Origin of the sequence: Atopobium sp. oral taxon 416, from assembly GCF_018128285.1 — a bacterium.
Lineage (GTDB): Bacteria > Actinomycetota > Coriobacteriia > Coriobacteriales > Atopobiaceae > Olsenella_L.
Genome location: NZ_CP072380.1, coordinates 2,910,618 through 2,964,695 on the forward strand (window position 1 = coordinate 2,910,618; position 54,078 = coordinate 2,964,695).

Here is a 54,078-nt window from a genome sequence, read left to right on the forward strand (position 1 = left end):
ACCTCGACACCTTCGCCACCTAAAATCCCGAGCAACTTCGTATGAACCGCTTCAATGCCTTCGGCAAACTGAGTCAAATTCTGATCCTTATCAGCTGAGTTCTTCGCGTGCTGAATTGCACGCTCCATATCGTCGAGGACCGGCAACAGTTTCCCGATCAGGCGCTCATTGGCGCGTGAACGTTCATCCGCGCGCTCCTGATTGGCGCGCTTGCGAAAGTTCTGCCACTCAGCCTGCAGGCGGATGAACTTGTCCTCCGCCGCTTTCTGGGCCTCCTGGGCCTTCTTGAGCTCATCCTCGGCATCGCTCAGCTTCTTCGCCAGACCATTACGCTCAGAAGCCGCTTTGTCGGCATCTTTCTTCAGATCATCGGCAGCGGCCTGTTCGCCAGCCTTGATGGCTGCCTCGATCATATCCTCTTCGGATATGTCCTCTCTGTTGTCGGCTGCCTTGGTATCTACCGTATCGTTGTTGCTTTCAGTACTCTGATCCTTCTGTTCCTGCGTATCTTCAGGGGTGGCATCAGAGCTTTGATCTTGAGGTTTTTCCTCGTCCTTATCGATTGGCACCTTCACGTCTCCCTCCTTCAGACTAAAAGGTGCGGCGGCTACAGAGCCGCCGCCCCTTCATATCGCTCACACAGCTTACTCGGACTTCTTGTTGTCCTTCTTGTCGTCGTCGACGACCTCATAGTCGGCATCGACCACGTTGTCATCCGAGTTCGCCTGGCCTGACTGAGCACCTTGGTTGGTGTTAGCGTTCTGGCCCGGTGTGGCCTGAGCATTGGTCTGCGAGTAGACGATCTCAGCGAGCTTGTGGCCAACCTCCTGCAGTTTGTCGCCAGCTGCCTTGATTGCGTTGATATCGTTGCCGCCCAAGGACTTCTTAGCCTCAGCGACGGTGTCCTCAGCCTGCTTCTTCATATCGGCAGGAACCTTGTCGCCCAGATCCTTCAGGGTCTGCTCGGTGCTGTAGGCCAAAGAGTCAGTCTGGTTGCGGATCTCGATCTCGTCCTTGTGCTTCTTATCTTCCTCTTCGTGGGTCTCAGCATCCTTGACCATGCGGTCGACCTCGTCATCAGACAGCGCGGTGGAGCCGGAGATCGTGATCTGCTGGGACTTACCGGTGCCCTTATCCTTTGCGGTGACTTTGACGATACCGTTTGCATCGATATCGAACGTCACTTCAATCTGAGGGACCCCACGCGGTGCCAGAGGAATACCGGTGAGCTGGAACTTGCCAAGACTCTTGTTATCCCTTGCCATCTCACGCTCACCCTGCAGGACGTTGATCTCAACGGAAGTTTGGTTATCCGCAGCGGTGGAGTACACCTCAGTCTTAGAGGTAGGAATGGTGGTGTTACGATCGATCATCTTGGTCATCACGCCGCCCATGGTCTCGACACCCAAGGAAAGCGGAGTGACATCGAGCAGCAGGATGCCGGATACATCGCCGGTCAAAACGCCGCCCTGCACAGCTGCACCGTCTGCGACAACCTCATCTGGGTTCACGGACATGTTCGGCTGCTTGCCGGTCATTTCCTTCACAAGCTGCTGGACTGCCGGCATGCGTGAAGAGCCGCCGACCAGGATAACCTCATTGACCTGAGAGATCTGAAGGTTTGCATCGTGCAGCGCCTTGGTCACAGGACCTCTGCAGCGGTCAAGCAGATCACGGGTGATGCGCTCAAACTCTGCACGGGTCAACGTGTAGTCCAAGTGCTTCGGGCCGGAGGCGTCAGCGGTGATGAACGGCAAGTTGATCTGAGCCTGCTGCGCGGAGGAGAGCTCCTTCTTCGCGTTCTCAGCAGCCTCCTTCAGACGCTGCAGGGCCATCGGATCCTTGCGCAGGTCGATACCGTTGTCCTTCTGGAATTTGTCCGCAAGCCAATCGATAATGCGCTGGTCCCAATCGTCGCCGCCCAGATGGTTATCGCCGTTGGTAGCCAACACCTCGACAACGCCGTCTGCAAGATCAAGCAGAGACACATCGAAGGTGCCACCGCCCAGGTCGAAGACCAAGACTTTCTGGTCGATGTTCTTCTTGTCCAGGCCGTAAGCCAAAGCTGCTGCCGTCGGCTCGTTGACGATACGCTTGACGTTCAAGCCTGCGATCTTGCCTGCATCCTTCGTTGCCTGACGCTGAGAGTCGTTGAAGTATGCCGGGACGGTGATGACAGCATCGGTAACCGGCTCGCCCAGATATTTCTCTGCGTCGTTTTTCATCTTTGACAGAATCATCGCGGAGATCTGCTCGGGGGTGTAATCCTCCCCGTTGATCTCTACGACTGCACGGCCACCCGTACCGCTCTTGACGGTGTACGGGACAGTCTTCAGCTCAGAGCCGACCTCATCATACTTACGACCCATGAACCGCTTAATAGAGAACACCGTGCTCTTCGGGTTGGTGACAGCCTGGTTCTTTGCTGCCTTACCGACAATACGGTCTCCACCAGAACGGAAACCTACAACAGAAGGAGTCGTACGATCTCCCTCAGCATTAACAATAATCGTAGGTTCTCCGCCCTCAAGGACGGCCATGGCCGAGTTCGTAGTACCAAGGTCGATTCCTAGAATCTTTCCCATGGTGAAGTTCCTTTCTTTTGACGCGGGCTCGTATCTTCTATACGAGCTTCTGCCTTGCTTTACATTAGATATGATAACCGATTGTGCTCATCTCTATACATTATCTAAGTCTCAAAACAATAGATTTTTTCATATTCCGTATATCATGCTTTTTAACTGCGGTTTTATAGATATATTTTTTTGAATTGCACTATTGTTATGCTATGGAGTCAAAAAGAGAGAAGGTTTCTCATGAAATTGGTGATTGGATCGGACATTCACGGCGCCGCTTCCTGGTGTGAGAAGTTCATGGATGCCCTCGATGAGGTACAGCCGGACCGCGTGATTCTTTTGGGCGATCTGCTCTACCACGGACCGAGGAACGAAGTACCGCAGGACTATGCCCCCAAACAGGTGATCGCACAGCTCAACTCCATCGCCGATCAGGTCATCGCGGTCAGGGGCAACTGCGAGGCAGAGGTCGACCAGATGGTTCTGAACTTCCCCTGCATGGATGACTACAACGTACTGTGGGACCCCGATGCGGACAACGAAGCGACCCACACCAAGGGGATAGAGCTCTTCCTGACCCACGGGCATGTCTGGGGCGCCGGCATCCATAACTCGATCGATCACATGCCAACCCTCCCGAAGGGGGCCGCATTGGTCTACGGTCACACCCACAAGAAGGTCAACATGATGGCCGACCGTTACCCCATGATCCGCTGCTTCAATCCCGGCTCCATCGGTATCCCCAAAGACGGGACCCACAGCTTCGGGATCTATGAGAACGGGATCTTCTCCTTTCGGGAACTGCAATAGGATTGGCGCGGTTGCCACACAGGCTGCTGTTTCCCTATTTCCAAAGGGCTACGACAGACCATAGCTTCACCAGAAGCATGGTATTCTGAGGTGGTTTATCACACTATGTTTGACGGAGCGATCATGAGCAACCTGTTGGAGACATTCACCTTCCGGATGTAGCGAACACTGTCCTCATCTGGTATTCCTACGTTTCGAAAGAGGTTTCCACCACATGCCTATCAATATCCCCGACGACCTCCCCGCCAAAAAGATCCTACACAGGGAACACATCTTCGCACTTGAGGAGGAGGCAGCAAACGAACAGCAGATCCGCCCGTTGCATATTGTCCTGCTCAATCTGATGCCCAACAAGATCGAGACCGAGACCCAGATCCTGCGCCTGATCTCAAAGTCCCCGCTGCAGGTGGACTGCGACTTCATGCGCGTTTCCACCCATGAGGCGCGCCACGTCTCGAAAGACCACCTCGTCAAGTTCTATGAGACCCTCGACACCTATCAGAACAATGACTATGATGGGCTGATCATCACGGGTGCCCCGGTGGAACAGCTCGAGTTTGAGCAGGTAGACTACTGGAACGAGCTCAAAGAGATCATGGCATGGGCAGATGAACACGTGCTCTCCACGATGTATCTGTGCTGGGGCGCGATGGCAAAGCTCTATGCAAGCTATGGGATCCCCAAGATCGAACTGCCTGAGAAGCTCTTCGGGATCTTCCCGCAGCGGCTCTGCGATGAGTACGACTTCCTCACGAACGGGTTTGACGACGTGCACTACATGCCGCACTCCCGCCATGCGATGCTCGATGAGTCGAAACTCAGGGAACACCCGGAACTGCAGGTGCTTTCAGAGGGCATCACGAGCGGCCCGGCTATCATCGCTACCCGGGACTTCCACGAGATCTACCTCACCGGACACTTTGAGTATGGGCGCACGACACTCGCTGAGGAGTACTGGCGCGACAAGACGGCAGGCAAGCCGATCAAGCTTCCGGTCAACTACTTCCCCGGGGACGACCCACACTACGAGCCCAGATTCACCTGGCGCGCCCATGCCAACCTACTCTACCGCAACTGGCTAAACTGGGTCTACCAGATGACCTCCTACGACCTTGACGGGATCCCTCGCATGATCAAGTTCCTCAATCAGCACCTGGAGCAGAAGTTCTGATCTATGGCACCTGTACAAGCCCTAGAGAAACGCTGATTAATGCCCATAACGTGTTGGAGAGGACCGACCACACGGCTTTTTGCGGCCGGCATGCGGGAAAGGATGCCCATCCAGTACGTGCAGAAGCCGCTGTCCTTACATCTGTCCTGCCCCATGTGCCGCAAGAGGCCCCAAGACAGATCAAGCGACTCTGGGAGCCGGGCTAAGCAGCCTGCCGGCAAAAGATGCACATGGCGAGGTTTGCAAGGGCGAGAAAGACTCGAGTGTGCAGGAGGTCTTCTCTATCCCATTACAGTGAGAGACAGCCCCCTGGGGACTTCTTCGAGCTTTGGGGTTTTCGACAATGAAGTGCCTGCGGATTCCCTAACCTTGTAGATGGCCCTGAAAGGGGCTGCTGGCTAGCCTTCCCCGGATAGCCGTATGTCCCTGTCTCTTACGAAGGCCCGGGAGGTGTTGCTGCTAAGGGATGGTGGTCTGTCTGAGAACGGCTGATAGGGATGTGCCACACGATAAGCAGGGTAGTGTGGATGTCCGCCCCTCAGACACGCGGGACAGTAAGGAAAGTACCACCATGGAGTGCAAGCAGAAAGACTGGTTCGGGCCGCAGCGCTTCTATCTCGGGATAGATGTCAGGAGGCCATTTCACTGGGCAGTGAACCTGAAACCGGGTGGCACCATCGCGATCAGCTACAGGCAGGACAGGTGCCAGGAGAACATCGAGGCTCTGCTCGACGAGGCGGAATCGGGCGCCCTGGTCAATTGTGGACCAGAAGAACAACATCGGCTCGCTTATCGTGTACAGGTGGTGCGCGAAAAGGATCGATGTTGGATACCTTCCGGGGAAGGCGATGAAGTACGCCCGGAAGATGTTTCCCCGGAACCGCGAAGAATGACCGAGCAGATACCGATCTCATCGCGCAGGTAGGGATCGGGATCAGGACGGCCATCAGGCCGATCGCCGAGACCGACGACCTCAGCGTCTGCGTCTCGCTGCTGTCCTTACAGCTCGCATATGCCACGAGGCGCGCCGGCCCGCAACAGGCTCCATGCGGTGCTTCTTAAGTCCGACCCCGCCGCCGAGCCCGCCGTGCAGCTCTCGAGCGCCTGGCAGCTCGGGGCGATGGCCGAATACGCAGGGGCAAAGAGCCTTGCCGCGGCAGGCAGGAGGCACTACTGCACGCTGTGCGCGAGACACGGCGTCTCCGCCCGGGCAAGGGATGCCTTCTGGAAGCTGTCCCACGCTCCCCCCACGTCCTTCCATCCCGATGCGAAGGACATGCTGGCAAGCAGCCTTGCCAGGGAGATCCTCGCGGCCAGCTCCGAGAGGGGCGGAGCTCTCCGCGGAGCTGGGACGCCTGCTCCAGGACGATAAGACCTACCGCTGCCTGCTTACCATCTTGGGCATAGGGCCCAAGAGTGCCTCGGCGCTCGCCACCTCGATCGACACCTCACTCTTCCTAAGAGACAGCAAACTTGCCGCATACTGCGGCCTTACTCCCGCAGACCATGATTCCGGGTCGTCCATAAGGTCGCAGAGGGACGCCCATAAAGGCAACAAGGCGCTGAAGAACCTGCTCATATTCAGCTGCAACTCCCTCGTGGGGACGAAGAAGCGCTTCGGGAAGCACTACGATGCTTGGCATCGCCAAGGGCATGAGGCACAACAAGGCACTCAAGGCAGTGGCCCGCAAGATGTCCGAGGGACATTCCAAGCTCGAGGCGATACGATGCGTCAAGCGATACATAGCGCGCGAGCTGTACTACGACATCATTGCCCAGAACCGCATGCCCAAAACGACTTGACAATTAGAAGGGCATCACAGAGACCCCCTTGCACCCGCTCGATCTTAAAGGAAACAGGCATGACAGGAGAGGCTTGGAAAGCAGACCGACGCAGAAGGCGGCTGCAGGGGCCCTCGGTGTGATTGCCTCCACTCTCTGCGATCTCAAGCTCGGGCGCTACTAGTTCTGGGATCTTGCACAGAGATACCATAGCGATAGACGATGGCTTTCCGATAGATACCGATCCGGATCGGCTTGGGGATTGACACCAATAGAAGTATCAGGAGCGCTTCAACGCAGACCAAAGGCTGTACTGGTATTCCCCTCGGCAGGATCCCTCATTCGCCTTATGAAAGCGGTGCTTGCCGATATAGAGGAGAAGTAGCCGTCTTGCCACTGACATCTCTGAGAAGAGCATGCAGCTGCTTGAGGAGATGGATAGACAGCCGAGGCATACCCTTTCCGACGAAGCAAGAAAGCGAATAGACGAGCTTGCACAGCAGAGCATACAGATCGAACTAGGCAAGATTCACGAGACGGGAGAAGTGGCACAGAGATGGTATAGAATTAAGCCATTCTAAGGGGCTGGTACGGTGCATGGGGCAGGACGGCGGTTTCTGCACGTGCTGGATGGGCATCCTTGCCTGCCTTTCCCGCATGCCGGCTGCGAAAGACCACGTGGTCGGTCTCCTCTGGCACGTCATGGGGCATTAATCATCGTTTCCCTAGAAGAGGGCCTCATCGGCGAGATGACTGAAGAGACGATCCGGTCCATGGGATACATCGGCCGTGCCGGCATGCACCCCGCGGACGTTGAGATCCTGAATATCGTGATCGGAAAGATGGTCTGCCAGGTCGCATAGGGCTCAAGCACCTTTGATAGCAGAAGCAACGATCTGCACAGCAAGCTCCGTGCTCTCCACGCTTGGATGCCTGCCATCACATGCTTAGAGCTGCTCGGCGAGGCGTGCTCCTCCCCCCACATGGATCTCGACCTCACGAGAAAGCTCCTTGCTCAGAAGATCCGGCAGGCCATTGGTACGCGTGAAGCTGTTGCCAAACATCAGGGCGCAGGATGTATCGATGCCCATAAGAGGCGCACTCACATCTTCTCGAACAGACGAATGACTATATTCATTGCTTCGTCGTGCTCTGAGTGTTCTTCGGGAGCCAGCTGAGCGAAGGACTCTTCTACCTTTCTCTCTGTCCCTTCAATATGGATCCCGAGGTAGGGGTGCCCCTCATCCGTAAGGCTCACAATGTGGCTTCTGCCATCTTCCGGATCGCGCGCAAGTTCCACGAAGCCAAGCTTTCCGAGGCAGGAAACGATCTTCGAAATGTGCTGCTTCGACAGGAGGAGTTGCCTGGCCAGCCCCTGCTGGCACAGCCCCTCGTTCCCATAGAGAGCTCCTCAAGCACTATCGTCTGCAACCAACAAGGCAAGCTCGCCTTTAAAGATATCGCAGTAGGGCACCATAATCTTCCGCACAAAGATCGTATGCAGCTGCCAGGCTAGTCTGTCCCTGAGATCCATCCGTCCTCCTCGGCGTTTCGCTATCCACAACGTCCTGTCCACCCTCACGGTATTACAGAAGACAGCATGACCGCCCGCTGCTATGCAGTCAGAGAGAGCAGGCGCAGGGTTCTGCACCTGACGTGGATACCCGTCGACATGGAGATACCGCTATGCGTCGTACTCATTCTTCGGCATCTTGCCCATGCCGGCAGAACTAAGTGCATCTCCAGACAAGGCGGACTCGCATCCTCTGGCCGGTTCTGCGTTTGGCTCTTCTCCGCTTATGCGTTCAAAGGTCACAGGCTCCTTGGCAGGGAGACGCAGATCGAGGAGAGACTTTTCGCCAGCACAATCTGGCTCTACAGCACCTGAAGGGCGCGGTGCCCACTTCATGCAGGATGCTTTTTGCATGTTCCTTGATCCCACATCGATGCTGGCACAGACCATAGCTGTCTTTGCACTGCACATCATGTTCCCCCAAGAACATCAAAGCTTGTGGCTTCTCGTCGGGACAGGCCATCCGGTACGGCCGGCAAACCTGTCTCTACCTTGAAGACTATGCCTTCTTCTGAGCCTTGTCATCAGCAGCTTTGAGCAGCGCTTCGGCTTCCTCGAGCGAAGCTCCCCGTGCAAGTGCCCGCAGCGCCGAGATCTCGCGCCGGTAACCGGAAAGCTCGTTCGGTGTCTCCAGTATCATCGGAAGGCCGCTCGTACGTGGGTTCGTCACGATCTTCTGGAAGACAGCAAGGCCGAGTGTGCCCTGGCCGAGCCTTTCATGGCGATCCTTGTGGGAAGCAAGGGGATTCTTCGAATCGTTCAGATGCAGTGCCTTCAAGCGCTCGAGGCCGATCACGTGATCGAACTCGTCGAGCACGCCGTCAAGGTCCTCTGCTATCGGATAGCCCGCATCGTTCACGTGGCAGGTGTCGAGGCAGACGCCCATGAGCTCGTCGTGTTCAACGCCCTCGAGGATACGCTCGATCTCCTCGAATGTGCGGCCCACTTCGGTCCCCTTTCCTGCCATGGTCTCGAGCAGCACCATGGTCTTCTGGCCAGGCACGAGTACCTGGTTGAGTCCTTCGACAATGAGTCGGATTCCTTCGTCTGCCCCCTGCTTCAGATGGTTGCCCGGATGAAAATTGAGGTAGTTGCCGGGCAGCTCTTCCATGCGCTCGATATCGGATGCGAAGGCTTGCCGCGTATACTCCACGACATCTGGCTTCGCAGAGCACAGATTCATCGTATAGGGAGCATGTGCCACGAGCTTGCCGAACTGGTGGCGCTCCATAAGATCAAGGAGCGCCTGCACATCGGCAGAATCTGGCACCTTGCCCTTGCCACCCCGGGGATTCCTTGTAAAGAAAGCAAACGTGTTCGCGCCGATCTCGAGCGCGCACTTCCCCATCGCCTCATAGCCCTTCGACGTCGAGAGATGACAGCCTACCACGATGTCGCCCATAGCCTCATACCTTCCTACCCAGACTGTATCCACAGCGATTCTATGCCCACCTGAAGGCTAGCCGCAAAAGAGCAGAAAGGCTGCAGATGCATGCACTGGCCTCTGACAGAAAAAGGCAGCCCGGGATACCTTCCCAGACTGCCTTGATGAACTTCATAGAGAGTGCGGGCTGCGCCTCAGCGATGCATACTGTCTGCGACGATATGCCCTACCCCCAAGACAGATGCCACAAGGCCTGCCTTTATGAGGTCAAAAACGACGAAGGGAGCGACGCCTGCTGCAAAGGCAGCGGAAACAGAAAGATGCACGACGAGCACGAGCTGCGCCCATCCACAAAGATAGACAGCTCCTATCATTGCGACGAGAGAGATGAAGGCGGACACGGCCCAAGGAAGGTGCGTCTTCGAGAGCTTGGAGAGAAGGAACGATCCTACCCAAGCACCGGCAATGAAGCCGAGGATGAAACCGCCGGTAGGGCCTGCCAGGCGCCACACGCCGCCCATGCCACCTGCAAAGACCGGCAGGCCGCACGCACCGGCTGCAGCATAGGCGGCAGCAGCCGATGCGGCCTCTTTCGGCTTCAGCGTTGCAGCAATAAAGCCAAGCGCCAGGATCTGGAGCGTGAAGGGCACGGGCTGAAGCGGAATCTCGAGATTCGCACAGAGCGCAAGCGCCACAGCTCCGACCGCGATGCACAGAACGCTTGCCTTTGTACTGCTGCTGCGCACAAGGCCAGGGAGACCAGTTGCGACTGGTGCACTTTCGAGAACCACGTCATTCATTTTCTTTCTCATTTCATTTCCTTTCGAGACAATCCGACAAGGAATATATACAGCAAGCGTAGCAGTTCTGTCGCATGTCTCCCCATTGTTCTGCAGGGAAAGTTTCATAGAGTATACAGCAAGCGTAGCAGTTCTGTCGCATGTCTCCCCTCTGCCTCTCATTCACGAAATCAGACTGAAATATAGACACGGTCTCATACTTTAGCATGAGATGTATATTTTAGCGGGTGTCTACATCGCTGCCTCTGCTGCGAAGGTCGGCCCCTGCAGCTGCCTTCTGCGTCGGTCTGTTTACCAAGCCTCTCCTGCCATGCCTGCCTCCTTTAAGATCGAGCGGGTGTGTGAGGGGGCGGTTATGCCTTGCGCGCTATGTAGCGCTTCAGGCAGCGGCGTATCTCCCTGGCGCTTCAGGCAGCGGCGTATCTCCCTGTCGCAGAGCCCTTCTTTGCGCCTTCTTTTGTGCATATGCGATGGTTCTCGGATCGATCTTCCACCTGTGAATGACAATCACGTGCAGCACCCTGTTCGCGCACCTGTCCCTTCCGTGGTAGAGCCTGTAGCGCTCGCTCCCCTCGATGCCTTGAGGGGCGATGCGCCGCACAGCACCGCGAAGGTCGCCTTCGAGCGCATGCACTTTGGGTTTCCCCCTTTGCGATTGCCACGTCGCTGCAGTCGACAGACACCTCCGACGAAGCGTACCTGTACAGGATGCTGGCTGTGCCCAACCCTGCAAAGGAGGTGTATGACCTCACGAGGCTCTCGTGTACCACATAGAGCGCCTGCAGCGCAGCCCTGAGTGCATCTGCGGCATCGCCCTTGCTGCAGATGCGTTTGCAGCCCGAGCGTGACGACCTCGTAGCAGGGGATGCCCCTTCCAGCAAGCTCCCCGGCCATCCTTGCGCCGTACGATCCGCTGCACCCCACGCCTGCCAACATCGAGATGCTTGTGGCAAAGATCCTGTCGGCGGCCTTTCGCTGTTGCAGGCAGCTGCTCCAAGCACAGCTTTCTGCCGCGGATGTCGACGACGGAGAGCCAGTTTGTATCTGCATGCGTGTCGCCTCCAGCCCAGAGCTCCCCTTCGGGCACATTTTCGTAATCGACATCTATGATGGCCTTCCTTCTCTGCCAGAAAGCCCTGCATGAACAGCACTTCGATGGGAGGGTGCGGCTTTTGCAGCTGGCAGTTTGTCCCCAGGCTTCTATCAGGCCACGCCGTCGGCGGGACACGGCTGTACAACATGGGACAGAAGGACAGCCTTGAGGTGTCACCATGCTGCATGTTGTGCCATGCAGTCTGCACTCTGCAGGCTGATACACACTATCGGAGAACGTTGTTGGTATAGATGCGCTTCCTGAAGGCTGAGGGGAGATCCACAAATACGTCAAGACATCTGGTTTTTGCCTTCTCTAAACACCCGGTTACTGAAGAGCTGATAGCCTGAAAGCTTATCGTTGTGCTGCACGCTATGAACCATGTACCATATCTGGGTCTTTCCCCTTGAAGACCTTAGAGATGACTGCTGCGATCTGAGCGCACTTCTCTTTGGTTTTCCCTTTGCTGATCACATCACGCTCTGGATACACAGCGCAGCGTTGCCACGACGATGTAGGATAGACCTCACGAACTGCATGCTTTAGTCCTTCATGGGCATCTGAGGTTGTGCAGGTAACACCTGTAATACCGCGTGCTTTGAGGTCCTCTAAGAAGGGTTTTTATCCCTTGCAGTTCTCTGTATCCAGTACGGACAGTCCCACAACATGCCGGTATCCTATGTCATCTAAGATGATAGCTCTAACCACTGCAGGGTTAGAGACTCTGCAGCTCTCTTTGCACTTGATGCAGGTGACATCCAACCAAAGAAGCGGGAGGGTGAAGTTTTCAAAGTGGCGTTCCCTCAATTTTTCTACCTCGTGGTCAAGTGGGGCACACATCCTTGATATCTGGCTTCTCGATAGGCCAGATGCCCCGCTCTTCATTGGCACTTTTGCTGCTTTTCTAGTAGGTTGTCCCTTCTTTCTTATAGAGCTCGTAGGCAACACCGATCAGTGCGACATCGGCTCTTTGGTAACGCTTGAGAATCTCAGGTTGAAGCGGATGGCAGCGCATCTGGAGAGATCGCCGCAAGGCTCGGCGACGAGCCCATCAGAATTAGTGAAATCGAGCACGAAGCAAGGAAGCGCTACGAGCTTTGGGATAGGTACTCGATGCTCTTCTCCGAAATCTGCAAGAGCCGCGAGATGCCTCTTAACACACACTAGGAGCGTCATTTGGGATACTATCCAGCGCTACAAGACCCTCGAGGGTACCCCGGGGGTTCCCACCCCCGCAGACCACGGAGATCAGGGCACAGGAAAACGACCCCACCTTCACAATCAATATCGGTAACAGCCGAAAGACCAGCTGCTTCCTCAATCAGAAGTATAATTGCCGCGTGGTCAGATACCTCGCCCAAGGGCGGCGGGTTCTCGACTGCTCCTGCCACGTCGGGCCGTTCGGCCTCAATGCCGCCGGTGACGCCACCTACGTCCGCGGTGTCGATATCTCCGATATCACCCTTGAGCTGGCACAGAACAAGGCGCGGCTCAACAAAGAGAATGGTTCCGTCGATCCGAAAACACCCATCGACTTTACCTGCGCTGATACGGTAGATTATCTCCCCAAGCATGCGCACGACCGCGATTTCCCCCGTGCTGAGAGTGGCCCGTTTGATCTGATCTCCCTTGATCCTCCGGCGTTCACCAAGAGCAAAGGGTCCCTCAACCATGCCAAGAAGGGCTATGAGGAGATCGACGAGGCGGCAGTGCACCTACTCCCCTGCGGCGGGTATCTCGCCACCTGCAGTTGCTCCCACTTTACGACCCAGGAGCTGCTCTCAGAGGCTATCCAGACCGCTGCGCACCATATGAAGAATGTGCGGCTGCGCCAGATTGAGCTGCGCTAGCAGGCTCCCACCCACCTTATTGGTTGGGGGGTTCTTGAGATCCACTATCTGGACTTTCTCCTGTTGCAGGTGGTGTGGCCTGTTCGGTCTGTGCTTTCCGCTGCACTCGGCGCTCACGGAAGAAATCTTTCAGGACCTGTGCGCAGGGCCCTTCCAGAACGCCGCTTGTAACTTCAAACTCATGGTTCAGCTGTGGGTCGTGAGACACATCGTAGCACGATCCTAAGGCACCACCTTTCGGGTCTTTGGCCCCATAAACACAGCGGTCGATCCTGGAATTGACCATCAAGCCTGCGCACATGAGGCAGGGCTCAAGTGTGACATAGACGGTGCAGCCAGTGAGGCGCCAGCGGTTCAACACATGCGATGCCTCAATCATCGCCTTGAATTCCGCATGGGCGGACGGATCGCGTTCATATTCGCGGCGGTTGTAGCCCCGAGCGATAATGATCCCGTTGTAGACCACCACCGCGCCGATCGGCACTTCCCCCTCAAAGGAAGCGATCTCAGCCTCGATGAGGGCTTCCTGCATATACCGCTCATCTAATAGATCTTGATCCTCCATGCAAACCTTTCTGTGACAAACATCTAACACAGCTGCACAGGCCTGCCTGCGTTGAGCGAATAATCCTAGAGTAAAAATACTTGAATCCACCAAAGATGATACGCTGGAATCTATGAAACGTATCACATACCGTGCCCCGCGTCGGCACAGCTGAAAGGGTAGGCCTATACCATGATCAGAACCATCTGCCTCAATCCGGCGCTTGATAAGACAGCCCTGATTGCAGGGTTTCACGTCAATCAGGTAAACCGCATTGTAAGCTCACGTAAGGACGCCGGCGGCAAAGGTATCAATGTTTCAAAGGCGGTCGCCAAATTAGGCGGAAATACCTGCGCCTACGCCCTGCTGGGCGGCAATGTTGGCACCTATATTCAGGATGCAGTTATCAATCTCGGTATCAGCTGCATCTCAGTCCCCATCGAAGAGGAGACCCGCACCGACCTCAAGCTTATCGATACCCAAACAGGAACCCATACCGATATCAATGAGCGGGGACCACTCGTAAGCTCACAGGAACTCTTGAATCTGCTGCAGCGGCTGATCAACGATATCAGGCAGGGAGACATCGTGGTGCTCTCCGGCAGCCTGCCGCGAGGTATTTCCTCAGACACCTATGCCTCGTGGATCAGGGCGAGTAAAAAGGCCGGAGCAAGCGTCTTCCTCGATACCAATGGACGGGCTTTGGTAGCAGGCATCGATGCCTCTCCCACACTGATCAAGCCAAATCTGCATGAACTGTCTGAACTGGTCGGGCAGGAGATCACCTCTCAGGAAGGCGCCATACAAGCTGCCCAGGATCTCCTCCGTTCCGGTATCAAAGAAGTCGTGATCTCGAGGGGCGCCGATGGGGCTATCTTTGTTACGCAGGACAAAGTGCTGGTGGCCCGTGCGCCTCGGGTGCCGGTCGGCTCCACCGCGGGCGCAGGAGACGCACTCCTCGGGGCCATCGCCTATGCCTGGGAGCACTTCTACAGCTTTGAGGACACCGCGGTTCTCGCTATCGCCTCCGGCTCTGCCAACGTTATGCAATCAGGCTCACAGAGCGCAGAGCGCTCGGTCATTGAATCGCTGCTCCCCAAGGTCAAACTTGAACGCCCATAGCAGAACCGATCAGTGAAGCTTCTGTACATGTACGATCCTTGCCCGGACCGCATTGCTGCGTATGCCTTCTGCTTTTTTACACAGGAATCAGAAACCTTTTGGTGTTGTACCGAGCCTGAGTGTGCTGTTGACAAGCCCAATCGGAGGTACTTCGTCTTTGGGAAACCCGTGAGATATAGGTTGGCAATAGTCTAAAAGATAAATTTGAGGTATAGTTATATTCTGCTAGTCGGAGGGGTGACAGAGTGGCTGAATGTAACGGTCTTGAAAACCGTCAGACGGCTGAGCCGTCTCGAGGGTTCAAATCCCTCCCCCTCCGCCACATTCCTTCTTTATTTCAAATCCGCATCAAAGCTTTTATGCAACGGAGGGGAAATATATGGCCACTGTTATGATCATCATTGTTATCATCGCTGCGATCATTATTTGGTTCATCGCACTGAGAAATGGCATAATCGAGAAAAACAATCAGTGTGACAATGCTCTGCAGACCATCGATGCGCAGCTTCAGCGCCGGTTTGACCTCATTCCTAACCTTGTGGAGACCGTCAAAGGCTACGCCAAACACGAGAGCCAAACGCTCGAAGCAGTCACCGCAGCTCGCGCAGAGGCAACGTCGGCAATCGACACGTCAGGACGGCTGGCAGCAGACTCCCATCTGACCCATGCGCTGCGTCAGCTCTTTGCGGTGTCAGAGCGTTACCCCAACCTCAAGGCGGACAAGAACTTCCAACAGCTTCAGACAGAGCTGCGCAATACTGAAGACCGCATCTCCTATGCCCGCCAGAGCTTCAATGACTGCGTCCTCAACTACAACAACGCGATCCAAACGTTCCCGGGCAATATTGTTGCAGGCTCCACCTTTAAGAAGCGTGAGGGCTTCGCCGTAGAGGACGGTGAGGCGCGCCAGGCACCAAAAGTGCAGTTCTAATACTCCGCGCGTTCTCAGACAGAGATAGTAAGAGCGAGTCTCCCGCTCCCCATGAGGGGAGCGGGAGACTTCTTTTGTACCGTAATCGGCGGTGAGCCGGTACTGTCCAGTCAGCCGAGGAAGGCGAAGCCGATGCGGTTTTCTATCGTCCGCACAGCTCGGTCAAGTCCTTTACGATGCGTTAGCGCGCGTGCTTCGCCTGTTTGGCATTGCTGTGCGCAGGATGTGTCTTGCGATAATGCTGCCAGATCTTTACCGTCCCGATCGTGAGGATGAATGCATCGAGGGTGCCGATAACGATACCAAAGATCGGCAATCCTGTGTGTTTGATCGGACGCACCAACTGTTGCTCAGGATTTGCCTGGTTGTACAGCAGGTTCTCTGATCTAGCATTGAGCCAGGTATAGAGGATATCTTTGGTGGCGCTCCGCAGATCGTTCTGGAAGGTGTTGGATGTCGTGCCATAGACAAAGGCACCGTTGCGCATGATACCGTCCATATAGAGATCCCCGCCGGCGCGCAGCATTTGATCAGGATTCATATAGGTATGATGGTCCGCGTAATCGGTGATCACCGAGCCGCGGAACCCCCACTCATCGCGCAACACATCACGCAAGAGTGCTGGGGAACCGCCAGCCCAGACCGCGCCGATACGGTTATATGAGCTCATCATGCCCGTAGCACCGCCCTCTTCTACCAGAAGCTGGAAGGGCTTGAGGTAGATCTCACGCAGCGCCTGCTCCGTCAGCCACGTGTACATACCGTCACGGTTCGTATCCTGATCGTTCAGGATCATATGCTTCACGAAGCAGTAGGTACCGGTCTCTTTGATGCCCTGGACTTCCTGCACGCAGAGATCGCCGGTCAGCAGCGGATCCTCAGAAAAGTACTCGTAGTTCCTGCCTCCGAAGGGAGAGCGGTGGATATTGGCCGAGGGGGCATAGATACCGTCAACACCGAGATCGGCTGCCTCCTGACCCAGCGCCTGCCCGATCTGGTGGGCAAGATCGGTATTCCAGGTCTGCGCGAGTAGGGCATCGTCGGCGAAACCGACGCCGTGGCGGGGTTGGTTGAAGGACCCCACCTGAGAGGGGCCGTCGACTTCCTTGCTCTGCGGCTTGCCGATGCTTCTGATATCGGTAGTGTTGGAGTAACCGTGCAGGACCAGGTCCTCCTGCTCCTGCGTCGTCATCTGGTTAAGCAGTCCATCCCACTGGGGATCGTTGTAGTTCATACCAAGGGCATAGCCGAGGTTGGTGATCGATCCGTCGTCTCCGAGCATCTGATTGCCAGACTGTCCAGTCTTCACACTGGGTCCACTAGGGTCAATGGTAGCTTCAGCCTGCTGTCTGCTGTAGAGATTGAGCGCCTGGATGTTCTCTGTCATCGCCCGGTTATCCGCCCGCTCATGCGGGAAGGTGCCCGCAAAATCCGCGCGGTCAAGCCAGGTGATATTCCCATCGGAATTGCTGCCGTCGATCGATACTCCATCCACAGCGCCCGAGCCGGTGAAGCGGTTGGTAACCGTGGCACCGGTTGCCGGATCCGTACCCAGCTCGATGGTGCGCGGGATATTCAGCGTCAGCGATCCATCCTCGATATCCGCTGGAGTGTGCGCGTCATGGCGAAGCTGCACCGTATAGGCTCCGCTGTCCAGCTCGTAGCCGGAGAACCCGTCATGGTTCGCGTCATAGCAATCATAGGAGGCCATGTCCCTGCCTGTGACGGTCAGGGTCACGTCCTGGCTCTGCCCAGGGGCAAGCATATCGGTCTTGGCAAACGCCCCTAACACCCAAGCGGGTTTTTGGATCTCCCCCAGTTTGTACGGAGGTGAAAAATAGAGTTCTACGACCTCTTTCCCGGGCACCGATCCAGTATTGGTTACCCGCACGGTATAGCTGATCTGCGTATTCTCGTCGATCCAATTGCCGGTTTGGGGATAGCGGTCGATGACCTGCCAATCAAAGGTGGTGTAGGAGAGCCCATAGCCAAAAGGGTACTGCACGACCCCCTGATAGCCGGTTCCGTACTCGTTGGAGACATCGTCCCAATAGCCTTCTGCATCCGCAGTCTCATACCAGCGGTACCCGACGTAGATACCCTCCTGGTAGTCGTAGTAGCTCACCCCATTGTATTGGGCGATGGTGCCGACGTTACCGTTGAGCGTACCGTCTGCGGGATAGTAGCCCTGTCCATTGGTATAGGTCCCGTGTCCCCAGCTGCCACTGTTAACATAGCTGGGATTGGTTTTGAAGTCATAGGGGTGGGTATCCGCAGTCCTACCTGAAGGACTCGCATCGCCCCACAGCAACTGGGGGATCGCATTGGCGCCGGTGGTACCCGTTGTCCCTACGAGCAGACAGGCGTCGATGCCAGGAATCGTATTGAGGGGACCGAGCTCCATCGGGTTGGTGGAGTTTACCAGCACAACCACTTTGTCGAAGTGCGTCCCCACATACGTGAGCAGGTCAAGTTCCTGCGTCGAGAGCTCAAGATAGTTTCTGTTAGGGTCTCGCGTCACGGTACCGGTATTGGAGAGTTTGCTCTGCGTACCGGGGGCATCGATACTCTCACCGCCGACGCGACTGATAACAACGAGGGCGGCATCGGAATAGTTCTGGGCGTCATCCAGAATCTTCTGGGTATACCAAGCCCGGTTTTGGATTGAAGGTTCCACCAGTCGGCAGTAGTCATCCGCAAATGAGTTGAGCGAGCCCTGCGAGGAGCGGGGGCGGCTTTCGCTGTAGCGCTGGTACATATCGCTCAGTTCGGTGTTGTAGGAGACCCCATAATTGACCAGCGCATCGAGGATGCCGACCGAGTTTCCCGCCACGCCGCCTGAGCCTGAACCGCTTGCAACCCACTGCGTTGAGCTCCACCCGAAGACGTTCACCTTATCAGTGTTTCTGGAAAACGGAAGTGTCTGATTGTCGTTTTTAACCAGGACGATGCCTTCAGCCTGCTCCTGCGTAGCCAAGCGCCTGTCGCTTGCGATCCGTGCATCATAGTCGGCCTGGCCTACATCCACATGGTCCATCGAAATCCATGAATTGAGCGTCTTCCCGAATTGGGCCACTGCGATGTTGGCGGCGACAGTGAGACCGATAAAGACGATACCGAGAACACGGCGACGTACGGTTTTGGCAGGTGTCAGCGATTTTTTCGGCACAAGAATCCCTTTTTCAGTGCATCATTCCAAAAAGACCATCATAGGCTATCTGCTGGCCTTCTTGTACTCCTTCTTAAACGACTCGAACATTGAGCCCATTTTACCAATTTGCTTCCCGACAGCGCGTGCGGCCTGGGCACTCACATCTTTCTGTTCCGTAGCCTTCTTTTTGGCCGGTTTTCCGCTCACCTCGTCAAACTCCTTCTTGGATTCCTCCATCGCCTGCTTGGTTTCTAAGATACGGTGCCCCAGCTTATAGGCGCCTTTATCCATGGCTTTCTGCGTCTTTTTCCCGGCTTCCTTTCCTTTGATTTTGGCCTTGGCGTAGTTCTCGCCGGCCTTGGCGGCAAGGCCGCCGTCCAATCCGAGGTGTGCAGCCTCCGGAGCAACAACCATGTAGCCCTTGTGATACCCCTTGAGCATTGAGACTGGGATCTCAATGGCACCGACAAGCTTGCGGGAGAGGCTGTCATCACCGACAAAGAACTTTGAGACCTTACCGGTTTCCGGGTCATATTCCGCATCGTCGATGTAGCCGAGCTCCTTGCCATCAGTGGTCTTCGCATCCATACCGGTACAGATCAGACAGTGGTCCCAGTCGATATGGAGGCGTTCACGGGCTTTGTTATCAAAGCTCTCGTCCCCCTGGGTAGGGACAATCCCCTTCTCATCTACTACTGTAAAGGAGTCGTAGGCGATAAAGACATCAGGGCGTTTCACCATGCCTGCAATATCGGGGCGTGAGATCGTAAAGCCCACCACACGCTTGCCGGACGGGGAGAACACAGTCATATGGATACGGCCGAGACGGGTCTCCTTTGTTTTCCCATGGCGATCTTTCTTTTCGGTATAGACCGGCATCCTATACATCTTTCCTATACGCAGCACGGTGCCCCCATCCTTCCCGTATAAACAACAAGGCGCAACTGATACGCTGCGCCTTGTTGTTTCAACTCACTGCTGTAGACAAAACCTACTCGGTCTCTGAGGTATCCCCAGCGTCTTTGTTGTCCTCAACGTCGACGTGCACGGAGCCGCTGCTGGGCTCAGCTGCCGACTCATCAGTGCCTGCAACGGCGTTTACAGTGTCGGCGACGTCTGAAGCCGCATTTGCAACGGTATCGGAAGTCGCCGCCACGGCATCATTCAGGGAGTCACGGAGCTGGTCCATGCGCTCACGGGCAAGGTCAATCTTTGCGCGGAGCTCATCGGTGCGTGCATCCACCTGAGGACGGAAATCATTGATCTTTGTGTTAACGACACGGGAACCGCGCTCATAGGAGTCAACCGCATTATCCCACGCATCATTCATGGCATCTGCTGCCATCGCACGACTCTCGGCGCCAGAACGTGGAGCAAGCAACATCCCCGCAATGGCACCTACCGCAGCGCCAAACATGCCGCCCAAAACAAATCCAAGACCTGTGCTTCCCTTGCTCATATAGCGTCCTTCCTTTTTGTTTGCGCCGTGCAATGCGGCTCCACTTTTTTGTCTGTGAATTATACCCAGTTTACCGTATAGGGTGTTCACAACCAAGTGCGTAGATCAATCCTTAGCCTGATCAAAAGATATAGTATCAGAATCCTCAGGGTTCGGCGCCGGTTCTTCTGATTCCTGCAGCTGTCCGTTTTCAGGGTGTTCCGGGGTATTCCCCTGGTCATCCTGGTCAACCCGCTGGACCAGCGCGAGAAGTCCTGAGACGATTGCCTCGATATCCGGCTCGGGCTCCCCTCCACCGTCAAACGCCCACTGCAGGGTCCAGGCGGCGCTTGAGAGTGCCCCCACGCAGAGCACGTCGTCGGGGCAGTCAAGCTGCACGATATAGGTCCGCTGTGCACTGTCATCCGCCCGGGTCCTACCATAGGAGATGTCAGGCCCCAGGTTTGTGCGGGCCATCAGTTCAACCGTCACGTGCTCAAGCAGGTGCGCCACATCAGTGGCGCCCATCACATCGCGGAAGGTCTTGCCGCCGTCACCGACACAGACGTGGTTGGCAATCTGGGGCATCAGGCGCCAGATCCGCGTAGTCGCCTCAAGATCCTCGTCCGTCATCACTGGGTACCCATCGCCGATGTGGATGCGGGCAGTCAGATACTGGGGTCCCACGCTGATTTTTTTAAATTCGATCATCTGTGCCATAGCCGTTAACGCTCATTTCTATCGATCGTCCGCTTTGGAGTTGTTGCTATTCTCCGACGACTCGTCTTTGGTATCCTTCTTGTCCTCTTCTATATCAGAGGCTTTCTCCTCATCCTTCTTCTGATCAAAATCCTCGTCCGCCTCCTCAGGCTCAGGAGGTTCGGGTGCGGTCACACGCAAAAGCGCGATACGTCTTCCGCGCATTGACTGCACTTTGAAGATATAGCCATCCTTAGTATACACATCACCCGGAGACGGCAGTTGGTCTGCCAGATCCAGGATAAAGCCTGCTACAGTCTCATATTCCTCGTTGTCTGGAATCGGCCAGCCAAGGTCTACCGCGTCGTCAACCGAGAAGCGACCGTCCACGAGCCATTCACGGTCATTGAGCTGGGTGAGGTACTTGTTGTCCGGGTCAAACTCATCCTCGATCTCGCCCACAACCTCCTCGACGATATCCTCGATCGTAATTACGCCGGCAGTGCCGCCGTACTCATCGACGACGATCACCATCTGGTCGTGGCTCGACTGCATCTCCTGGAGCAGGGGGATAATATCCTTGGTATCCGGGACAAAGTCTGCATCACGCATGTAGCGGGAGATCGGTGCGCCATCCCTATTCTCGTCAAGTAACGGAGTGATGATATCCTTGATGTGAGCGATACCGACGATGCGGTCCACATCCTCGTGGTAGATCGGGATACGAGAGTATCCGGTTTTCCGCATAACGGTCAGCACTTCGTCGAGCGTGGAGGTATCCTCCATTGCGGTCATATCGACACGCGGCACCATCACCTCACGCGCGATTGCGTCACCCAGATCGAAGATCTCGTGGATCATCGACTTCTCTTCGTCTGAAAGGTCATCCGCGTCGTGCACCATGTACTTGATCTCGTCTTCGGAGACGTTGTTGCGCTCCTCGGGGCTCTTCACCCCAAAGATGTATCCTAACCCCCGCGCGGAAGCAGAGGTCAGCCAGACCAACGGTTTGACGGCGACCGTGAAGTGCGCCAGCGGTCCGGCGACGCTTTTCGCCATGCGCTCAGGATCCGAGAGCGCGATGCTCTTCGGCAAGAGCTCACCGACAACGATAGAGAAATAGGAGACGATCAGGGTGATGATGATCGGCGCTAAGACCGCAGCCACGCCCTCTGCCATCCCGAGGGACTCCATCCAGCCGGCAAACGGCTCGGAAAGATTGGTTGCTGCGAAGGCGGAGCTTGCAAACCCAACCAGAGTGATTGCGACCTGGATCGCCGCCAACGCCTCCGTCGGATCATCGCTGATCTTGGCCGCCAAGGCAGCCCGGGTGTCACCCTCTTCGGCATCGTGATCCAACATTACTTTTTTGGCCGTCGAGATGGCCATCTCAGACATGGAGAAATACCCGTTTGCGAGTGTGAGGACAAACGTAACGATTATGCTAATTGCTATGTCCATGCGTACTAGACGCAACCTCCTGTAGGTGAAAAAATAAACACAGCTTATTTTATCAGATGCAGATGAAACACGGGCGGAAGCGCTGGTCTTCCGCCCGTCTGTGCGCAGTTTCTATATACCCGAAATGCCTACTTGGTTTGGTCTACAAGGTCCTCTATCTGAGATTTAACCTGATTGAGTGCATCCTTGCTCGGAATGTAGTTGTAAGACACAGGCTTCAGCGGTATCTGGAAGCCAACTTCGCTCAGGGCAGCCTGGATCTGCTTCTGGCCGAGCGGGACCCAGCCATAGGAACCAAAGGCGACCCCGATGCGCTGATCATTCTTGGGCGAGAGCCCCTGCATGTAGTTCAGCATGCCGGCCACGGTCGGGAGCATGTGGCTGTTGAAGGTCGGAGATCCCACGCAGATGTACTTGGAATCCAGGAAGACATCCATAATGTCGGATTCATCGTTGGCCTTGAGGTCCATGAGCTGAACCGGGATACCCCTCTCAGAGAAGGCATCCGTGATCGAGCGGGCAATCTTCTCCGTAGAGCCCCACATCGTATCATAGAGCACGAGGGCCTTGTCCTGTACCTTGCCTGAGGTGAACACGTCTTCATAGGCCTTCAGGATATCCTCAACATGGGAGCGCCAGATCACGCCGTGTGACGGGGCGATCATATCGAGGGCATCTGGGCCAAGACCGCGGACGGCCTTCACAGCGCTGGCCGCCTGCATGCGGTAGGGCTGCACAATGTTGGCGTAGTACTTGCGCGCCTGGGCCATCGCCTCGTGGAAGTCCACTTCGTCGTCGAAGCGGCCGGAGGTCGCAAAGTGCTGTCCGAAGGCATCGTTGGAGAACAGGATCTTGTCATAGGCATCATAGGTGACCATGTTGTCAGGCCAATGGACCATCGGAGTCTGCACGAAGGTGAGGATGCGCTTACCGATGTTGAGCGTGTCGCCGGTCTTGACGCCGTGGTAGCCTAGGCCCCCGTAGTGAGCGGTGAGCCCCTTCACACCCTGCGGCGCTGAAGTGTAGATCTCCACATTGGGCGCCAGTGCCTTGATCGTAGGGATATTGCCGGAGTGATCCATCTCGACGTGATTGCTGATCAGCACGTTGATCTTAGAAGGATCGATTACAGACGAGATGCGCTGCAGGAACTCATCCTTGAACGTGATCTTCGTGGTATCGATCAGTGTGACCTTCTCATCCAGGATCAGGTACGCATTGTACGTGATGCCCTTCTCAGTCTTGAAACCGTGGAAGCTCCGAGCATTCCAATCAAGGGCACCTACCCAGTACACATCGGGTTTAATTTGTACTGCACTCAGCATTTCCATCATCCTAGTTCTCTTTGGTTGCGCTTATGGTTCACCATCCCCAGGGGTTGTCGCGCATGTGCCTTAGGGATACATCACATTCTATTGTACCCAATTGATCCCTTGTCTCATAGATAGTAACAATTCTCAAAGAGCCTACAACTTTCTGTGTTGTAGGCTCTGATACGTGCTTTTCAGTTACTATCTGACGCCAGCGGCTCTGCGCTCTTCGTACTCCTCGTGCAGCTTCTCCTGTACGTCGTGAGGTACCTGCTCATAGCCTTCGATCTCCATCGTGAACTCGCCGGTACCACGGGAGAGGGAACGCAGGCGCGTCGCGTAATCCACAACTTCCGCATACGGCACGGTCGCCGCGATGGTCGTCATCCCCTGCTGCTTGCTGTCGGCGGCTTCCATGCCTTCAACTTGGCCACGGGACGCGGAGATGTCACCCATGATGGAGCCCGCGTAGCTTTCCGGCACCGTGATGCTCATCTTTGCCATCGGCTCCAGGATGACCGGCTCTGCCTGCTCCGCTGCCTTCTGGAAGGCGATGCGCGCAGCGGTCTTGAAGGCCATCTCATTGGAGTCCACCGGGTGATAGGAGCCATCGTAGACGGCGACTTTCACGTCGATCACCGGATAGCCAGCCAGGACGCCTTCCTGCATGGTCTCCTGAACGCCTTTATCAACAGCCGGAATAAAGTTCTTGGGGATATGGCCGCCAGTGACCTCGTCGACGAACTCATAACCCTGACCCGGGTTCGGCTCAAGCCTGAGCCAGCAGTCCGCGAACTGTCCGGCACCGCCCGTCTGCTTCTTGTGTCTGCCTTCGGCGGAAGCGACACGGCGGATCGTCTCACGGTACGGGATACGCAGTTTGACGGTGTGCGCCGTGATGTGGACACGATCCTCGAGACGGGCAAGCAGGACCGAGACCTGGGCTTCACCGATCGCGGAGATAACCGTCTGGTTGGTCTCCTCATCGCGCTCCACCTTGAGGGTCGGATCTGCGGAGGCAGCCTTCTCTAGGAAGGTGTAGAGCTTGTCCTCAGTACCACGCTTATCCGGCTCAATCGCGATGCGATATAACGAGTTGGGGAACCGGAAGGCCGCGGCCTCGACTTTGCCGGTCACCGACAGGGTGTCGCCTGCCATTACGTCGAGCTTCGGGATCACACAGATATCGCCTGCGGAGACGGATTTGATCTCTCTCGTCTCGTGCCCCATCATCCGATAGAGGTGTGTCAGGCGCTCACTCTTACGAGTGCGTGCGCAGACCAACGATGACCCCGAGGTCAGAGTACCAGCTAACACTTTCACAAAGCTCAGTTTGCCATTCTGGGGATCCTGCAGCGTCTTGAAGACAAAGGCCACCGGCCGCTCGTCATCCGGGGAGATGTCAAGCTGCTCACCGTTGATCAGCGGGATACGGCCGAAGTCGCTCATCGTTGGGAAGTAGTCCGCGATGTTATCCATCAGCGAGATAACGCCCTCCTCGCGGATGCAAGAGCCAGCGAAGACCGGGACAAAGATGCGCTGGACTAACGCTTTGTGCAGCAGGCTCTCAAGCTCCTCCTGGGTGATCCCCTCACCGTCGAGGTACTTCATCATCAGATCGTCATCCGCTTCGACGACAAGTTCGCAGAGCGCGTCGCGTGCCTTAGCTGCCTGCTCCTTGTAGTCGTCCGGAATGGGCTCCTCAACCGGCTTTCCGTTATCGTTGTGCCGCGCTATACCGTGGACAATATCGATGATGCCCTTGAAGTCATCGCCGACGCCCATCGGGATCGTGACGGCGGCCAAACGGTTACCAAAGCGGACCCTCAGCAGATCCATCGTAGCATCGAAGTTCGCCTCTGCGCGGTCAATACGGTTGACGAAGATGGCACGGGAGAGGGAAAGGTCCTCTGCGGCGTACCATAGCCGTGTGGTCACGGTCTCCGGACCGCCTGCTGCGTCAACAACGAAGAGCGCGGCCTCACAGGCGCTCATGGATGTATAGGCGTCACCGATAAAGTCAGGATAGCAGGGAGCATCGAGGACATTGATGCGGGCATTTTCCCACTCAATGGGTGCGATCGCGGTCGAAATCGAGAATCCGCGGTTTTCCTCTTCGCTGTCGTAGTCAAGCGTGGGTTTGGTTCCGGCGTGGCCACCGAGCCGTGTTGTTTTCCCTGTCACGTGGAGCATAGCCTCAGCCAGCATGGTCTTACCCACGCCGCCTTGGCCCACCAATACCACATTCTTGACCGTTTTGCTTTCTGTATCTGCCATAGTTGGTTCTCCCGTAGTCCCAAAGAAGGACAAGGCTTCCCCGCCCCTCGAACGTATGAGATCTTTTCTACCATAGCCGTAGGGGCTGGAAAGACGCCGCGGATATCGGGAGGCGTAGGGAGCCTTGGGGATGGACGGTCAGCCATGGGCCTTCGGATAGTACGTTTTTCGTTCTTCACTCAGTACGGAATCATGTTCTTCATCAATACTGCGGCAGACTTTGTAGGGGCCCCGAAAGCGAGGCTGTGGGCGAGGATATCGTGGTTGACCAAGCTTTTGGCGCCGATTGCAGATCTTTCGCCAATTGTGACTCCCGGAAGGATCGTGACGTCTCTCCCGATCCCGCGGTTGTCCCTATCGTAATCGGAAACGCACGCTCAAAGCCAGAGTCCCGTTCTTTCGGAAGCAGGGAATGCCACGCGGTGTAGGTACCCAGATCTGGCCCGATAAAGCAGCGTTTGCTGATATGGATCGGCGCGCCATCCATCAGGTAGGCCTCACGGTTGATGAAGCTATCGTCGCCGATCGTGCAGTTGGACCCATAGTCGCACTCGAAGGGCGAGAGTATCTCACAGCGCTCGCCGAAGCTGTCTATCAGTTTTTTGAAACAGGGTCAGACGACAGTCCTGATTGCGAGGTTCAATCTGATTGAACTGCGTCTGCGTGGCTTTTTCGCGCAGACACAAGGGTTCAGGGTCGAAGAGTATGCATCGTACCATTCACCGATCGGAATACGTACCATACCTACCCCACGATCCTTTGTCCGAGCGTCACCGCGGCGAGGCCGACAATGCGATATAGATACAGGCCTCACCCCATGATCCCCGCCATAGCAGGCCCGCGGCCTCCAACGCAAAGGTGGAAAAGGTAGTAGATCCGCCGCAGAGACCCGTTTCTAAGAAGAGCTCCATGCGCGGACCCACGGCACCTTTTAAGACCCAAGCGGTGGTACAGCCGAACAGAGAGGAGCCGATCAGGTTGATGTACAGTGTTTTGTACGGAGATCCCGATTCAAGAGTGTGCGGGATCAGCGTAATAAGATAGTGGAGCATCGCGGTCGATGAGAACCGCCCGCTCTGACAATAAGATGCCTGACCACCGACAGACTTTCTATGCTCACAGATAGATTCAGTATGAGGTTTGAGGCCCAAATCTGCAAAGTTTCTCATCTGCAGGGCAAAACTCTCTCCCCCGTACGATTCGGCTTCTCCACACGATACTGCCTATAGACATGAAAAAGGGCCGGTACCCAAAAGCATCGGCCCTTCAATTCTTTGCACTTCCAATCACTCAATTGTGATCTTGGTCGCGTTGTTCTGCTTCTCAGCAATCTTCGGAACGTTGACACTCAACATACCATCTGCAAGTCTCGCGCTCAAACCCTCATTTGCAGCATCCTTCAGATAGACGCCACGGCTTGCATGAAGCTCTGAGGTCTCCTTCTGCAGATAGTTCTTATTCTTCTCTTCGTCAGATTCTTTCTTGTCTACCGTGATGGAGAGACGGCCCTCATTGAGCTCGACGTCGATATCTTCCTTCTTCACACCCGGAAGATGAGCGGTCACAACGTACTTGTCAGCGGCATCCTCAACATCCATCTTGAAAGCGTCACTGTTATCGATCGTCAGAAACGGCTCCATGAAGTCGTCAAATGCGTTGAACGGCCAAACTCTACGAAGTGCCTTCTCATAATCGCTGTACGGAACCATCCTCGCCATAGTTACCAACTCCTCTACGTTTACGAGATTGGACGCCCTTCTTTCTTTTTGGCATCCTCTGGTTTCACATATATATGTATCCCGGCTTAGTCTTTATATACATATTTTTATAAAATTTTCTGAGTGCTTATAACTAAATATATCTAAGCGTGTCTATATAAGATCTTCTATTTCTTTGCCTTGTTATTGCTTGAGGGCGGCATGATCCAGAACTTCAGGAGCGGGAAGCTGACGATCACCGCGAGCAGGGTATTGATGACCGAGGCAATCGTACCAGAGAGCCCGGCGCCCAAACCCCAGGTGACTTCGCAGAAGTTAGTGATGTAGCCCGGCAGGATCAGATTTACGACGACGATGATGACAGCTAAGACCGCATACTTCGGCGCCGCCTCCCCAAAGGTCGCATCAGACTTAAAGACCCACTTCATCTGGACAAAGAAGTTCACGACCTGCGCCAGTACCTCGGCGATCAAAAACGTGATAAAGCCACCCAACCCGTGGGAGCCGGGAGATGTGTAGTTGAAGATCAGGAAGGAAAAGGGTGCTGTGAGCCCTAAGGTATCGATAAAGAAATAGGTACCGACCCACGTGCAGACAAAGCGGGTGATCGTGGAGATATTGCTCAGCACATTGAACTTGATAAACTCCCACAGTCCCTCATGCTCTTGTGTCCAATCAGCAAAACTCACAAGATTCTCCTTCATGAATTACGAGCGTTTATCCTGAGCAGCAAGCGTGCGCTCACCCTGAGCGTTGAGCACCGCATTCTTGATGAGCTCAATGAGGAGCGGCGCCACAAACCACAGGAACCAGACGAGTATAAAGAAATTCCCCGTAAGCACCTGTACGATCACCGCCGGGACCACGCCTGCCAGGCCCCAGCCTTTAGCTTCCCGAACAAGGGCATCCACAAATCCCATCGAGATCAGATTCCCTGCATTCTTTGCCATCGACCGCAACGGCATGTTGTAGACAAAGAAGGTATTGGTGTTGGGGTTCGTCTTAACTGCATGCTGAGCGATCGCTCTGAAAAGCCACAGGATCGGGCTCTTCCCGTGGTTCAGGTCCCTGACGCACAGGTTTCTGTCCAGCACAGGGCTCTCCTTGGGGATCGGATGCCCCAACAGCACCTCAAACGTAGCTCGAGAGACCTGCTGCACGCGTCCGAAATGGTACGGAAGCAGTTTCTCGTCCCCCTGTATGTGCGGCGCGGCCGTGCCCTTAATCTTCACATTCTTATAGAGATAGAGGTCCGCGCTTGAGGTGCCCACATAGATCCGGTAGACGCCCGATTCCGATTCCCAAGCATTCGTTTCAGCATCGAAGTAGCGGAAAGCTGTTTCATTGAGCTTAACGGTTACCCGCTTGGTCTCCTGAGGGTCAAGCGCGACCTTGACAAACCCTTTGAGTTCCCGCTCCGGCCTGAAGATCCCGGCATCCTCACGCGCGACGTAGATCTGCGCGATCTCCGCTCCCCGGTACGTCCCAGTGTTAGTGAGGTCAAAGCTGACGTTCGCTTTGGGCAGCCGTTGCGCCTCGTCCACCTGCACCCTGAGGCGGGAATAGGCAAACGTCGTGTAGGAGAGTCCAAAACCAAAGGGATAGGCCACCGCTACATGGGCGGTCTCGTAGTAGCGATATCCAACGTAGGGGCCCTCCCGATACTGCGCCTGCACCGTATCGGAGGGGAACCGATCGGCGAGCGGGGTCTCGGAGAGCTGGTTTGGCCAGGACTCCGCCAATTTGCCGGACGGATTGACCTCACCGGTGATCACCTGCACCACGGCAGAGGCCCCTGCCTGTCCGCCAAGCCCTTCATAGAGCAGCGATTGGCAGAAGGCTGACCACGGAGTCGTCAGGACTCCGCCCGAAGAGAGGACAATGATCATCGGCTTGCGCGTTTTCGCCAAGGCCTCGATGAGCTGCGCCTGGTTGTCCGCAAGGTCAAGCGCCGTTCGGTCGAGCCCCTCTGCTTCGGCGGCTTCGGAAAGGCCGACGTTGAGGAGGATTGCGTCAGCTTTTGCGGCGAGCTGCAGCGCCTTTTGCGCTTTCTCGTCGTTTCTTGTATCGGTACGGTCAAAGCCCGGCTCGTAGCCGACAAAATCGAGAGCGGAGCCTTTGACAGCGTCGATCAAATTGTCCACCTGTGTCGCATTGACCCGGGAGGAGCCGGAGCCTTGATAGCGGGGGGTGCCAGCCAAATCACCGATCACGGCTACCTTGGTACCTGCAGCCAGCGGCAAGAGCGGATGCGCCGCGCCTTTCCCAGTGAGCGGCGCCACCTTTTCATTCTTGAGCAACACGATGCCTGCGGCAGCTGCCCGCTGTGCAAGGGCGTGGTGCGCCTTCTTGTCAAAGGTATGGGGGTGCTGTTTCAGCGCTGCATCAGTTGGGAGAATGAGGTTGAGGGCGTCTTCCACACACTGGTCGACATCGCTCTCATCGACCTTCCTTTGCTTCACCGCATGGATCAGGGAGCGAGTGGAATCCAGCCCACCGCCCGGCATCTCAAAGGTAGAGCGGCACTTCACAGCCTTAACATGATCATTTGAGCCACCCCAGTCGCTGACAACTACGCCGGTGTAACCCCACTCATCTCTCAGAATATCTTTGAGTAGGTGCTTATTTTCGTTCGCGTACTCCCCGTTGATCCGATTGTAGCTCGTCATCACGCATGCCGGATGGGCCTCTTTGACGATGATCTCAAAGGCAGTGAGATAGAGCTCTCGCAGCGTCCGCTCATCGAGGATGGAGTCAGAAGCTTGGCGGCGGGTTTCCTGACTGTTTGCCGCAAAGTGTTTGACGCAGGCGCCGATGCCGGTGGACTGCACACCTTGCACGTAGGCGCTCCCCAGTCTTCCTGCAAGATAGGGGTCCTCGGAGAAGTATTCGAAGTTCCGCCCGCACAGCGGACTGCGCTTGATATTCACACCGGGTCCCAGGATCACATTGACGCCCTGGCTGGCAGCTTCCTCTCCCAAGGCTTTCCCGATTTCTTTAAGAAGGTCGGTATCCCAGGTATCCGCAAGGGTCACCGCGCAGGGGAAACAGGTTGCCGGGAGACTTTCGCCGATCCCCAGATGGTTCGCATGATCCGCCTGGTGACGCAGGCCGTGGGGACCATCGGAAAACTCCAGCTCGGGGATCCCGAGGGATGCATACGGCCTGGTGCCGAAGGTAGTATACCCGCACAGCAGGGCACACTTCTGCTCTAAGGTCATCTTTTGAATGATATCTGCGTGTGACACATCAACCACTTCATCGCAATCGCGTATCGATCTGCTCTCTCAGTTTTTAGTGTGCCACAAGTATCGCACTCTGCCGCATTACAGCACGCGAACACATGAGCTCTGAAGAATACCTAGACTTCCATCTGCTGGAGCCGCCTGTAGACGTCGATGAATTTGTCAGCCAGCGTGCGAACGGTCTCAGTATCGCTTAACTGGTCCTCCGCGTGGATAAGGAGCAGGTTGATCGGAATATTCTGGCCCTTGGCATTGTGGGCAAGCAGCTGCAAGTGTGCGTTTCTCCCCTTGATAAAGGCCTCATCGCCCTCTTTGACCAGCTGCTGTGCCTCATCGAAATGGTAATCCTGAGCCTTGGAGATCGAATCGATGTAGAGTGACTTCGCCGTACCCACGCTCGAGATGATCTGATAGCACAGCTCTGTAACTTCCTGTTCAGTCAGCGGTTTGTCACCTAATTGGCCTGCCATGTTTCGCTCCTTTGTGCATTGCTATTCCTCAGAGGGTTCTCTCTTTTTGAATTTGGCTCTGAGAGCCCCCACCACTGCGGGGATCACGCTGACTAAGATGATACCGACTATAACAAGCTCAAAGTGCTCCTGCACGGCCGGGATTCCGCCAAAGAAATACCCAAGGAGCGTGAAGAGCGTCGACCAACAGATACCACCCAGGACATTGAAGGGCACAAAGTGCTTCCAGTGCATGCCACCCATACCCGCGAGGAACGGGACGAAGGTACGGATGAAAGGGAAGAACCGGCCAAGGAAGATCGCGAGACGGCCCCACTTATCCAGGAAAGCTTCAGTTTTCTCCACCCGCTCCGGCGTCATCGCCTTCACTTTCCCGGACTGGACAATGCACCTTCCGAAGAAGTGACCGATCATAAAGTTACATTGATCGCCGAGGATTGCGGCGGCCCAGGCGATCGTCAAAAGCAGGTAGAGGTTGAATCCTCCGCTGTGGGCAAAAAATCCTGCCGCAAAGAGCAGCGAGTCGCCCGGCAAAAAGGGAAAGAAGACGACACCGGTCTCTATGAAGACGATCAGGAAGATGAAACCATAGGCGTACAGGGGACCGGCGACGATCCACCCCGCAATGGCAGCACGTGGGTCGTGCAATAGATTGGTGATAGCATCAAAAAAGGACACAGGCCGACTCCTCACGGTCGTCTTTGGTAGGCTCTCTACATCAAGAGTGCCTCCAAGACCTGAAAGATCCTGAAGGCACTCAAAAGTATGCTCAATGGGAACGGACGCCCGCCCGAGGCTCCTTATGGCTGCTGCCTCCCGGCCCTGACCAGGTTCGGAACAGTACGTCGTCCGAACCCATCGAACATACTGCTATATCAGTATAGGTGAAATAAATATTTTTCGACAGCCTCAATGACGTTCTTTCAGCATACTCACACGAAACCCTTAATTTCCCAATCGTTCGGGCCTATCTCTAGCAAAAAAGGGGATCTAAAGCCCTCAGCCTTTGGATCCCCTTTAGAACAACTAGTGGCGATGCGCACGATAGAACCTGATGAGCGCCTGCGTTGAAGCATCCTGTTCAGCGAGTGCCTTGTCATCATGGAAGGCAGGCGTGATCTGCTTGGCAAGCTGTTTACCAAGCTCAACGCCCCACTGGTCGAAGGAGTCGATGCCCCAGATGCTGCCCTCGACGAAGACGATGTGCTCATAGAGTGCAATGAGCTCGCCTAAGGTCTTCGGCGTCAGGTCCGTACCGAAGATGGAGGTCGTCGGACGGTTGCCAGCGAAGCAGCGGGCCGGGACCATCCACTCGGCGGTTCCCTCTCTGCGGACCTCGTCAGCGGTCTTCCCGAAGGCCAACGCCTTTGTCTGCGCCAAGAAGTTGCCTAGGAAGAGCTCGTGAATATCCTGATCCCCATCCTTCGTCGGGTTCTTCGTATTCACGAAGGCGATGAAGTCAGCCGGAATCAGGTGCGTACCCTGATGGATCAGCTGATAGAAGGCATGCTGTCCGTTGGTGCCTGCCTCGCCCCAGAAGATCTCGCCGGTCTTAGTGGTAACCGGGGTACCATCCCAACGCGTGCTCTTGCCGTTGGACTCCATGGTCAGCTGCTGCAGGTAGGCCGGGAAGCGGTGGAGGTACTGGTTGTACGGCAAGATCGCGTGGCTCTCAGCGCCGAAGAAGTTGTTGTACCAGACATTGATGAGGCCCATCAACATGACCGCGTTCTCTTCAATCGGCGTATTCACAAAGTAGGTATCCATTGTGTGGAAGCCGTCGAGGAAGTCCTCAAATATCTTGGGGCCAAAGGCGATGATCAGCGAGAGACCGACCGCGGAGTCAACGGAGTAACGGCCGCCGACCCAACTCCAGAAGCCGAAGGCATTATTCGGGTCGATACCAAAGTCTGCCACTGCCTTGAGGTTCGTGGAGACTGCCACAAAGTGATGCTTGGTGGCATCCGCATCGGAGCCGGTGTATCCCTGAGCCTTCAAGCCCTTAAGCAGCCAGGTCCTGACCTCACGTGCATTGGTCATGGTCTCCAGCGTCGTAAAGGTCTTGGAGACGATGATGACGAGGGTCGTCTCGGGATCAAGGCCTTTGAGCTTCTCTGCAGCGTCATTCGGATCGATGTTAGAGATATAGTGCACCGCAATGCCGGCATTCGCATAGGGCTTTAGCGCTTCGTAGACCATGACCGGACCCAAGTCGGAGCCGCCGATACCGATGCTCACAACATCGGTAATCTTCTTGCCGGTGACGCCCTGCCACTTGCCTAAACGTACATCATTGGCAAAGGCATACATCCTGTCAAGTACCTCGTGGACATCTTTCACGACATCCTGGCCGTCAACAATAAGTTCGCCCTCATCAGAGACCGGACGGCGCAGTGCAGTGTGCAGGACGGCACGATCCTCAGTAGTATTCAGATGTACACCGGAGAACATCTGTGCCCTGCGGCCCTCGACGTGCATTGCCTTCGCAAGCGCAACCAGATCCTGGATGATTTGGTCAGTTACCAGGTTCTTTGAAAGATCGATATGAAAATCCGCCACATCAAAGCTCAGCTTGTTGACGCGGTCCGGATCCTCCTTGAACCATTTCTTCAGAGAGATACCCTGCTTCTGCAGGTCCTCATAGTCTTGCTTGAGCTTTTTCCATTCGCGTGTTTGCGTCACATTGATCGGTTCTGCAATCATAGTTACAATGCCCTCCTTAGATCGTTCCACTCAAGAACTTCTTACTTCCAAGATTAATGCTAGTCAGGCCCTCAATCAGGGGAAACTTACAAATATTGTGCTAACGACAGCATCAATAGGGCGCTACCTCAGGCGGTAACTCCTTTAAGCGCGCCCACATAATCTGTTTTTCGTGTGCATCGTTGAGCGAAGCCTCAAATCCTCCAAGATTCATCACCCGCATACCACAGATGTAGGCGATCGCCCCCGGTTGGAGCATCGCGCAGGAGAAATCATCAAGGGCGGAAAGCTCCTCTGCATAGGCCTCCCTCATCACTGCGGCGGCGGTGTCATCCACGATAATGACCGTCTGAGGGTCAAGCGCCGCGATCGTCTGACGCAACAGTGTCGGATCAAGACTTTCGCCCTGCGTATTCCAACTTGCGACACCACACCAACCCGCCGGATCATATCCCAACGCACGCAGTGAAGCCTGCAGTGCTTTTCCATCTGGCCCGGTAAATAGGGTCTTTCCGTTCCCGTCCTGCGGTCCGGGATCACCTTTGAGAAAGAGCACTGTGGAAAAGGCATTGCCACAGAGTATGACGCCCTGATTGACTAAAGCATCCACTTCAGCCTGTTGTTTTTCAGCATATATTCGCTTACGGTCTACCCGTGTCTGCACCATGATTACCACCACAACACGTTGTCTTTATCTATATAAGTAAAGCTTACCCCAAATAGGTATCCCTCAAAGCGATGAGGCCAGGACAACATCGTGGATCATCAGTCTATTGAAGAAGAGCAGAGGGTGGAATTACTCGACTGGATGAGCCCTTTGGAAGACCGCCAGTCACTGGGTTGGAGTAGTTACCATATACTGGACACCAGGATAAGGGTGAAAGGTGTTAGATATGCCCCAAAGAAGAGAGCGCTACGACAAGCAGTTTAAGATCTCTGCTGTAGAGGTAGTACTCAGTGATGGGAAGCACGTGAAGAAGCTCTCAGGAGAATTGGGTGTCAAGGATTCAACACTGAGGCGTTGGGACAATGGGATAAAACTCAACCTAACAGTCTAGGGAAACGATGATTAATTCGGCTCGATGAGGCCAGTGGGGCCACACACTGTATGACATCGGCTCAAAATGTCTCGAACCACGCAGTGCCCATACCCACATAGATGCCTATCTGTCTTCTGGATATGGTATAGCTACATCCACACATTCCAGCATATCCAGAAGGCAGATATGGACAGCCAGATGAGCTTTCAAGACCTTAAATCCTAAGATCTGAGGAGAAAGACCAGGCGAGAGGCACACCTGGAGCGGATGGATACAATCGTTGTGTGGGATAGCTGGATTGCATGGGTAGATACCAGCTACCGCTGACAGGCTCTTGTCAGGCATGTGCGCGCTGCAAAGACAAAGCTTTAGATAATATGAAGTGACCTCACATTAGTAGCAACGTGGATTTGCCGCTATACGATAGGTGTTTAACATAAAGTAAGCTGGTTTACCACATACAAAAGGAGATCACTAATGAATAGAGTACTCAAAATCGCAATGGATGTCCATAGTTCGAATTACACTTTGTGTGCAATGGAGCCTGTGGTTGGGGCAAAGGACAGGGTCTTCGCCAACATCCAGGTACCCCCTGATTATAAAAACGTTCTCCAATTTATTGAGAACCTTAAAAAGAAACTTGGCCTTACCGATACTTATTCTGTTGAATGCGGCTACGAAGCCGGATGTCTTGGATACTCCTTATACCATCAGCTAACGAACGCCGGTGTAAAATGCGTCATTCTTGCGCCGAGCACAATGCTAGCCCCTCAGGGCAAGCGGGTGAAGACGGATGCACGTGATGCCAACATGATCGCTCAGTGTCTTTGCTATGGCGGATATCTTGCGGTTCATGTTCCCACCGATAAGGATGACTCTGTAAAAGAATATCTTCGTATGAGGGATGACCACAAACTGGCACTCAAGAAGATCAAACAGCAGATCAATGCTTTCTGCCTGCGTCATGGCTTTTTCTATGATGGCAACAAATGGACAATCAAGCACTGGAACTGGCTGAAGACACTTGGAGCTGGATGATCTGCTGCGCGAGACCCTCGACGAGTATCTGGCATCCTATAAGGAACACTCATCAAAGATCGAACGCTTCGACAAACGGATCGAGGAACTTGCTGGCGATGATGATTACAAGGAAAGTGTCAAAAAGCTTGGCTGTCTTCTCGGTATAAAGACTCATACGGCACCTTCACTGATTGTAGAAACCGGCGATTTCAGTCGTTTTGCCAAAGGCAATACCTATGCTGCATTCCTCGAGCTTGCGCCGGGAGAATCTTCCAGTGGAACAAAGATCCAACGTAGCGGAATTTCAAAAGCTGGCAACAGTCATCTTCGTACGCTTCTCATTGAAGGGGCAAAAGGAATCTGCAAGGGACAGATCAGACATAAATCCAAGGAACTGCGCTGCAGGCAGGACGGAAATACAGCTGATGTCATTGCATATGCTGACAGAGCAAACACAAGACTTCGAAGCAAGTATTACCGGATGATCCGCCATGGGAAAAAAAGAAATGTAGCGGTTGCTGCAGTTGCCAGGGAACTTGCCTGCTTTATATGGGCAATGATGACAGGCACTATCGCTTTCAGAGAAGCCTAAAAGAAGGCAGCATGAGTAACATCTGGTCCATTTGTCTGTCAAGGGTGCTACGCACCGCTTACGCGGCAAGTCCTGTGACAGCCATCTGTCTATGATGTCTATGGGCAGCCAAGGCATAAATCCACAGGAATCTGCGGATTTATGCAGTAATAGACAAAGTAAATACCTGACAGCATCTGGAAGGAGCTGTGATCACTGTAAGGTTTAAGCCATCCGCGTCCATCCTATGTTGGCACTGGAAACAGTAATCCACGCTTTTAGATCGCAGGGCTCACGGCAAAACCATTAGCCTGTTGGTAGCCAATCCACGTATAACAGAGTGGCCACATGCCGGGAACTGTTAAATCAGAGCTCTTTCCAGATGCTGTCAGAGAAACACAAATGTGGCTAGCCAGGGGGGGAAATTTCCTGAAATTGCCTCTTGACAACGGTCACTTCATAACAGGATGTAGCCTGCTTTAGGTCATGTTTGCTCTCTTAAGACGAGGAAACCTAAGGATGCTATCCTGGATTGTCGGTCCTGGTAGCGCTTCTGTGCACGTAGACCTCATGCAAGCGCAGGTACCAGATGCGACGACACTTGCGAAATTCCGCCATAGCCTTAAAGCGAGAGGAGTTCGGTAAAGCTTGTGCTTCACGCCTGGACTTAAAAGCTAGAGGCAGGGATCACGGCGCGGGGTGGCTCCATGGTGGATGCGACCTTCACCTGGGCCCTAAAGCTTAACGAAGAACAAGGACCATGCGCGCGACCCTTAAAGCGCACCAGTCCAAGAAAGGGGGGGAGCCTGGCGTATCGGATACAAGGCGCATATTGGCGTGGATGCCGGTAGCTGCCTTGTGCATGGTGTGGAGACGATCGCTTAGAATGTATCTGACATATCCTGTGGCACATGCACTCGTAAGGGAGTATGACAGGTTCTGCTGCGCAGACTTTAGGCTATATAGGTATAGCGAAGCGCCCTTAAGGACGCATAAAGACCCACACCTCTCATCTATGCGCTAAAGCGTTGCTAAGGAAGCCTTCGACCATAGAAGGTCTTACCTGTGCACTCTTCTCCGAAAAGGACATCGAGTCCAGGAAGGCATCCATCCGCTCAAAGGCAGAAGCACCCTTCCCTATCGTGAAGCGGCGCTTCTACCCCTTAAGGAAGCGCTACAGGGGGATAGAGAAGACCTCCTGTATGCTCAAGTCTGCTTCGCCCTTGCAAACCTTGCCATGTGCATCTTTTGCCGGCAGGCTGCACCTCCCGGCTCCCAGAGTCGCTTGATCCGTCTTGGAGCCTTCTTGCGGTGCATGGGGCAGGACAAATGTAAGGATAGCGGCTCCTGCACGTGCTGGATGAGCATTCTTCCCTGCCTTTCCCGCATACCGACCGCGAAAAGTCGTGTGGTCGGTCCCCTCTGGTACGTCATGGGGTATTAATCATCGTTTCCTTAGACACAACCTTTTGAATATCTAGGTAGATGTCGGCCTGTTCCACATGCTGCCTCTGCAAAGAAAAGCCCATTTACGTGGGCTTTTCTTTTTTATCTTAGGGCCCATTCCTTATCGGAGGTGATATAGCATAGGTAGTAGTTCAGGTGGTGAATAGAGCAGACATGGGAAAATACTCGCTGCCGGCCGAGATCAGGGCGATGAGGCCGCAGCACACGATGGTCAAGGCCATCTCCGGCGGCTACTACGTCTACGAGTACGCATGCGAAAAGTGCCCCGACGGGAAGTGGCGCAACAGGATGGGGCGCTGCGTGGGAAAGATCGACCTTGCGCGTGAGCTCGTCCCCAATGCGGGGTCCCTGCGTAACGAGGAGGTCTCGGCGCTCGACTTCGGTAAGTGGGCAGTGGCGCTCGCGAACTCGAAGAAGACGCTCGCCATGCTGCGCTAGCATTTCTCGGCCCGTAACGCCGAGCGCATATATGCCATCGTCCTCATCCACTTCGTGCAGGGCTTCACCTACATGCGCGATGTGGCGCCACTCTACGAGATGAGTACGCTGCAGCTGCGCTGTGCGTGCCTCAGGCTTAGCTACGACGCGCTCGAGTGCCTCTTATGGGGACCTGGGGAGGAGGCAGGGGCTCAAGTCCTGTCCTTCGAGCAGGCCCTGATCGACAGGTGCTCGGGGCAGATCGCCATCGACGGCCACGCCATAGGCACGCGCTTCTGGGAGGGGGACCTCGCCGACAAGGGATACAAGTTCGTAAAGCTCGGCGAGGAGCAGGCCAACCTCCTGATGGCCTTAGACGTCAACACCGCCATCCCCTTCATGTCCTGCTTCTACGAGGGGGGGTGTCTGAGGGACGACATCCACACTACCCTGCTATCGTGTGGCACATCCCTATCAGCCGTTCTCAGACAGACCACCATCCCTTAGCAGCAACACCCCCCCGGGCCTTCGCAAGAGGCAGGGGTACACGGCTGTCCGGGGAAGGCTAGCCAGCAGCCCCCTTCAGGACCATCTACAAGGTTAGGGAATCCGCAGGCACTTCATTGTCGAAAACCCCAAAGCTCTAAGAAGTCCCCAGGGGCTGGCTCTCACTGTAATGGGGTTCGAGATCACGTAGAACAGCTCCAGCTACCCCTGCAGGTCGCCCCTGTCGAACCCCGGATGAGAGCCGAGGAAGCTCTTCAGCAGGAAGCATGCTCGGTTCAGCGGGCACAACGGGTTGAGGTCATCCGGGCCCTCTTCAAAAGCTTGGGCACTGTAGCTTTCGCTCGACAGCCCCAGGTCCTCCATGTCGTGGAGAAGCGTCGATCCCCTCTCGATGCGCACACCGAACGTGGCGCGCGTCTTGGCCTTGCTGGTCTTGCCGAAGCCCTCGTGGAGGTAGATGAAGGTTCCCGAGTCGTCCACCCCGGCTCCTATGCACATCTGGTTGGCCGAAAGCCCCCAAAGCAGCTTCCTGACAGCGTCTTTGGCGGTAAGCGGCCAGTACGTCTCGTCGATCCAGACCCTGTCCGACAGCATGATGCCCTCCTGGACACCCTCGAGCACGGCGAACAGCTTTCCCATCCAAAAGGTGGCATCAGACCTCCTTTCCTCTCTGCTCATTGACGCGAAGCTGTCACAGGAGAATACCTGGAGCAGGAAATCGGAGTACACCGACAGCGTGAGCTTGCGGTCCTCGAAGATCGTGCCCGTCTGCGGGAAGAACGACTTCTTGCAGGCTGAGCAAAAAATAGCGCTGGACGCCGGTCGCGTCCTTGCCGCGCTTGGACACCTCGGCGCTGTTGCATCTTAGGCAGGCGCGCCGTTCGCATCGCCGTTGAGGTGGCAATGCCTGAACGAGTACATGCTTCTATGGCTCGCATCCACGAGCGCCTGAGCTGGTTTCAAGCTCGCTTTCTGCAAGGTCGTCCCAAGGCGTGACCGAAGCGGCGAGCCTTCGCTTCGCGTGTTTGCCCTTTGTGGCAGTCTTTGACGGCCCGGAAGGATAGCAGGGGCCAGGACTACCACATCCGCAAGAACCCCGCTGCCCATCCGGGCTTTCTTGTGGATAGACGAGCAATTCCCATGATTGTAGACCTGCTCTTATTAATGGGCTGCCCAGATTAGACCTCCAGACTGCAAGGAGGGATTTTATAGGCAAAAACGTGTACCCTGATTTCACTTGACACAGCAGGTCAGATAGCCTGTTTGCCGCTACGAACTCGAAGGAAGGCGGCGGCGAATGACGAAGGCGAGATGCCCCGTTTGCGGGAGCGCGATGAAGGGGCACGGCAAGACGAGGGCCGGGCGGCAGGAGGTGGCAGTGCATGTCGTGCGCCACGACGACGCGCGCCGTCAGCACCGACGCGAGGCTGCTCGCCATGTTCCTGGCCTGGCTGCTCTCCAAGCAGACCCAGGCGTAGATGGGGATGCCGGCGCGCACCTTCAGGGAGAGGATCTCGGAGTTCTGGAGGGTCTGGCCAATAGCGCCGGTCTGCGACGAGGTCTACTACGTGGTCCACGTCTACGGGATATGGCTCAAGAGGAGCTGCGTGGTGCTCATCGTCTGCACGCCGGAGCACGTCGTGGGCTGGCACCTCACCAGGAAGGCAATAGATGCCAGCCTTGAGCTTGCAGATGGGATGGAGTCGGCATAGGATAGCCCCAGGGATTCGGGACGGCCTCCTGGCCCCGGGCAGAATCGGACCTACACCAACACTGATAATTGACCCCTGTCAATATAATGGACAGAGGAATCTCAGATTTTTTATGCGGTCTGCATCACCTTTGGATCGTATGCAAGGCCTCTCTCGAGGCGCTCGAAGAACTCCTGCATCACCTCTTCCGGCACGCGATCTCCTATGGACTTATGCGGGCGGAAGCGGTTGTAGTATGACTCGATTAAACTCGTGTGCCTTGTGCTTGGTCGTGGATGCATCTAAGAGGCGCTTGTGGTAGTACCATTCGTTCTTGAGCGTGGCGAAGAAGGATTTGGCTACAGCGTTGTCGTGGCAGCTTCCGGTTCTCCCCACGGAGAGCCTCACGTCGGGTACGGCTGAGCAGGCGGTCAGCTCTGAGCTTATGTACTGGCTGCCTGGGCTGCTTAGAATATGGCCCCTCCAGCCACGTATCCGCGCGAATATGCCATCTTCAGGGCAAAGACGACAAGGCCTGCCCTCATGTTGTCCTGTATGCTTCAGCCCACCACCATGTGTGTGCACAGATCGTGTGCGACGGTAAGATATATAAAGCCTGCCGTGGTCTTGAGATAGGTTATATCGCCCACGAGCTTGGCTGTCGGCACAAGACACGAAAAGCCGCGCCGGGTGAGGGCGGAGCGCTCGGGGGTATCAGGTGCGGGCAGTATCGTCCTCTTCGATGCATTGGATCAGATGCCGCCTATCCCAGTTTAGCCATGCACCTGCGCACATGGTAGCGGGTCGTGCCTGCGAATTCCGTGTACTGCGGATCTCCTGTGAGCTTGGTCCATACCTTGCAGGAGCCGAAGCGCCTGTCGCTTTCCTCCCATATCGCGCAGATGGCTTCCTTGATAGGACCCCATAGGTCCTCACCGCCTTTGGCCTTGAGCCATCTGTAGAAGTGAGCCCTGCTCACCTCCAGTACGCGCTCCATCATCGAGACGCTGTAGGTTGCCCTCTTCTCCAGCATGAGCTAAAACCTGTCCTTCAACAGAGGCTTCCGGCGAAGAAGGCTGCCTCTTTTTTAGGAACTTATTTTCGCTTTCGAGCTCGTGTATGCGCCTGTTGGCCCTGTCGAGCTGCTTGTGCACCTCGGTCCTTGCCTGGGTCACCCTTTTGGTCTTTGAGTGCTTGATGATCCAGTCGTTTAAGGTCTTGTCGTTGGCCTCAAGCTTCGCGGCGCATCCTTTGATGCTCTTCTTCGGGTTGGCCTTACGTGCCTTCCTGTAGTAGTCGATAGCCTCGAGGCAATACTTCTTCAGTGTAGTGTTTGGGTGTTTCCGGCTTCGTGCGGGACTTTGCCTTCTCTATCTCGCTTGCACTTAGCGACATCTCATCTCTTCAATCTGTTGGCGGTGCTGAGTGGGTATCTGGACAGAGCATATCTGTTGTTAGTCCCTGAATCCCACTGTCCATCAAAAGATTACAGCTCAAATGATATCGCGGTTGCAATTGCGCCAACACTCGCGCAAAGTCGACCGTGGGAGCGCATACTCCCATCGTAGTAGCTTGCGACAGGGCGCTGGCCCATACACCAACCGTCGTCGCAAGGACTGACCTTGAAATGACTTGCCGTGCCCTGCCGCGGGCATCCCGAAGGCCCGCCATGATTTCACAGGAGCATGGGCGCTGCCAGCAGGCCGAACAGCCTGCTTCTAGCGCTCCCTTTCAGTGTTGTGTCTGGCCCACCGGCGGGGTGCCCGGTGAAGACAGGGAGGCTGCATGGAAGGCACGTCTGTCGTTTACGCCGGCATCGACACGCACAAGGAGGCGTACGTGCTGTGTGTGCTGGGCGCGCTTGGCAGGATCGTCTACGAGGGCGGGTTCGCCGCCGACGGCGCCGGCTACCGATCGCTCGCCCACACCATCAGCGACGCCGGCCGCTGCGCGCTCGTCGGTATCGAGGGTACAGCCTTATACGGCGCTGGGATCTGCTCTTACCTGCGTGAGCGCGGCTACACTGTCATGGAGATCCTGCGGCCCAAGTGCGACAAGAGGCGCAGGGGCTCCAGCAAAAACGACGCCATAGACGCGGAACACGGCAGCGGGGCACGGCACCTGTATCCTAAAGTCGAAGGACGGGTGGTCCGAAGCCGTCAGGGCACTGCTGGACTTAAAAGAGCTATGCGTGAGGACCTCGACGGCGGCATCCAGCGCTGCGAAGTCCCTGGACAACATCGCGCCGGAGCCCATAAGGTCGAAGTACGAAAAGATGAGCGTTTTAGCGATGATGAAGTCGCTCGCCAGGAAAAGGTCCGCAACCGGCAGTGCCGTCACGGATGCGCTGCACACTTCGCTCCATGTTCTCGCGAAGACGTGGATCGACGCCAAGCAACGGGCCGACGAGCTCGAGGCGCTCATATCCGACCTGGTGCGCGACAACGCGCCGGCCCTGCTGGAGATCGACGGCTGCGGCGCTCGACAACGCCGCGGGCGACAACCCCGAAAGGCTCCGCTCAAAAGCAGTACTCGCCTCGCTTTGCGGCGCCTTGCCGATAGAGGCGTCGAGCGACAAGATCGTCAGGCGCAGGCTCAACCGGGGAGGTAACAGGCAGGCCAACAGGGCCTTGCACACCATTGCCCTCAACCGGATGAAGTACGATGGGCGCACGCAGGAGTATGTCGCGAAGCGGATGGCCGAGGGCACATCGAAGCGCGAGGCAATCAGATGCCTCAAGAGATACATCGCCCGGGAAGTCTGCTGCGCGCTGATGAACCCGACAGCTAAAACCCACGAGGACGAAAGGTCGCTCAGGGCGAAAAGGGCCGAAGCCGCGATGACGCAGGAAGAGGTCGCCGCCGCACTCGTCACCGACCACATCCGCATAAGTAAGATCGAGCGCGAGGCCAGCAAGCATTACGAGATTCGCGATAGGTACTCCGCATTCATGAAGAGCAAGTTAGCGAACCTGAAAATGGCTTGACACAGCATAGGAGCGTCATTCTCGACACGACCATGCGCATCATCGTTGGAACGCTGCGGCCCACCTCTCCTCCCCGGCACGAGCCAGAATTTATCTCCTGTCCGAGGGGGAGGAAGGCTACCACTTTTTTAGATCATGCGCATATGACCTGGGTAAGATTTTGCAACTGGGTCACTGCCTCAGGATTGGCTTTCCGGTCTGTGATGAGACCTGTCACGCTCTGCCAGTCACAGATTTTGTAGAGGCTGCGCTTAGAGAACTTGGTGTGGTCGGCGAGGATGTAGCTCTTCTCTGATTGCTTGAGAATCTCGCTGTCGACGAAAGCGTCAGAGAATGAGGGCGTTGAAGGGCCAGAGATGTTGGAGAAGCCGTCCGTGCCCATGAAGCAGAGATCAGCTTGGATGAGTCGGATTTGCGAGACCGTCCAGCCTCCGCAAAGCGAGAAACTCTGCGGGCGTAGCTCCCCGCCAAACAGGAAGACCTGGTTGTGGGACGAGATGAGGGCAGAGGCTACGGGGAGCGAGTCGGTGAAGACCTTGAGCCCGGACCTTAGGGCAATCAGCCTAGCGAGTTCGAGCGTGGTACTTCCGGTACAGACGATCACCGATGAGGACTCAGGTATAAGTTCTATGGCCTTCTGGGCGATGAGAGCCTTGTCCTCAACGTTTTCCTGTTCGCGCAGTCCAAACGAGAGCTCGATGGCGTTCTGTTTGAGGATCGCCCCCCCATGTCCCCTGATGACAAGGCCCTGACTCTCAAGATGAGCCAAGTCCTTGCGTATAGTCTCGGAGGTCACGCCCAACTGTTCTGCCAAGGCGCTCACCTGCACCGAGCCGGTGAGCGCGAGCTGTTCCATGATCTTCTGGCGGCGTTCCTCCATCAGCATGGTATGCATCACTCCTATTCTTCCTGCACTGTCTACAAACGAAGTTTATTCCCACAAAGCCAACTCTTCAAAGGATATAAATCTGTGTGTTTCATTAAAAACACAAGCATTATAGGAGTCATCTGCACAATGTATGAACCGATATGTGAGCGCTAGGCCCTCCCCAGCAGCGGCACCTGGAGCCCCGAGCATCTGAGCATCACCATCGCGAAGAGGTTGTCGAGGCTGCGAAAGCTATAGGCCATCCTCACAGTCAGCTTGATCTTGTTGTTGATGGCCTCCACGCGTGCGTTGGACAGGCCGCTCTCCAAGGTGGCGACTATGGCATCCAGATGCCTTCTGATCTTCTTTTAGAGCTCGATGAACTTAGGGGATCCTCGAGCGCCAGGCCCTGCCCCTACACTTCCCGATGCCCTCCCTGATCTCGTTAGCGGGCAGCTTCAGGGCAAGTCTCAACCCTTCCTTCAGCAGATATGCCCTGTGGAGCTGCAGCTGCAAGATCGTGGTGAGCTGAAGCGCCGCCTTCTGCCTTTCGGTCAGGCTCTCTGGGTTCTTGAAGGAGGGGATAGCTTGGGCCCTTCACGGATGCAGCGGCCTTCCTTTCGGGGGCTGGCCTTCTCCCCCTTCCTGAGGCGGGCGCGCCTCCCCTTCGGTGCTGCCTTTCTCCATGACTGCTTTCGCAGCTCGTCGAGCAGCTCTGCTGCCCACTGGACGATGTGGAAGGTGTCTGTACAGCGCATGCGCCATCTATTCGGCTATCGCATCGTCCACCCAACGCGCTCCGTCCGCGCTCACAAGGTCGATGGACTCTCTTCCCTTAACGCTGATCTGCTCGAAGAAGGCGTCGAAGACCTTGCGGCTATGCCCGTCATGTAGCTGTGGCCCTTCTTGTAGCTTGTCTCGTCCACACCTATCCGCCTGAGGCCTGCCGTCTTTGGCGGCTGCGCCAGATTGAGCCTTGCCAGCACGCGCGAGCATATCGCGCCCACCAACCTCCACAAGATGCGCAGAAGCCTTTGACAGGCAGGCTTGCTCATCGACAGCACAAGCCAGCAGCAGCTGTCCTTAAAGGCACGGGTTGCCAGCTACCATGGTCTGCCCAGGGCAGCTTCCGCACCGCGGTATCGCATTTTGGGCACCTCACCTTGAATGCATCCGCCTGGATATACACCTTCGTCCCGACGACATCGGGACATCTCCAGAGCCTGGTTCCCCTGCCTGCATCGTAGCAGGGGGGCCTTCTGCTCGCACTTGCCGCATCTGCAGGAGTGGGGCCTGTAGGGCCTTATCGCCTGTGCGCCCTCGTCGAAGGACACATCCTTTACGACGATATTCTCGATGCCGATCATGATCTTGGCTAAGCTTGAAATGCGCACGGTGCGCTCCTTTTGCCGGGTCTTTACTTCACACCTAAAACCTACAGGAGAACGTGCCGTGCCACCTGCGCATTCGCATATTCTTCATTCACACATCGTGTCGAAGAGCCGCATTATATTGCCGCTTGCCCCATAAAGCCAACCGATTGCCGATGTCGTCTGGGTTGCCGCCCTTGCCTCCCCATCAAGGACTATCAGAAGAATAGTTTGGAATATCACCAGGTAGATTAGCTAATTTTCGCAACAATATCGAGTTTAGATCGGCAGTAGACTACGATATACTTTGAAAAACCAAATAAATCTCTAAAAATACCAATAAAAACAAAGTTTATAATTCTGTTCAGTTGGTAAAGCATCAGGAGAAAGGAGACCAGCTATATGAAGTTAAGACCCAAAAGATAGATTCCCAGCACAAAAGTTTTTGCAAGTAAGAGTTGCACTTTGAGAGCTGAATATCGAATGCTTCCAAAGGCCGGTCCTAGCGATCGGGGTCGTAGGGAGCCTGTCTGCGCATGACGGCGAAGATGATATGGCAGAGCTTCCTCGCCACGGCCGTCACGGCCACTCTATGGGGGCTTCCCCTCGCGGCGCTTCTTGTCGTAGAAGGCTTTCCTTCGTCGACTTCGGCGGGGCCTACCCGGCACCTAGAACCGCAACCTCCTAAAAGAGATCCGAGGTAACGAGATGTGAAGTTCCTCATCCAGCTAATTCGCAGCCTGCTCTAGATGGGGCAGGATGCCACTTCCCCTTTGCGAGGTCTTGTAGCCTCAGTTTCCATGTCGGCAATACTGCCCGCCAGATGCTGCATTGCATTTGAAAGCATTCGATACTCAGCTCTCAAATGCAACAACTAAAAGATAGGAGCCTTCGTGACAACCAAGATCGCACTTGCCTGCGATGACGTCGGTTTTGAGAGAAAGGAAGAAATCCAGCAGTATCTGATCTCTCGGAAGGATGCGGAGATTGTCTACGACCCGGTCAAGACGCCAGAGGACGGTAAGAACACTTTCGCTCGTCTGGCTGACGAGATGTGCGAGCTGATCCAGAGGGACGTATGCCGCCTGGGCGTCTATATCTGCGGCACGGGAATCGGGTTTACCTGCCAAGCCAACAAGCATTGGGGCATCCGCGCCGTCATGGTGTCCAATCCTTACACAGCACAGCGTGCTCGCCTCTCCAACAACGCCCAGATAATAGGGATGGGCGCTCGCGTGCTTGGCTTGCCATACATGGAGCAGGTGCTCGACGCTTGGTACGACGAACCCTTCGACTTTGCTACGGCGCGGGAGGACTCCAAGTTCAACCTGCTGGAGGCGAAAGCAAGTGACTACCGCAACCTGGCAAAGCCTGACTACGTGGCATGGAACATGGGCTTTGAGCCCGACGAAGCATAGGGAGGTACAAGAATGGAACTCGTCACGCAGTTCATCAACGACCTGGGAAATTTCATCTTCATCCCCTTGATTTTCCTAACCATCATGAAGATCCTGAGAAGACCTTGGAAGGAAGCCATCCAGTGTGCCATGAAGGTTGGCATAGGCTTCATCGCCCTTACAATGACGATCAACCTCATGCTCGAGAAGGTGGCACCGGCCATTACGGGAATGACTGAGAAGCTCGGGTCCTCGCTTGACGCCATCGACGTCGGCGGCGCCGCGACGGCGGTCATGGGATTCGGATCGCCCCTTGGAGCCATCATCATCCCGCTCTGTGTGGCTGTCAACATCGTAATGCTCGTGCTCAAGCTCACTGACTGCATTAACGTGGACGTGTTCAACCTGCACCAGAATGCCTCGATGGGTGCCATCGTCTATGCTTTCTCGGGCAACTTCCTCTATGGCGTTCTCACTGCCGCCCTCTTCCATGTCTGGGCACTCATTGCCGCCGACTTGGGTGCCGAGCAGAACGAGAGGTTCTTCAGCCTGCCCAAGGGTGTATCAATCTCTCATCCCGTGGCAAACACCTACCTCATCTTCGCCTATCCGTTCAACTGGCTCTTCGACCACATTCCTGGCCTACGCAATATTAACCTCACGGCCGAGACCGTTCAGAAGCGTTTCGGCATCCTGGGAGACCCTACCGTCATCGGCTTCATCATCGGCATCCTGCTTGCCGTTCTGGGCTATGACTGGGGCGACCCCTACCACTCGGTAATCGACGCGCTCCAGTTGGGCATGTATTTAGCTGCTGTTATGCTCCTCATGCCCAAGATGACCTCCATCATGATGGAAGGTCTGGTTCCCCTCTCGAACGCGATACGCAAGAACCTTGTGAAGCGCTTCCCCGACCGTGATATCACGGTGGGCATGGATACCGCCCTCATTGTGGGCAACCCCTCAGTCATCGCCCCCGCTCTCCTGCTCATCCCCTGCATGGTTCTGCTTGCCGTCATCCTCCCCGGGAACCGTGTCATGCCTCTGGGCGACCTCTCCCAGTTCGTATTCTTCATCGCTTGCATGGTGCCAGTCTTCGGCGGCAATATCTTCCGCACTTGGCTCACCTCGCTCATCTGCTTCGGCGGCGGCCTCTACATCGCCTCCTGGGCCACTGACGCGACCAACACCATGTTCCAGCAGTTTGGCGCAGGCGCGGAACCTGGCGTGGTATACTCCTCTCTCAACCCCTCAGCCAACCCCTTCACGGGGCTGTTCATGTGGTGCAGCCAAGTAGGCATCTTGGCCTATATCCTGATTGCTGCCATCCTTGTGGGCGTAGCCATTCTGCTCAAGCATCGTGAACATGCAAAGCTTGCTGCCTCCTAGGGTAATACCGGGGAGCGCGTCGCCATCCAACCGGGCCGGCGGAGGCATCTTCCGATCCGCTAGCCTTCGACTACTTCATATCTGTCCGAGCATTCGTTAGCGTTTTGACGTATTGAGCCAAGATAGTTGGTACAGGTAAAGGGGTTGCCTTGTGAGGCTGCCCGATAAGGGAAAGGATTATTCTCATGAAGAATATTATCGTTGTCTGCGGCAACGGTATCGCCTCCTCATCTATTATGATGGCCGCTCTCCAGGACCTCCTGGACGAAAACGGCCTCGAGGCTAACCTCGAGAAGGCGTCGCTTATGGACTGCACTCCCGAGCGCTTTAACAGCAAGGATCTCATCGTATCCTCAACAGCCATCGATAATCCCGAAATCACTACTCCCGTCATTGTAGGCGTATCCCTGCTCACGGGCATCGGCGAAGAGGAGACGCTCGAGCAAATCAAGAGCTACCTCTAGGTCTGCCGAGCATTGAAGGCAGCATGGCACAGATTCTGGCTTCGAGAGGGCCATGCGACTTCCATTGCGTTGGTGTCGCCAGCCCGCTAGGGGATTGGACGGGCTTTTCTTGGGATTTTACGGAAGGGCGATTGAAATGGACTATCTGAGAACGGTGCTGGATGAGCTCAATCTGACAGGGATGAAGATGTCACAGCGAACCCTCGAGTCTCTTGCGGATGCAATATTGGATGCAGGGCGGGTGTTCGTATCTGGCGCCGGCAGATCTGGGCTTATGGTAAGGGCCTTTGCAAACCGTCTCATGCACTTGGGCCTCTCCGTTGGTATCGTGGGGGATGTGAGCTGCCCGCACAGTACGCCAGGCGACCTCCTGGTGATCGGCTCAGGGTCAGGCTCCGCCGAATCCCTGCGCGCCCTAGCGCAGAAGGCGAAGGATGCCAGGATGAAGGTCGCTCTCGTCACCGCGACCCCAAGGTCTCCGATTGCTCAGATGGCTGACATCGTGGTGACCATTCCTGCCGCTTCGAAAGATAGGAGCGAGGTGGTGTCTGCCCAGCCCATGGCAAGTCTTTTCGAGCAGATGTGCCTCATCACCTACGACGCGCTCGTGCTTGCTCTCATGGATAGGACGGGCGAGACGAGCGCCTCCATGTTTGCCCGACATGCCGATCTCGAGTAGGGCAGGCGCTCAATCAACAGCGAGTATGTATCGCTGGACTTCGCAGACTGCATCTGTTTTGCCTCGACAAACGTTTGAGAGGAAATGACCATGGCATCCCTGAAATTTGACGAGAGCCTCGTGAAGATTTTCGAGCAGCCTCCGAATCGCGAGAAGGTGGAGCGTGACCTTGCTGCCAAGCTGGTGGAGCAGGGCTACGCGAAGCTTTCATTTACTGAAGCCATTCTCCAGCGCGAACTTACCTATCCCACAGGTCTCGAGTTCGGGTCTTTTGCTGCAGCGATTCCGCATTGCGCTCCCGAGAATGTCAACACGCCTGCGCTCTGCGTCGGAGTACTCAAAAGTCCCATTACCTGGGGGCGCATGGATGACAAGAATCAGACTTGCCAAGTAAGCTTTGTCACCATGCTTGCAATAATCGACCCCAAGGATCACCTCTCCATGCTTCAAAAGGTGGTTGGGCTCATACGTGACGCCGACCTCGCGCAGCGAATCTTTTGTATGCAGGAGACCCGGCAGAGGTCTATGGTTTAGTGCATGACAAGCTTGCGTAGCATGCCTGTAGACTTCTGATATATAGCTCTTCCTGTCAAGAGGTTTAGCGACCCCAGCCCCGAATTTATCGGAGTTGGGGTCATCTACTATAAGGTCTACCAAGACGCCAATATCATCGTGGCGTGTCTGATTCGACGCACGGCTGTGAGTCTGATGTCCATGTGTTGGTAGCTAATCCGTAATTCCCGTACGTATTTCTGGCTTTTCCGCGTTTTTAGTGGGCAGCACAGGCCAGGGATGTCTGAGCTGAGAGGTCGAGCTTTCCCAGCCTGAGCAAGATCATCGTCTCAAAGTAGGACGTGTTCTTAAAGCCCCTTGCTGCCCGCTTGATGGGTTGGACAAGGAAGTTGAGACCCTCAAGGATCGCGTTGGTGGAGTTTTTTGTCCCACCAGTTTAAGATCCCCTCGCGCTCTTTTCTGAGGATCTTGGCCAGCGTCTTCATCTGCTCCACGTTGGAGTGCATGGTCCAAGAGATGTGCTTGTCTGGAGCTGCGGTATCAGATGCACGCTTTGGGGACGTACAGCCGTGCATGGCCTTTTGTCATCTTGGTGCTAGCATATAAATAGGACGTCTTAAATATGACCTTTTCATACAGCATAATATATAAGAGATGGAGGAAAGAGTCATGGCAAAGGGTAAAAGGTATTCTCAACAGTTCAAAAATGATGCTGTCCAGTACAAAAAGGATCATCCAGAGATGACGCTCATCGATACAGCTAATCACATCTGGGTGTTAAGCAAATCAGCCCTCAAACACTGGAGTGCATCCGCAAAGCAAAATGATGGAGACGTCATTTCCTGTGGATCCGGTAATTATTCAAGTGATGAGGCAAAAGAGATTGCCCGGCTACGCCGGCAGCTGCGGGATGCGAAGGATGCCCTTGAAATCCTAAAAAAGCAATCAGTATCCTGGGAAAATGACCGTTACTGTTTATTCTGAGACTCAAAGATATACCGATGAGATCAGACAGAACAATCCGAAACGCCATGTTTCGGTCAGCGGGATACTGTTTTATCTCGGCGTTTCCAAATCTGGTTACTATGCCTGGAGGAGCCATACTCCCTCCAGGACAGAAGATACACAGAAATAAAATGAAAGGCAAAATTCAGGAAATTTATCAGCAGTCACATCAGATTTATGGCGCTCCGAAAATAGCGGCAGTTCTTTATAAGAATGGGGATTAGATTAGCGAACGGACTACAGGAAAATATATGCGGAAGATGGGGATTTGTGCCCTGTGGGTGCGTCATTGGACGCATACAACAACAGATTCAGACTTTGATCTGAGACTGCAGAATATCCTGGATGAGCAGTTTAGCCCGGATATGGCGAATGCTGTATGGGTATCGGATATCACATATATTTGGACTGAAAAGGGCTTTGTTTACCTCACCAGCGTCATGGATCTGTTCTCCCGTAAGATTTTGGCATGGGTGTTGAGCCGCACACTGGAGGCAAAAAATGTCGTAGAAACAGTACAGAAGGCTGTCGGAGAACGTAATGGAGTGAAACCAAAGGTATTCCATAATGATCGTGGATGCCAGTATGTATCAGATGAATTCCTTGAGGTAACCCGGGAAATGACAAACAGTTATTCAAAGAAAGGCTATCCATGGGATAACGCATGCATCGAGTCTTTTCATTCGCTCATCAAAAGAGAATGGCTGAACAGATTCAAAATCGAGAATTATGACCAGGCATATCGCTATGTATTCGAATATATCAATACGTTTTAATAACACGGTTCGGATTCACAGCCATTGTAAATATCAATCTCCAGATGAATATGAAGCAGCATATTCGAAGCGATTGTCTGAGCTCAAGCAGGGACTGGCAGGAGAGAGTGAAAAAAGCTATGTTTAACCTGTCCGAAAACTTGACATAGGACCAACCTGAGCCCTATCCTCGGCTGCTTCGACAGCGCGATCGTGAGCAGGACGTCGTCGAGGACAGCGAACGTAGCTGCCACTGCTGCTGGCCAGAAGTGGATATCGATCTGTAAAGAGGCCGGCATCGAAAGGTCGATGTCGCGCAAAGGGTTGCTCTTCCGACAACCAGCGCATCAGAAGGCTTTCTTCGGAGCTTCTGGAGACGGAGGTGTTCAGGAAGCACAAGTGGGGTGGCGTGACCCTTAAGGAGCTGGAGGAGCGCATCAACCGTTACATCGTCTGGTATAACACGACAATGCGCAAGCGCTCGCTTAAAGGAGTGAGCCCGATGGAGTTCAGGCAGAGCCTCGGCCTCGCGCTGGCAGCTTAGGTTTGTAGGTGGAATGGTACAGAAAACCGTTACCACCCTCATCTGGCGCATTCCTTTGCCTTGATTGGCAGCTTCTAGATTGCCATCTCGCTGTTAGACCATGATTGACCTAAGAAGGGCCCAAAAGTGTCCGGGCCTTTGCCTACAATGCATGTCGTCAAACAAAAACATCGAGGATCAAAGGACCCGGATGGATCCAATGATACTGCAGCAGATCAAAAAGATGGGGATCGCCGAGAAACGCGAGCTCTTAGAGAGGCTGAAGGCGCTCATAGCCAAGAAGATGGCAGGCTCTGCCCTTGCGGGAACACCCAAGAGGTGCCCGAGGTGCAAATCGCTTAGCTTCTATTGCAAGGGCCACGACGCGTGTGGCCTTAAGAGATGGAAGTGTTGCTCGTGAGGCAAGACCTTCTTTGTAAAGGCGGGATCTATCCTGGCTATGTCAAAGCCCACAGCCACCACATGGGCCGCATATGCAAAGGGCACGCTTACAGGCATGTCCCTTAAGGGAGCTTGCGAAGAGCTGCCATGTGAGCCTTAAGGACATTGTGGTTCCATGCGCATGAGGCTCTTCGAGCTGCTGCAGGCAGCGCTTGGCACCTTCAGGTATGGACCCACCGTCTCCTGCCAGGCAGACGGCCTCTATCTCGACGAGTCGCTTGCGAACAACAGGGACAAGGTCGGCCATCCAGATGCTGAGAAAGGCGCACACGCACGGCCATGTAGTGCATTGCTGTGGCATATCGAACAAGAAGGTCTGCGTGGGGTGCTGCGCGAACGACCTAGGGAAACAATGATTAATTCCCAATGATGTGCCAGAAAGGACCAGCCACGTGGCCTTTCGCGGCCGGCATAGGTATTAATCATCGTTTCCCTAGGAGACGAATATGCCATCCTCTGCGGCAGGGGCAGGCCCGAGGACGGGAAGCTCACAGATGCCCTTTCAAGTATCGTGGGCAGCTTATGGGTCGCCACCGGCGACCATGCAGGCTATGTGCGCGTGGCTCTCCTCGCTTGGGGTCTTCAAGCACACAGCGAGCTCGACCTCGTCAATGCGATGCAGCGAAGGCTGTGCGAGTTCCTGCTTTTCTTCCATGGGGTCTTCTACGAAGTGGCTGGGGCACTTGTCTTGCCTGCTTTCTGTGGATAGAGCAGGTAAGGCATTCTGAGCGGGAGAAGAAGGATATACTCTCAGGACAGCTTGCAGGAGGCAGGTATGTCCATACCAGGCGTGCGCTCATAGACATAGAGCAACCCTTCTGGAGCTATTGGAAGGACAGGGGCGT

At 55.2% G+C, this 54,078-nt stretch carries 66 protein-coding genes, 1 tRNA gene, 1 other RNA gene and 5 pseudogenes (1 of these 73 cut by a window edge); 33 read left to right on the forward strand and 40 right to left on the reverse strand.

Annotated features, from left to right (window positions below):
• Together grpE and dnaK are read right to left on the reverse strand one after the other, a co-directional pair.
• Positions 1-575 carry the 5' portion of a nucleotide exchange factor GrpE gene (gene grpE, locus J4859_RS15295; protein ID WP_212331313.1) on the reverse strand. Its footprint begins 238 nt before the window's first position, so the window shows 575 of its 813 coding nt (coding positions 1-575); its start codon is at positions 573-575; its stop codon lies off the left edge, out of view.
• Between the two features lie 69 nt (positions 576-644).
• Complete coding sequence (dnaK, locus tag J4859_RS15300; protein ID WP_212331315.1) at positions 645-2,585, reverse strand: molecular chaperone DnaK; 1,941 nt, start codon at positions 2,583-2,585, stop codon at positions 645-647.
• Positions 2,586-2,816: 231 nt separating this feature from the next.
• On the opposite strand from dnaK, the gene yfcE reads away from it, so the two are divergent.
• From yfcE to J4859_RS15330, 7 genes and pseudogenes are all read left to right on the forward strand, one after another.
• Positions 2,817-3,386 carry a phosphodiesterase gene (yfcE, locus tag J4859_RS15305; RefSeq protein WP_212331317.1) on the forward strand — a complete coding sequence of 190 codons (570 nt, stop codon included), beginning with the start codon at positions 2,817-2,819 and terminating at the stop codon, positions 3,384-3,386.
• Between the two features lie 214 nt (positions 3,387-3,600).
• On the forward strand, positions 3,601-4,557 hold the full coding sequence (metA, locus tag J4859_RS15310) for a homoserine O-succinyltransferase (protein WP_212331320.1): 957 nt from the start codon (positions 3,601-3,603) through the stop codon (positions 4,555-4,557).
• A gap of 571 nt (positions 4,558-5,128) precedes the next feature.
• Positions 5,129-5,482, forward strand: a complete 354-nt coding sequence (locus tag J4859_RS15315; RefSeq protein ID WP_212331323.1) for a hypothetical protein — start codon at positions 5,129-5,131, stop codon at positions 5,480-5,482.
• 126 nt (positions 5,483-5,608) lie between these two features.
• Positions 5,609-5,929, forward strand: a complete 321-nt coding sequence (locus tag J4859_RS15320; protein WP_212335456.1) for a hypothetical protein — start codon at positions 5,609-5,611, stop codon at positions 5,927-5,929.
• Positions 5,823-6,176 (forward strand): annotated as a pseudogene (locus J4859_RS18035) (transposase); the annotation flags it as partial. The gene J4859_RS15320 and the pseudogene J4859_RS18035, both read left to right, overlap by 107 nt.
• Before the next feature lie 34 nt (positions 6,177-6,210).
• Positions 6,211-6,360: a hypothetical protein gene (locus tag J4859_RS16520; protein WP_249113683.1), complete on the forward strand. Its 150-nt coding sequence runs from the start codon at positions 6,211-6,213 to the stop codon at positions 6,358-6,360.
• A 395-nt stretch (positions 6,361-6,755) separates the two neighbouring features.
• Positions 6,756-6,920, forward strand: a complete 165-nt coding sequence (locus J4859_RS15330; protein WP_212331327.1) for a hypothetical protein — start codon at positions 6,756-6,758, stop codon at positions 6,918-6,920.
• A gap of 366 nt (positions 6,921-7,286) precedes the next feature.
• Here J4859_RS15330 and J4859_RS15335 read toward each other — a convergent pair whose 3' ends face one another.
• The 8 genes and pseudogenes from J4859_RS15335 to J4859_RS17245 all read right to left on the reverse strand — a co-directional run bounded on the left by J4859_RS15335 (position 7,287) and on the right by J4859_RS17245 (position 12,263).
• Complete coding sequence (locus J4859_RS15335; protein WP_212331329.1) at positions 7,287-7,445, reverse strand: hypothetical protein; 159 nt, start codon at positions 7,443-7,445, stop codon at positions 7,287-7,289.
• Positions 7,442-7,735 (reverse strand): annotated as a pseudogene (locus J4859_RS15340) (MarR family winged helix-turn-helix transcriptional regulator); the annotation flags it as partial. The gene J4859_RS15335 and the pseudogene J4859_RS15340, both read right to left, overlap by 4 nt.
• Before the next feature lie 15 nt (positions 7,736-7,750).
• Positions 7,751-7,873 (reverse strand): hypothetical protein, encoded by a 123-nt coding sequence (locus J4859_RS17240; protein ID WP_256436771.1) that lies wholly within the window; start codon positions 7,871-7,873, stop codon positions 7,751-7,753.
• A 538-nt stretch (positions 7,874-8,411) separates the two neighbouring features.
• Positions 8,412-9,314, reverse strand: coding sequence for a deoxyribonuclease IV (locus J4859_RS15345; RefSeq protein ID WP_212331331.1), 903 nt, complete (start codon positions 9,312-9,314; stop codon positions 8,412-8,414).
• 176 nt (positions 9,315-9,490) lie between these two features.
• Positions 9,491-10,108: a biotin transporter BioY gene (locus tag J4859_RS15350; RefSeq protein ID WP_212331333.1), complete on the reverse strand. Its 618-nt coding sequence runs from the start codon at positions 10,106-10,108 to the stop codon at positions 9,491-9,493.
• Between the two features lie 279 nt (positions 10,109-10,387).
• On the reverse strand, positions 10,388-10,561 hold the full coding sequence (locus J4859_RS18040) for a hypothetical protein (RefSeq protein WP_212331335.1): 174 nt from the start codon (positions 10,559-10,561) through the stop codon (positions 10,388-10,390).
• Positions 10,562-11,561: 1,000 nt separating this feature from the next.
• A pseudogene (locus J4859_RS18045) lies at positions 11,562-12,137 on the reverse strand (transposase).
• A 3-nt stretch (positions 12,138-12,140) separates the two neighbouring features.
• Positions 12,141-12,263, reverse strand: coding sequence for a hypothetical protein (locus J4859_RS17245; RefSeq protein ID WP_256436772.1), 123 nt, complete (start codon positions 12,261-12,263; stop codon positions 12,141-12,143).
• A 173-nt stretch (positions 12,264-12,436) separates the two neighbouring features.
• Here J4859_RS17245 and J4859_RS15370 point away from each other — a divergent pair, with 173 nt between their 5' ends.
• Positions 12,437-13,039, forward strand: coding sequence for a class I SAM-dependent methyltransferase (locus J4859_RS15370; RefSeq protein ID WP_256436892.1), 603 nt, complete (start codon positions 12,437-12,439; stop codon positions 13,037-13,039).
• Positions 13,040-13,055: 16 nt separating this feature from the next.
• Here the strand turns inward: J4859_RS15370 and tadA are convergent, their stop codons facing one another.
• Entirely contained in the window at positions 13,056-13,604 is a 549-nt protein-coding gene (tadA, locus tag J4859_RS15375; protein ID WP_212331339.1) for a tRNA adenosine(34) deaminase TadA, read from the reverse strand.
• 171 nt (positions 13,605-13,775) lie between these two features.
• Here tadA and pfkB point away from each other — a divergent pair, with 171 nt between their 5' ends.
• The 3 genes from pfkB to J4859_RS15390 all read left to right on the forward strand — a co-directional run bounded on the left by pfkB (position 13,776) and on the right by J4859_RS15390 (position 15,636).
• Complete coding sequence (gene pfkB, locus J4859_RS15380) at positions 13,776-14,705, forward strand: 1-phosphofructokinase (RefSeq protein ID WP_212331341.1); 930 nt, start codon at positions 13,776-13,778, stop codon at positions 14,703-14,705.
• A gap of 231 nt (positions 14,706-14,936) precedes the next feature.
• Positions 14,937-15,027: transfer RNA gene (locus tag J4859_RS15385), tRNA-Ser, on the forward strand.
• A gap of 57 nt (positions 15,028-15,084) precedes the next feature.
• Positions 15,085-15,636, forward strand: a complete 552-nt coding sequence (locus tag J4859_RS15390) for a LemA family protein (RefSeq protein WP_212331343.1) — start codon at positions 15,085-15,087, stop codon at positions 15,634-15,636.
• Positions 15,637-15,817: 181 nt separating this feature from the next.
• On the opposite strand, the gene J4859_RS15395 is transcribed toward J4859_RS15390, so the two are convergent.
• From J4859_RS15395 to fusA, 7 genes are all read right to left on the reverse strand, one after another.
• A complete protein-coding gene (locus J4859_RS15395; RefSeq protein WP_212331345.1) occupies positions 15,818-18,805 on the reverse strand; it encodes a glycoside hydrolase family 3 protein in 2,988 nt (995 codons plus the stop codon).
• 45 nt (positions 18,806-18,850) lie between these two features.
• Positions 18,851-19,693 (reverse strand): PRC-barrel domain containing protein, encoded by an 843-nt coding sequence (locus tag J4859_RS15400; protein WP_212331347.1) that lies wholly within the window; start codon positions 19,691-19,693, stop codon positions 18,851-18,853.
• A gap of 85 nt (positions 19,694-19,778) precedes the next feature.
• Positions 19,779-20,246: a YtxH domain-containing protein gene (locus tag J4859_RS15405; RefSeq protein WP_212331349.1), complete on the reverse strand. Its 468-nt coding sequence runs from the start codon at positions 20,244-20,246 to the stop codon at positions 19,779-19,781.
• Between the two features lie 105 nt (positions 20,247-20,351).
• On the reverse strand, positions 20,352-20,936 hold the full coding sequence (locus tag J4859_RS15410) for a hypothetical protein (protein ID WP_212331350.1): 585 nt from the start codon (positions 20,934-20,936) through the stop codon (positions 20,352-20,354).
• A gap of 27 nt (positions 20,937-20,963) precedes the next feature.
• Positions 20,964-22,385 carry a hemolysin family protein gene (locus J4859_RS15415; protein WP_212331351.1) on the reverse strand — a complete coding sequence of 474 codons (1,422 nt, stop codon included), beginning with the start codon at positions 22,383-22,385 and terminating at the stop codon, positions 20,964-20,966.
• Between the two features lie 128 nt (positions 22,386-22,513).
• Complete coding sequence (locus J4859_RS15420) at positions 22,514-23,710, reverse strand: FprA family A-type flavoprotein (RefSeq protein ID WP_212331352.1); 1,197 nt, start codon at positions 23,708-23,710, stop codon at positions 22,514-22,516.
• Between the two features lie 186 nt (positions 23,711-23,896).
• On the reverse strand, positions 23,897-25,972 hold the full coding sequence (fusA, locus tag J4859_RS15425) for an elongation factor G (protein ID WP_212331353.1): 2,076 nt from the start codon (positions 25,970-25,972) through the stop codon (positions 23,897-23,899).
• 412 nt (positions 25,973-26,384) lie between these two features.
• On the opposite strand from fusA, the gene J4859_RS15430 reads away from it, so the two are divergent.
• Complete coding sequence (locus J4859_RS15430; protein ID WP_212331354.1) at positions 26,385-26,624, forward strand: hypothetical protein; 240 nt, start codon at positions 26,385-26,387, stop codon at positions 26,622-26,624.
• Between the two features lie 118 nt (positions 26,625-26,742).
• Here the strand turns inward: J4859_RS15430 and J4859_RS18050 are convergent, their stop codons facing one another.
• The 9 genes from J4859_RS18050 to J4859_RS15475 all read right to left on the reverse strand — a co-directional run bounded on the left by J4859_RS18050 (position 26,743) and on the right by J4859_RS15475 (position 34,787).
• Positions 26,743-27,141, reverse strand: a complete 399-nt coding sequence (locus tag J4859_RS18050) for a CrcB family protein (protein WP_212331355.1) — start codon at positions 27,139-27,141, stop codon at positions 26,743-26,745.
• A gap of 117 nt (positions 27,142-27,258) precedes the next feature.
• Positions 27,259-27,690, reverse strand: a complete 432-nt coding sequence (locus J4859_RS15440) for an Hsp20/alpha crystallin family protein (RefSeq protein ID WP_212331357.1) — start codon at positions 27,688-27,690, stop codon at positions 27,259-27,261.
• Between the two features lie 167 nt (positions 27,691-27,857).
• A complete protein-coding gene (locus tag J4859_RS15445) occupies positions 27,858-28,394 on the reverse strand; it encodes a GtrA family protein (RefSeq protein WP_249113684.1) in 537 nt (178 codons plus the stop codon).
• A gap of 3 nt (positions 28,395-28,397) precedes the next feature.
• The gene (locus tag J4859_RS15450; protein ID WP_249113685.1) at positions 28,398-30,947 is read right to left on the reverse strand and encodes a glycoside hydrolase family 3 C-terminal domain-containing protein; all 2,550 of its coding nucleotides are present in this window, start codon (positions 30,945-30,947) and stop codon (positions 28,398-28,400) included.
• Positions 30,948-31,051: 104 nt separating this feature from the next.
• Positions 31,052-31,405 carry a PTS lactose/cellobiose transporter subunit IIA gene (locus tag J4859_RS15455; RefSeq protein WP_212331358.1) on the reverse strand — a complete coding sequence of 118 codons (354 nt, stop codon included), beginning with the start codon at positions 31,403-31,405 and terminating at the stop codon, positions 31,052-31,054.
• A gap of 21 nt (positions 31,406-31,426) precedes the next feature.
• Complete coding sequence (locus J4859_RS15460; RefSeq protein ID WP_212331359.1) at positions 31,427-32,083, reverse strand: DedA family protein; 657 nt, start codon at positions 32,081-32,083, stop codon at positions 31,427-31,429.
• Between the two features lie 88 nt (positions 32,084-32,171).
• Positions 32,172-32,267, reverse strand: an RNA gene (gene ffs, locus J4859_RS15465) — signal recognition particle sRNA small type.
• 164 nt (positions 32,268-32,431) lie between these two features.
• Positions 32,432-34,108, reverse strand: a complete 1,677-nt coding sequence (gene pgi / locus J4859_RS15470) for a glucose-6-phosphate isomerase (protein ID WP_212331361.1) — start codon at positions 34,106-34,108, stop codon at positions 32,432-32,434.
• Between the two features lie 112 nt (positions 34,109-34,220).
• On the reverse strand, positions 34,221-34,787 hold the full coding sequence (locus tag J4859_RS15475; RefSeq protein ID WP_212331363.1) for a hypothetical protein: 567 nt from the start codon (positions 34,785-34,787) through the stop codon (positions 34,221-34,223).
• 214 nt (positions 34,788-35,001) lie between these two features.
• Between J4859_RS15475 and J4859_RS15480 the strand changes: the two genes are divergently transcribed.
• From J4859_RS15480 to J4859_RS15500, 6 genes are all read left to right on the forward strand, one after another.
• Complete coding sequence (locus J4859_RS15480) at positions 35,002-35,166, forward strand: transposase (protein WP_212331365.1); 165 nt, start codon at positions 35,002-35,004, stop codon at positions 35,164-35,166.
• A 483-nt stretch (positions 35,167-35,649) separates the two neighbouring features.
• Entirely contained in the window at positions 35,650-36,186 is a 537-nt protein-coding gene (locus J4859_RS16530) for a transposase (protein WP_371812270.1), read from the forward strand.
• Positions 36,173-36,760, forward strand: coding sequence for a transposase (locus J4859_RS16535; protein ID WP_249113687.1), 588 nt, complete (start codon positions 36,173-36,175; stop codon positions 36,758-36,760). The genes J4859_RS16530 and J4859_RS16535 overlap by 14 nt, the downstream gene beginning before the upstream one ends.
• A gap of 1,007 nt (positions 36,761-37,767) precedes the next feature.
• Positions 37,768-38,028, forward strand: a complete 261-nt coding sequence (locus tag J4859_RS15490) for a hypothetical protein (RefSeq protein WP_212331367.1) — start codon at positions 37,768-37,770, stop codon at positions 38,026-38,028.
• A 331-nt stretch (positions 38,029-38,359) separates the two neighbouring features.
• On the forward strand, positions 38,360-38,644 hold the full coding sequence (locus tag J4859_RS15495) for a hypothetical protein (RefSeq protein ID WP_212331369.1): 285 nt from the start codon (positions 38,360-38,362) through the stop codon (positions 38,642-38,644).
• Between the two features lie 72 nt (positions 38,645-38,716).
• The gene (locus tag J4859_RS15500; RefSeq protein WP_212331371.1) at positions 38,717-39,130 is read left to right on the forward strand and encodes a hypothetical protein; all 414 of its coding nucleotides are present in this window, start codon (positions 38,717-38,719) and stop codon (positions 39,128-39,130) included.
• Between the two features lie 201 nt (positions 39,131-39,331).
• Here J4859_RS15500 and J4859_RS15505 read toward each other — a convergent pair whose 3' ends face one another.
• The gene (locus J4859_RS15505; RefSeq protein ID WP_212331374.1) at positions 39,332-39,769 is read right to left on the reverse strand and encodes a hypothetical protein; all 438 of its coding nucleotides are present in this window, start codon (positions 39,767-39,769) and stop codon (positions 39,332-39,334) included.
• A gap of 7 nt (positions 39,770-39,776) precedes the next feature.
• Between J4859_RS15505 and J4859_RS15510 the strand changes: the two genes are divergently transcribed.
• The gene (locus tag J4859_RS15510; protein WP_212331376.1) at positions 39,777-39,998 is read left to right on the forward strand and encodes a hypothetical protein; all 222 of its coding nucleotides are present in this window, start codon (positions 39,777-39,779) and stop codon (positions 39,996-39,998) included.
• A gap of 616 nt (positions 39,999-40,614) precedes the next feature.
• Positions 40,615-40,842 (forward strand): hypothetical protein, encoded by a 228-nt coding sequence (locus tag J4859_RS15515; RefSeq protein ID WP_212331377.1) that lies wholly within the window; start codon positions 40,615-40,617, stop codon positions 40,840-40,842.
• Between the two features lie 210 nt (positions 40,843-41,052).
• Here J4859_RS15515 and J4859_RS15520 read toward each other — a convergent pair whose 3' ends face one another.
• The 3 genes from J4859_RS15520 to J4859_RS15530 all read right to left on the reverse strand — a co-directional run bounded on the left by J4859_RS15520 (position 41,053) and on the right by J4859_RS15530 (position 42,747).
• Positions 41,053-41,229: a hypothetical protein gene (locus J4859_RS15520; protein WP_212331378.1), complete on the reverse strand. Its 177-nt coding sequence runs from the start codon at positions 41,227-41,229 to the stop codon at positions 41,053-41,055.
• A 355-nt stretch (positions 41,230-41,584) separates the two neighbouring features.
• Positions 41,585-41,854, reverse strand: coding sequence for a hypothetical protein (locus tag J4859_RS15525; RefSeq protein ID WP_212331379.1), 270 nt, complete (start codon positions 41,852-41,854; stop codon positions 41,585-41,587).
• Positions 41,855-42,552: 698 nt separating this feature from the next.
• On the reverse strand, positions 42,553-42,747 hold the full coding sequence (locus tag J4859_RS15530; RefSeq protein ID WP_212335458.1) for a hypothetical protein: 195 nt from the start codon (positions 42,745-42,747) through the stop codon (positions 42,553-42,555).
• Here J4859_RS15530 and J4859_RS18055 point away from each other — a divergent pair.
• Positions 42,670-42,861 (forward strand): annotated as a pseudogene (locus tag J4859_RS18055) (hypothetical protein); the annotation flags it as partial. The gene J4859_RS15530 and the pseudogene J4859_RS18055 overlap by 78 nt on opposite strands.
• Here J4859_RS18055 and J4859_RS15535 read toward each other — a convergent pair.
• Positions 42,799-43,161, reverse strand: coding sequence for a hypothetical protein (locus tag J4859_RS15535; protein ID WP_212335460.1), 363 nt, complete (start codon positions 43,159-43,161; stop codon positions 42,799-42,801). The pseudogene J4859_RS18055 and the gene J4859_RS15535 sit on opposite strands and share 63 nt — an antisense overlap.
• Before the next feature lie 2 nt (positions 43,162-43,163).
• Here J4859_RS15535 and J4859_RS15540 point away from each other — a divergent pair, with 2 nt between their 5' ends.
• Positions 43,164-43,808, forward strand: coding sequence for a transposase (locus J4859_RS15540; protein WP_249113688.1), 645 nt, complete (start codon positions 43,164-43,166; stop codon positions 43,806-43,808).
• A 133-nt stretch (positions 43,809-43,941) separates the two neighbouring features.
• Here J4859_RS15540 and J4859_RS15545 read toward each other — a convergent pair whose 3' ends face one another.
• From J4859_RS15545 to J4859_RS18065, 6 genes and pseudogenes are all read right to left on the reverse strand, one after another.
• Positions 43,942-44,703, reverse strand: coding sequence for a DeoR/GlpR family DNA-binding transcription regulator (locus J4859_RS15545; protein ID WP_249113689.1), 762 nt, complete (start codon positions 44,701-44,703; stop codon positions 43,942-43,944).
• A 143-nt stretch (positions 44,704-44,846) separates the two neighbouring features.
• A complete protein-coding gene (locus tag J4859_RS15550) occupies positions 44,847-45,038 on the reverse strand; it encodes a transposase (RefSeq protein ID WP_305852695.1) in 192 nt (63 codons plus the stop codon).
• Between the two features lie 22 nt (positions 45,039-45,060).
• On the reverse strand, positions 45,061-45,261 hold the full coding sequence (locus J4859_RS17250) for a transposase (RefSeq protein WP_212335429.1): 201 nt from the start codon (positions 45,259-45,261) through the stop codon (positions 45,061-45,063).
• Entirely contained in the window at positions 45,231-45,434 is a 204-nt protein-coding gene (locus J4859_RS18060) for a transposase (RefSeq protein ID WP_212331382.1), read from the reverse strand. Before J4859_RS18060 ends, J4859_RS17250 begins: the two co-directional genes overlap by 31 nt.
• 7 nt (positions 45,435-45,441) lie before the next feature.
• Positions 45,442-45,672, reverse strand: a complete 231-nt coding sequence (locus tag J4859_RS15565; protein WP_212331385.1) for a hypothetical protein — start codon at positions 45,670-45,672, stop codon at positions 45,442-45,444.
• 55 nt (positions 45,673-45,727) lie between these two features.
• A pseudogene (locus J4859_RS18065) lies at positions 45,728-45,922 on the reverse strand (hypothetical protein); the annotation flags it as partial.
• 1,017 nt (positions 45,923-46,939) lie between these two features.
• Here J4859_RS18065 and J4859_RS15570 point away from each other — a divergent pair.
• From J4859_RS15570 to J4859_RS15590, 5 genes are all read left to right on the forward strand, one after another.
• Positions 46,940-47,464, forward strand: coding sequence for an RpiB/LacA/LacB family sugar-phosphate isomerase (locus J4859_RS15570; protein ID WP_212331387.1), 525 nt, complete (start codon positions 46,940-46,942; stop codon positions 47,462-47,464).
• A 12-nt stretch (positions 47,465-47,476) separates the two neighbouring features.
• The gene (locus tag J4859_RS15575; RefSeq protein ID WP_212331389.1) at positions 47,477-48,832 is read left to right on the forward strand and encodes a PTS galactitol transporter subunit IIC; all 1,356 of its coding nucleotides are present in this window, start codon (positions 47,477-47,479) and stop codon (positions 48,830-48,832) included.
• A gap of 185 nt (positions 48,833-49,017) precedes the next feature.
• A complete protein-coding gene (locus J4859_RS15580) occupies positions 49,018-49,296 on the forward strand; it encodes a PTS sugar transporter subunit IIB (RefSeq protein ID WP_212331391.1) in 279 nt (92 codons plus the stop codon).
• A gap of 136 nt (positions 49,297-49,432) precedes the next feature.
• Positions 49,433-49,975, forward strand: coding sequence for a 6-phospho-3-hexuloisomerase (gene hxlB, locus J4859_RS15585; RefSeq protein ID WP_212331393.1), 543 nt, complete (start codon positions 49,433-49,435; stop codon positions 49,973-49,975).
• Between the two features lie 90 nt (positions 49,976-50,065).
• The gene (locus J4859_RS15590) at positions 50,066-50,509 is read left to right on the forward strand and encodes a PTS sugar transporter subunit IIA (protein ID WP_212331396.1); all 444 of its coding nucleotides are present in this window, start codon (positions 50,066-50,068) and stop codon (positions 50,507-50,509) included.
• Between the two features lie 235 nt (positions 50,510-50,744).
• Here the strand turns inward: J4859_RS15590 and J4859_RS18070 are convergent, their stop codons facing one another.
• Together J4859_RS18070 and J4859_RS17255 are read right to left on the reverse strand one after the other, a co-directional pair.
• On the reverse strand, positions 50,745-50,894 hold the full coding sequence (locus J4859_RS18070; protein WP_212335431.1) for a hypothetical protein: 150 nt from the start codon (positions 50,892-50,894) through the stop codon (positions 50,745-50,747).
• Positions 50,887-51,063, reverse strand: a complete 177-nt coding sequence (locus J4859_RS17255) for a transposase (protein ID WP_212331398.1) — start codon at positions 51,061-51,063, stop codon at positions 50,887-50,889. The genes J4859_RS18070 and J4859_RS17255 overlap by 8 nt, the downstream gene beginning before the upstream one ends.
• A 94-nt stretch (positions 51,064-51,157) precedes the next feature.
• On the opposite strand from J4859_RS17255, the gene J4859_RS15605 reads away from it, so the two are divergent.
• The 6 genes from J4859_RS15605 to J4859_RS15630 all read left to right on the forward strand — a co-directional run bounded on the left by J4859_RS15605 (position 51,158) and on the right by J4859_RS15630 (position 53,942).
• Positions 51,158-51,472 carry a hypothetical protein gene (locus J4859_RS15605; protein ID WP_212331399.1) on the forward strand — a complete coding sequence of 105 codons (315 nt, stop codon included), beginning with the start codon at positions 51,158-51,160 and terminating at the stop codon, positions 51,470-51,472.
• A 245-nt stretch (positions 51,473-51,717) separates the two neighbouring features.
• A complete protein-coding gene (locus J4859_RS15610) occupies positions 51,718-52,269 on the forward strand; it encodes an IS3 family transposase (RefSeq protein ID WP_256436894.1) in 552 nt (183 codons plus the stop codon).
• A 349-nt stretch (positions 52,270-52,618) separates the two neighbouring features.
• Positions 52,619-52,792: an IS3 family transposase gene (locus tag J4859_RS15615; protein ID WP_256436895.1), complete on the forward strand. Its 174-nt coding sequence runs from the start codon at positions 52,619-52,621 to the stop codon at positions 52,790-52,792.
• Positions 52,793-52,982: 190 nt separating this feature from the next.
• Positions 52,983-53,192, forward strand: a complete 210-nt coding sequence (locus J4859_RS15620) for a hypothetical protein (protein ID WP_212331405.1) — start codon at positions 52,983-52,985, stop codon at positions 53,190-53,192.
• A 162-nt stretch (positions 53,193-53,354) separates the two neighbouring features.
• Complete coding sequence (locus J4859_RS15625) at positions 53,355-53,603, forward strand: hypothetical protein (protein WP_212331407.1); 249 nt, start codon at positions 53,355-53,357, stop codon at positions 53,601-53,603.
• A gap of 141 nt (positions 53,604-53,744) precedes the next feature.
• Positions 53,745-53,942, forward strand: coding sequence for a hypothetical protein (locus J4859_RS15630; protein ID WP_212331410.1), 198 nt, complete (start codon positions 53,745-53,747; stop codon positions 53,940-53,942).
• The last annotated feature ends 136 nt before the right edge of the window (positions 53,943-54,078 follow it).

Excerpts from the sequence above, each read along its gene's own strand:
- dnaK (WP_212331315.1), bottom strand. The coding sequence starts at position 2,585 with ATGGGAAAGATTCTAGGAATCGACCTTGGTACTACGAACTCGGCCATG.
- yfcE (WP_212331317.1), top strand. The coding sequence starts at position 2,817 with ATGAAATTGGTGATTGGATCGGACATTCACGGCGCCGCTTCCTGGTGT.
- metA (WP_212331320.1), top strand. The coding sequence starts at position 3,601 with ATGCCTATCAATATCCCCGACGACCTCCCCGCCAAAAAGATCCTACAC.
- J4859_RS15315 (WP_212331323.1), top strand. The coding sequence starts at position 5,129 with ATGGAGTGCAAGCAGAAAGACTGGTTCGGGCCGCAGCGCTTCTATCTC.
- J4859_RS16520 (WP_249113683.1), top strand. The coding sequence starts at position 6,211 with ATGAGGCACAACAAGGCACTCAAGGCAGTGGCCCGCAAGATGTCCGAG.
- J4859_RS15330 (WP_212331327.1), top strand. The coding sequence starts at position 6,756 with ATGCAGCTGCTTGAGGAGATGGATAGACAGCCGAGGCATACCCTTTCC.
- J4859_RS17240 (WP_256436771.1), bottom strand. The coding sequence starts at position 7,873 with ATGGATCTCAGGGACAGACTAGCCTGGCAGCTGCATACGATCTTTGTG.
- J4859_RS15345 (WP_212331331.1), bottom strand. The coding sequence starts at position 9,314 with ATGGGCGACATCGTGGTAGGCTGTCATCTCTCGACGTCGAAGGGCTAT.
- J4859_RS15350 (WP_212331333.1), bottom strand. The coding sequence starts at position 10,108 with ATGAGAAAGAAAATGAATGACGTGGTTCTCGAAAGTGCACCAGTCGCA.
- J4859_RS18040 (WP_212331335.1), bottom strand. The coding sequence starts at position 10,561 with ATGCACAAAAGAAGGCGCAAAGAAGGGCTCTGCGACAGGGAGATACGC.
- tadA (WP_212331339.1), bottom strand. The coding sequence starts at position 13,604 with ATGGAGGATCAAGATCTATTAGATGAGCGGTATATGCAGGAAGCCCTC.
- pfkB (WP_212331341.1), top strand. The coding sequence starts at position 13,776 with ATGATCAGAACCATCTGCCTCAATCCGGCGCTTGATAAGACAGCCCTG.
- J4859_RS15390 (WP_212331343.1), top strand. The coding sequence starts at position 15,085 with ATGGCCACTGTTATGATCATCATTGTTATCATCGCTGCGATCATTATT.
- J4859_RS15405 (WP_212331349.1), bottom strand. The coding sequence starts at position 20,246 with ATGAGCAAGGGAAGCACAGGTCTTGGATTTGTTTTGGGCGGCATGTTT.
- J4859_RS15410 (WP_212331350.1), bottom strand. The coding sequence starts at position 20,936 with ATGATCGAATTTAAAAAAATCAGCGTGGGACCCCAGTATCTGACTGCC.
- J4859_RS15415 (WP_212331351.1), bottom strand. The coding sequence starts at position 22,385 with ATGGACATAGCAATTAGCATAATCGTTACGTTTGTCCTCACACTCGCA.
- J4859_RS15420 (WP_212331352.1), bottom strand. The coding sequence starts at position 23,710 with ATGCTGAGTGCAGTACAAATTAAACCCGATGTGTACTGGGTAGGTGCC.
- fusA (WP_212331353.1), bottom strand. The coding sequence starts at position 25,972 with ATGGCAGATACAGAAAGCAAAACGGTCAAGAATGTGGTATTGGTGGGC.
- J4859_RS15430 (WP_212331354.1), top strand. The coding sequence starts at position 26,385 with ATGCCACGCGGTGTAGGTACCCAGATCTGGCCCGATAAAGCAGCGTTT.
- J4859_RS18050 (WP_212331355.1), bottom strand. The coding sequence starts at position 27,141 with ATGAGAAACTTTGCAGATTTGGGCCTCAAACCTCATACTGAATCTATC.
- J4859_RS15440 (WP_212331357.1), bottom strand. The coding sequence starts at position 27,690 with ATGGCGAGGATGGTTCCGTACAGCGATTATGAGAAGGCACTTCGTAGA.
- J4859_RS15445 (WP_249113684.1), bottom strand. The coding sequence starts at position 28,394 with ATGAAGGAGAATCTTGTGAGTTTTGCTGATTGGACACAAGAGCATGAG.
- J4859_RS15455 (WP_212331358.1), bottom strand. The coding sequence starts at position 31,405 with ATGGCAGGCCAATTAGGTGACAAACCGCTGACTGAACAGGAAGTTACA.
- pgi (WP_212331361.1), bottom strand. The coding sequence starts at position 34,108 with ATGATTGCAGAACCGATCAATGTGACGCAAACACGCGAATGGAAAAAG.
- J4859_RS15480 (WP_212331365.1), top strand. The coding sequence starts at position 35,002 with ATGCCCCAAAGAAGAGAGCGCTACGACAAGCAGTTTAAGATCTCTGCT.
- J4859_RS16530 (WP_371812270.1), top strand. The coding sequence starts at position 35,650 with ATGGATGTCCATAGTTCGAATTACACTTTGTGTGCAATGGAGCCTGTG.
- J4859_RS15495 (WP_212331369.1), top strand. The coding sequence starts at position 38,360 with ATGGGAAAATACTCGCTGCCGGCCGAGATCAGGGCGATGAGGCCGCAG.
- J4859_RS15500 (WP_212331371.1), top strand. The coding sequence starts at position 38,717 with ATGCGCGATGTGGCGCCACTCTACGAGATGAGTACGCTGCAGCTGCGC.
- J4859_RS15505 (WP_212331374.1), bottom strand. The coding sequence starts at position 39,769 with ATGGGAAAGCTGTTCGCCGTGCTCGAGGGTGTCCAGGAGGGCATCATG.
- J4859_RS15515 (WP_212331377.1), top strand. The coding sequence starts at position 40,615 with ATGCCGGCGCGCACCTTCAGGGAGAGGATCTCGGAGTTCTGGAGGGTC.
- J4859_RS15525 (WP_212331379.1), bottom strand. The coding sequence starts at position 41,854 with ATGCTGGAGAAGAGGGCAACCTACAGCGTCTCGATGATGGAGCGCGTA.
- J4859_RS15540 (WP_249113688.1), top strand. The coding sequence starts at position 43,164 with ATGCGCTGCACACTTCGCTCCATGTTCTCGCGAAGACGTGGATCGACG.
- J4859_RS15545 (WP_249113689.1), bottom strand. The coding sequence starts at position 44,703 with ATGCATACCATGCTGATGGAGGAACGCCGCCAGAAGATCATGGAACAG.
- J4859_RS18060 (WP_212331382.1), bottom strand. The coding sequence starts at position 45,434 with ATGCGCTGTACAGACACCTTCCACATCGTCCAGTGGGCAGCAGAGCTG.
- J4859_RS15565 (WP_212331385.1), bottom strand. The coding sequence starts at position 45,672 with ATGCTCGCGCGTGCTGGCAAGGCTCAATCTGGCGCAGCCGCCAAAGAC.
- J4859_RS15575 (WP_212331389.1), top strand. The coding sequence starts at position 47,477 with ATGGAACTCGTCACGCAGTTCATCAACGACCTGGGAAATTTCATCTTC.
- J4859_RS15580 (WP_212331391.1), top strand. The coding sequence starts at position 49,018 with ATGAAGAATATTATCGTTGTCTGCGGCAACGGTATCGCCTCCTCATCT.
- hxlB (WP_212331393.1), top strand. The coding sequence starts at position 49,433 with ATGGACTATCTGAGAACGGTGCTGGATGAGCTCAATCTGACAGGGATG.
- J4859_RS15590 (WP_212331396.1), top strand. The coding sequence starts at position 50,066 with ATGGCATCCCTGAAATTTGACGAGAGCCTCGTGAAGATTTTCGAGCAG.
- J4859_RS17255 (WP_212331398.1), bottom strand. The coding sequence starts at position 51,063 with ATGCACGGCTGTACGTCCCCAAAGCGTGCATCTGATACCGCAGCTCCA.
- J4859_RS15605 (WP_212331399.1), top strand. The coding sequence starts at position 51,158 with ATGGCAAAGGGTAAAAGGTATTCTCAACAGTTCAAAAATGATGCTGTC.
- J4859_RS15620 (WP_212331405.1), top strand. The coding sequence starts at position 52,983 with ATGGATCCAATGATACTGCAGCAGATCAAAAAGATGGGGATCGCCGAG.
- J4859_RS15625 (WP_212331407.1), top strand. The coding sequence starts at position 53,355 with ATGAGGCTCTTCGAGCTGCTGCAGGCAGCGCTTGGCACCTTCAGGTAT.